The 49,139-nt window shown below is 42.3% G+C and carries 37 protein-coding genes and 1 pseudogene (1 of these 38 only partly in view); 30 read left to right on the top strand and 8 right to left on the bottom strand.

Translation table 11 applies throughout. The annotated features are described in order from the left end of the window. Positions 1 to 1,576: hypothetical protein (locus EBB54_RS00660; protein ID WP_148099324.1), on the bottom strand; the 1,576-nt coding region annotated here is incomplete at its 3' end. A gap of 392 nt (positions 1,577 to 1,968) precedes the next feature. Between EBB54_RS00660 and EBB54_RS00655 the strand changes: the two genes are divergently transcribed. The 3 genes from EBB54_RS00655 to EBB54_RS00645 all read left to right on the top strand — a co-directional run bounded on the left by EBB54_RS00655 (position 1,969) and on the right by EBB54_RS00645 (position 10,289). Next, the gene (locus tag EBB54_RS00655; RefSeq protein ID WP_125125943.1) at positions 1,969 to 7,842 is read left to right on the top strand and encodes a SpaA isopeptide-forming pilin-related protein; all 5,874 of its coding nucleotides are present in this window, start codon (positions 1,969 to 1,971) and stop codon (positions 7,840 to 7,842) included. A gap of 26 nt (positions 7,843 to 7,868) precedes the next feature. Beyond that, the gene (locus EBB54_RS00650; protein WP_162307044.1) at positions 7,869 to 8,543 is read left to right on the top strand and encodes a sortase; all 675 of its coding nucleotides are present in this window, start codon (positions 7,869 to 7,871) and stop codon (positions 8,541 to 8,543) included. A gap of 1,167 nt (positions 8,544 to 9,710) precedes the next feature. Next, positions 9,711 to 10,289: a DUF4313 domain-containing protein gene (locus tag EBB54_RS00645; protein ID WP_162307043.1), complete on the top strand. Its 579-nt coding sequence runs from the start codon at positions 9,711 to 9,713 to the stop codon at positions 10,287 to 10,289. A gap of 172 nt (positions 10,290 to 10,461) precedes the next feature. Here the strand turns inward: EBB54_RS00645 and EBB54_RS00640 are convergent, their stop codons facing one another. Next, positions 10,462 to 11,667 carry a sensor histidine kinase gene (locus EBB54_RS00640; RefSeq protein WP_125125940.1) on the bottom strand — a complete coding sequence of 402 codons (1,206 nt, stop codon included), beginning with the start codon at positions 11,665 to 11,667 and terminating at the stop codon, positions 10,462 to 10,464. Then, positions 11,660 to 12,337, bottom strand: coding sequence for a response regulator transcription factor (locus EBB54_RS00635; protein ID WP_125125939.1), 678 nt, complete (start codon positions 12,335 to 12,337; stop codon positions 11,660 to 11,662). The genes EBB54_RS00640 and EBB54_RS00635 overlap by 8 nt, the downstream gene beginning before the upstream one ends. Before the next feature lie 234 nt (positions 12,338 to 12,571). On the opposite strand from EBB54_RS00635, the gene EBB54_RS00630 reads away from it, so the two are divergent. The 5 genes from EBB54_RS00630 to EBB54_RS00610 all read left to right on the top strand — a co-directional run bounded on the left by EBB54_RS00630 (position 12,572) and on the right by EBB54_RS00610 (position 18,293). Further along, on the top strand, positions 12,572 to 13,885 hold the full coding sequence (locus tag EBB54_RS00630; RefSeq protein WP_125125938.1) for an ABC transporter substrate-binding protein: 1,314 nt from the start codon (positions 12,572 to 12,574) through the stop codon (positions 13,883 to 13,885). A gap of 195 nt (positions 13,886 to 14,080) precedes the next feature. Further along, on the top strand, positions 14,081 to 14,839 hold the full coding sequence (locus tag EBB54_RS00625; protein ID WP_243127453.1) for a carbohydrate ABC transporter permease: 759 nt from the start codon (positions 14,081 to 14,083) through the stop codon (positions 14,837 to 14,839). Then, positions 14,836 to 15,669 (top strand): carbohydrate ABC transporter permease, encoded by an 834-nt coding sequence (locus EBB54_RS00620; RefSeq protein ID WP_125125936.1) that lies wholly within the window; start codon positions 14,836 to 14,838, stop codon positions 15,667 to 15,669. The genes EBB54_RS00625 and EBB54_RS00620 overlap by 4 nt, the downstream gene beginning before the upstream one ends. A 7-nt stretch (positions 15,670 to 15,676) precedes the next feature. Next, entirely contained in the window at positions 15,677 to 17,200 is a 1,524-nt protein-coding gene (arfA, locus tag EBB54_RS00615) for an arabinosylfuranosidase ArfA (RefSeq protein WP_125125935.1), read from the top strand. Continuing rightward, a complete protein-coding gene (locus EBB54_RS00610; RefSeq protein WP_330554307.1) occupies positions 17,190 to 18,293 on the top strand; it encodes a family 43 glycosylhydrolase in 1,104 nt (367 codons plus the stop codon). The genes arfA and EBB54_RS00610 overlap by 11 nt, the downstream gene beginning before the upstream one ends. A gap of 98 nt (positions 18,294 to 18,391) precedes the next feature. Here the strand turns inward: EBB54_RS00610 and EBB54_RS29845 are convergent, their stop codons facing one another. Beyond that, positions 18,392 to 18,565 (bottom strand): hypothetical protein, encoded by a 174-nt coding sequence (locus EBB54_RS29845; protein WP_162307042.1) that lies wholly within the window; start codon positions 18,563 to 18,565, stop codon positions 18,392 to 18,394. Positions 18,566 to 18,963: 398 nt separating this feature from the next. Further along, positions 18,964 to 19,887, bottom strand: a complete 924-nt coding sequence (locus EBB54_RS00605) for a tyrosine-type recombinase/integrase (RefSeq protein WP_125125934.1) — start codon at positions 19,885 to 19,887, stop codon at positions 18,964 to 18,966. 393 nt (positions 19,888 to 20,280) lie between these two features. Here EBB54_RS00605 and EBB54_RS00600 point away from each other — a divergent pair, with 393 nt between their 5' ends. Beyond that, a complete protein-coding gene (locus EBB54_RS00600) occupies positions 20,281 to 22,683 on the top strand; it encodes an NACHT domain-containing protein (RefSeq protein WP_125125933.1) in 2,403 nt (800 codons plus the stop codon). Here the strand turns inward: EBB54_RS00600 and EBB54_RS00595 are convergent. Together EBB54_RS00595 and EBB54_RS00590 are read right to left on the bottom strand one after the other, a co-directional pair. Beyond that, a complete protein-coding gene (locus tag EBB54_RS00595; RefSeq protein ID WP_125125932.1) occupies positions 22,664 to 23,659 on the bottom strand; it encodes an alcohol dehydrogenase catalytic domain-containing protein in 996 nt (331 codons plus the stop codon). The genes EBB54_RS00600 and EBB54_RS00595 overlap by 20 nt on opposite strands. Continuing rightward, on the bottom strand, positions 23,652 to 24,896 hold the full coding sequence (locus EBB54_RS00590) for a PLP-dependent aminotransferase family protein (protein WP_125125931.1): 1,245 nt from the start codon (positions 24,894 to 24,896) through the stop codon (positions 23,652 to 23,654). Before EBB54_RS00590 ends, EBB54_RS00595 begins: the two co-directional genes overlap by 8 nt. Before the next feature lie 539 nt (positions 24,897 to 25,435). Here EBB54_RS00590 and EBB54_RS31725 point away from each other — a divergent pair. From EBB54_RS31725 to EBB54_RS00530, 12 genes and pseudogenes are all read left to right on the top strand, one after another. Next, complete coding sequence (locus EBB54_RS31725) at positions 25,436 to 26,281, top strand: tocopherol cyclase family protein (protein ID WP_125125930.1); 846 nt, start codon at positions 25,436 to 25,438, stop codon at positions 26,279 to 26,281. Between the two features lie 162 nt (positions 26,282 to 26,443). Further along, the gene (locus tag EBB54_RS00580; protein WP_125125929.1) at positions 26,444 to 27,712 is read left to right on the top strand and encodes an extracellular solute-binding protein; all 1,269 of its coding nucleotides are present in this window, start codon (positions 26,444 to 26,446) and stop codon (positions 27,710 to 27,712) included. A gap of 644 nt (positions 27,713 to 28,356) precedes the next feature. Next, the gene (gene ltrA, locus EBB54_RS00575; protein WP_004070134.1) at positions 28,357 to 29,655 is read left to right on the top strand and encodes a group II intron reverse transcriptase/maturase; all 1,299 of its coding nucleotides are present in this window, start codon (positions 28,357 to 28,359) and stop codon (positions 29,653 to 29,655) included. A 142-nt stretch (positions 29,656 to 29,797) separates the two neighbouring features. Next, complete coding sequence (locus EBB54_RS00570; protein ID WP_125125928.1) at positions 29,798 to 30,685, top strand: carbohydrate ABC transporter permease; 888 nt, start codon at positions 29,798 to 29,800, stop codon at positions 30,683 to 30,685. Further along, entirely contained in the window at positions 30,682 to 31,527 is an 846-nt protein-coding gene (locus EBB54_RS00565) for a sugar ABC transporter permease (RefSeq protein ID WP_125125927.1), read from the top strand. The genes EBB54_RS00570 and EBB54_RS00565 overlap by 4 nt, the downstream gene beginning before the upstream one ends. Continuing rightward, positions 31,524 to 33,296 carry a glycoside hydrolase family 13 protein gene (locus EBB54_RS00560; RefSeq protein ID WP_243127452.1) on the top strand — a complete coding sequence of 591 codons (1,773 nt, stop codon included), beginning with the start codon at positions 31,524 to 31,526 and terminating at the stop codon, positions 33,294 to 33,296. Before EBB54_RS00565 ends, EBB54_RS00560 begins: the two co-directional genes overlap by 4 nt. A gap of 362 nt (positions 33,297 to 33,658) precedes the next feature. Further along, positions 33,659 to 33,937, top strand: coding sequence for a type II toxin-antitoxin system RelB/DinJ family antitoxin (locus EBB54_RS00555; protein ID WP_125125926.1), 279 nt, complete (start codon positions 33,659 to 33,661; stop codon positions 33,935 to 33,937). After that, positions 33,934 to 34,236, top strand: a complete 303-nt coding sequence (locus tag EBB54_RS00550) for a type II toxin-antitoxin system YafQ family toxin (RefSeq protein ID WP_125125925.1) — start codon at positions 33,934 to 33,936, stop codon at positions 34,234 to 34,236. The genes EBB54_RS00555 and EBB54_RS00550 overlap by 4 nt, the downstream gene beginning before the upstream one ends. Positions 34,237 to 34,292: 56 nt before the next feature. Next, positions 34,293 to 35,573, top strand: a complete 1,281-nt coding sequence (locus tag EBB54_RS00545; protein WP_125125924.1) for a site-specific integrase — start codon at positions 34,293 to 34,295, stop codon at positions 35,571 to 35,573. Continuing rightward, positions 35,570 to 36,520, top strand: coding sequence for a tyrosine-type recombinase/integrase (locus EBB54_RS00540; RefSeq protein ID WP_125125923.1), 951 nt, complete (start codon positions 35,570 to 35,572; stop codon positions 36,518 to 36,520). Before EBB54_RS00545 ends, EBB54_RS00540 begins: the two co-directional genes overlap by 4 nt. Beyond that, a complete protein-coding gene (locus tag EBB54_RS00535) occupies positions 36,507 to 37,553 on the top strand; it encodes a tyrosine-type recombinase/integrase (RefSeq protein ID WP_162307041.1) in 1,047 nt (348 codons plus the stop codon). The genes EBB54_RS00540 and EBB54_RS00535 overlap by 14 nt, the downstream gene beginning before the upstream one ends. A gap of 82 nt (positions 37,554 to 37,635) precedes the next feature. Further along, positions 37,636 to 37,722: pseudogene (locus tag EBB54_RS00530) on the top strand (type II toxin-antitoxin system YafQ family toxin); the annotation flags it as partial. A 1,020-nt stretch (positions 37,723 to 38,742) separates the two neighbouring features. Here the strand turns inward: EBB54_RS00530 and EBB54_RS00520 are convergent. Next, positions 38,743 to 39,759 carry a LacI family DNA-binding transcriptional regulator gene (locus tag EBB54_RS00520; protein WP_125125921.1) on the bottom strand — a complete coding sequence of 339 codons (1,017 nt, stop codon included), beginning with the start codon at positions 39,757 to 39,759 and terminating at the stop codon, positions 38,743 to 38,745. A gap of 188 nt (positions 39,760 to 39,947) precedes the next feature. Here EBB54_RS00520 and EBB54_RS00515 point away from each other — a divergent pair, with 188 nt between their 5' ends. From EBB54_RS00515 to EBB54_RS00480, 9 genes are all read left to right on the top strand, one after another. Next, positions 39,948 to 41,936, top strand: a complete 1,989-nt coding sequence (locus tag EBB54_RS00515; protein WP_125125920.1) for an alpha-amylase family glycosyl hydrolase — start codon at positions 39,948 to 39,950, stop codon at positions 41,934 to 41,936. A gap of 871 nt (positions 41,937 to 42,807) precedes the next feature. After that, a complete protein-coding gene (vanR, locus tag EBB54_RS00510) occupies positions 42,808 to 43,503 on the top strand; it encodes a VanR-ABDEGLN family response regulator transcription factor (RefSeq protein WP_125125919.1) in 696 nt (231 codons plus the stop codon). A 28-nt stretch (positions 43,504 to 43,531) separates the two neighbouring features. Beyond that, complete coding sequence (locus EBB54_RS00505) at positions 43,532 to 44,050, top strand: VanZ family protein (RefSeq protein WP_125125918.1); 519 nt, start codon at positions 43,532 to 43,534, stop codon at positions 44,048 to 44,050. A gap of 71 nt (positions 44,051 to 44,121) precedes the next feature. Further along, positions 44,122 to 45,126, top strand: coding sequence for a sensor histidine kinase (locus EBB54_RS00500; protein WP_125125948.1), 1,005 nt, complete (start codon positions 44,122 to 44,124; stop codon positions 45,124 to 45,126). Positions 45,127 to 45,295: 169 nt separating this feature from the next. Beyond that, positions 45,296 to 46,207, top strand: coding sequence for an ABC transporter ATP-binding protein (locus tag EBB54_RS00495; RefSeq protein ID WP_125125917.1), 912 nt, complete (start codon positions 45,296 to 45,298; stop codon positions 46,205 to 46,207). Position 46,208: 1 nt separating this feature from the next. After that, on the top strand, positions 46,209 to 47,447 hold the full coding sequence (locus EBB54_RS00490; RefSeq protein WP_125125916.1) for an ABC transporter permease subunit: 1,239 nt from the start codon (positions 46,209 to 46,211) through the stop codon (positions 47,445 to 47,447). Between the two features lie 26 nt (positions 47,448 to 47,473). Beyond that, positions 47,474 to 47,617, top strand: a complete 144-nt coding sequence (locus EBB54_RS29990) for a hypothetical protein (RefSeq protein ID WP_154677758.1) — start codon at positions 47,474 to 47,476, stop codon at positions 47,615 to 47,617. Positions 47,618 to 48,006: 389 nt separating this feature from the next. Further along, entirely contained in the window at positions 48,007 to 48,720 is a 714-nt protein-coding gene (locus tag EBB54_RS00485) for a LytR/AlgR family response regulator transcription factor (protein ID WP_125125915.1), read from the top strand. 1 nt (position 48,721) lies between these two features. Beyond that, positions 48,722 to 49,139: the beginning of a sensor histidine kinase gene (locus tag EBB54_RS00480; RefSeq protein ID WP_243127455.1), read on the top strand. It continues 1,028 nt past the right edge of the window; only the first 418 of its 1,446 coding nucleotides appear in the window; its start codon is at positions 48,722 to 48,724; its stop codon lies off the right edge, out of view.

Here is a 49,139-nt window from a genome sequence, read left to right as displayed (position 1 = left end):
TGTTCCAATAATGGGCCGGGCAGGTGTAATCCATTGCGGTTCTGAGGCTGAATATCTGGACAGAACTGCAGCGCTGCTGATGGAAATAGGAGTATAGTTCGTAAGGCTCATAGCACAGGATCTTTCGAAATCGGCTCTTCCCGAGATAGGGCAGCATCAGGTCAAGGATCGTCAGGTTGCTTTTGGAATAGTAAAAAAATTGTTTCCCGGCATAGATTAAAATCAGTTCCCTCTGCTGATCATTTACGGCTTCTACAGGCAGCAGCGGAGTCTTTAAGAGACAATTTAAAAATAACGTGATCTGAGCCGGATCAGCGGAGTCAAGATTTATGGAAGCGGTTTGTACAAGCAAATCCTCCGGACATTCCCACACAATTGGCTTTCGCTCCAGGGGATTCTCAGTTTCATCAATCTCGGTTTTATCTGGGCCGTTTTGCGTGTAGGAGGCTTTTATTTTCTGTATCGGCAGTAGAGACGTATTCGCTTCGTCCGGTACAGCCGCAGTAATAGAGGGTTTCGTTCCATCCTCTGCAGTGACGGCGGATATCTTGGAAGCAGATGAATCCGATCCATCCGGTACAGTAGATTGCGCTGCCTGGTCTGATGCAGTGTTGAAAGGCCTTTTGGGGATGGAAGAGTTTTCCGTAAACGCCGCCGCAGTTGCCTTCCCGGAACCGGAAGGACTTGTATGTGTGCTTGTTGCGGAACGCTCCTTTCCGGGAGCTTCTTGCTGTAAGTTTCTGTCCCTTGCCGCTGCAGTCTTTTTTCCAGTCAAAAATCCTTCCAGGCAGGCGGCTTTTGGCCCTTCCTTTTTCCCGGAATCTGCCATACTCTCAGAGGATGGAATATCAGCCTTTTGAACCTCCTGTTCCGGACCGCATACACCATCCGCCTCACGGTATGATAACTGAAAGCATTCTTTTAAAATCCGATGGATTTCCTCTGGCCTTATATCTTGAAAATGACTGTGGAACAGGTTATCCAGATATTTTTTGGCAATCTTAAGATCCGCGGCAGAAAGCTTATCCTTATTATTTTCTTTCAGAGATGTGATGATCTTATCTGTGACGGACAGCATGTCTTTCTGGGACCTTGGAACCTTTTCCAGGTATTCAAAAGCCAGACGGTTCAGCGGCACGACAAGGACAGCGGATTTTTCAGACACAGGGATCATTGCACGGAAATGACGGCAGGTGACCCCGGCGTTTATCAGACTTTGCAGATGGTTCCAGCTTGTAAGCGCATATCCGATCAGAATGGATTCCTGGATTTCGAACTGATTTTTATACAAAGGGGAATATGCGCAAAGCTGGCAGATGGAATTGCATTTATACTGTGAGATAATGGTGAAACATAATTCCACATGATCCATATCTAAATCTCCTTTTTTGACATCCGATGGAATGATATGGTTTGCCTGCAAAAATGCAATAAGTTCCTCATCAACGGGAACCTGTTCGGGATATTTTGCGCGGTACGCAGACCTTGTGACGCTGAAAATCCTCTGTGCGTTCGGGCTTCCGTCTTTATTTCGGATATATTGATGACAGGCGGGGATGCAGAATTGTTTTTTCATTGGAAAAACCTCCTCGTAAAGTATCTTGTCTTTACTACTAACCTATCAAACCACCCCGGAAACCTCAACAGATAAAATCGGAAAAGATGTCCTATAATATAGAAGAAACAGACATTCAAGACCTGGCTGTCGCAAAGAGGAAGCTGCGGCTCCCAGGTGGAATTGAAACTTTAAAGCGCATCAGATATAATGTAGCCATATTTTTTATGAGCAGGCCAAAGTGCGGAAAGCTTTTCGAACAATCCCTGGAAACAGGTAAGGAGAAAGCTCTCTGTCTTTGGTCTTTTTTTCGGCCTGCGGTACCGGGAAAGGAGGGATGTGCGGCCGGAGACAGAGAACTCCGCGTGAAAACAAGACGAAGGAAACGGAACAGATATTAGGAGGATAAGACGATGTTGAAAAGACAAAGGGTGATATCCGGTGTGCTCGCGTTGCTGATCGGATGTTCAGCAATCATGAATCCCGGAATCACCGCATCTGCTGCTGAGACGGCAAAGCCGAATGTTCAGACCGCACCGCAGGCAGAGGAAGAAGGGCAGCCTGCCGCGGCTGATGACCTGCTGTACGATGAAGGGGCATCCGATCTGCCTACATTTTCGGAAATGCGGGACCGCTTACTGGAGAAGGAATTTGTGATCGCCGATGATATCACAATAGAAACAGGAGCTGATTTTGATATTTCCAGCGACTACAGGGATATCGCATTTTCAGAGGATAAGGTCAGAGTGGTATTTAAAAGTGCGGTAAAGGAAACACTTGAACATTTTCAGCCGGACCAGCCGGGGACATATCAGGCCGTTTATGAGGTGTACCCGGTCAGGGATGAGAACCTGGCCTATCAGGTGCATCGGATGGTGACGATAAAAAGCAAAGAACCGGAAACACAATCCGGGGAAAATAAAAAAAACCAGGAAGAGGAGGCAGACAGCGATGAGGATGCGGGGGAAAGCTCCCAGGAAGAGGGAGATCAGGATTCAAAGGAGGATACAATACAGACAGCTCCGGAATCAGACGATCAGACTCCGGACAAGAATGGAGAACCGGGGCAGGATGCCGGCCGGAAAGAAGGGAAAGAGGATACCGGTCTGACGAAAGAGCCTGAACCGGAGGAAGATGTGCCGGTTTCGGACGAGGAGACAGAGCTCGTTGCCCTGGATGCGGAGGAGAACCTGTTCGTATCCGTGGTCCCGGTCAGGATGTCTATGCAGCGCAGTGCAGAAGTGACTCTGGTGAAGGGGAAAAATCTAAAGTACCCATCGAACCTGGGAAACTATGAAACAGATTATTTCTATGTAAACGGAAAGATCGCGTACTGCCTGGAATCTGCCAAAGGGACCCCGCCGGACGCAGGATATGTTGCAGAGGTTCTCGACTCTAATGCGAACCTGCAGAAGGTACTGTACTATGGATACGGCGGACCAGGGGATCTGACGGATCAGTTCATGCCCCAGTTTGATGCAGATACAAAATATGTTTTTACACATATCGCAGCCAGCTATACATATGCCGGAATCGAAGGATTTCACGGATGTACGATGGAGGATTTGCAGGCGACCGGCGTAATGGGGTATATCGACTATCTGCTGTCGCAGGAGAATCCGCCGGTCGCGGCACTCAGCCTGAATACGGATCATGAAACCGCATATCTTGACGGAGAGTCCCAGAGGACGGATATATTTGAGCTGAGAGGCGACCACAGGAATTATATTGTCCTGGACATTCCGACCAGGGTGACTTATCATAATGCATCCAACGGGGACAGACAGACCGGAGGGACGGTCAACATCTATGGCGGGGACCAGTTTTATTTTACAGCGCCGAAGGATATGTCCGGTGAATGGACTACGAAAAACATGAAGGGGCAGCTTGGCGCCCAATGGAAGACATTGGTGCTCAGTACCGGAAGTACGACCCAGGACATCGGATACGGCGATTTTATTGAGGAGGGTGCAAGCTCCGTGCGTTTCACCGTAAAATGGCTGGATATGTCGAGGATCACTGTAAAGAAAAAGGACCAGGATACTAATGCGGATCTTTCCGGCGCAGTCTTTGGAGTATACTCAGACGCGGGATGCACGGACCTGATCAAAACAATGCCTGCCACAGATGAGAAGGGGAGTGCATCTGTTGAACTGGAAGGCGCGCCGGATACCGTATATTTAAAAGAACTGACGGCGCCTGCAGGCTACTGTCTCAGTACGGAAACCTGCAATGTCAGGCTGGTGCGCGGAGGAAATACAGACATCACTGTGAAGAACAAGGAGCAAAAAGGAAAGATCAGGATCAGCAAAGAAGGGGAACGGCTCTCCTCTGCAGAAGCAGGCGAGACGGCGGAATTTATTTATAATGATTCCGCATTTTCCGGTACTACATATTCTATCTATGCGGCGGAGGATATCAAGAGCCAGGATCAGAAGACGGTGATCTATCCGGAAGATACGCTTGTGGAAACCCTGGAAACAGAAGCAAACGGGGAGGCTGTCTCCCAGGAGCTGCACCTTGGAACATACCGTGTCGTCGAGAGGAAAGCACCGGATGACCTGACCATCGGAAAGACCGATGCGGAAACGACAAGAGAGGTGACTCTGGAATATGCCGGGCAGGAAGCGGTCCTGGCCCAGGCAGAAGCGGATTACAGAAATGAACGGCCCAAGGTCAATGTAAAGGCTGTGAAAAAATCCTGGAATGACGATGCACTGCTCTCAGGCGCAGAGTTCGGGCTGTATGCGGGAGACGATATCCAGGTTGACGGGAATACAGTCTTTCCAAAGGATACCCTGATCCAGTCCGCAATCAGCGGCAGCGGCGGGGCTGCGGTATTTACCGCCGACATCCCGATCAATCACAAGTATTATATCCGTGAAATACAGGCGCCGGAAAAATACTGCGGCTCGGATGAACGTTTTGAGTTCACATATTCTTATAAAGACGGCAATACCTATGAATATGAGTTTTCACATGAATTTCAGGATGAGGAAGTACGCGCGGAAATCCACATCGAAAAGATCGACAGGGAGACGGAACAGTTTCTCAGCCAGGGGGATGCCGTTCTCGCAGGCGCGGAGTATGGGCTGTTTGCTGCGGAAAATATCGAACACCCCAATCAAAAATCCGGAACCTTATACCAGAAGAATGATCTGGTTGATAAAGGACGGATCAGTGAGGAAGGTACACTGGACTTCACAGATCTGTACCTGGGAAACTATTTTGTAAAAGAGCTGGAGCCCGCGGCAGGATATCTGCTGGATGAAACAGAATACCCGGTGGATGCCTCCTATGAAGGCCAGGACGTCAAGCTTGTCAGCCGCCAGGTGACTGTAAAGGAGACAGTAAAAAAACAGGCGTTCCAGTTGATCAAAACGGGATCGGACGGGGAACAGACAGAAGCTGACCTGCTGCAGGGAGCCGGATTCAGGGTATATCTGATCCGTTCTCTGGAAGGGGTAAAGGACGGCAGCATCAAACCCGATGATTCGGGCCGCTATCTGGCAGAACAGTTCCGGGAATATGACTTTTCCGAAGAAACGACTGCGCTGGATTATTCCGAAGACAGCGAAGGGGTTCCTATGCCGGAATTTTTTACAGACGAGAAAGGGTATGCGTGCAGCGGCGAACTGGCCTACGGGGAATATGTGGTCGTAGAATCAACGGTGCCGGAAAATTATTCTCCCATCGACCCGTTTCTTGTCACAATCCATGAGGACAGCAGAGAGCCGCAGCAGTGGAGGATATTTACGGATTATGAACTTGGGGCAAAACTGAAAATTTATAAGATCGACAGCGCCAGCAAGCGCCCGATCCTGCATGGAGGCGCGGCCTTTCGGATTTACGACATTGGGAAAGAGGAGTATGTAAAACAGTATATACATTATCCGGAGACAAAAGAGCTTACGGAATTTGTGACATCCGATGATGGATACCTGATGACGCCGGAAAAGCTGAAAGCAGGGCGGTACCGTCTGGAAGAGGTTTTGGCACCGGAGGGCTATGTAAAAGGCGGGCCGTTGGAATTTACTATTGATTCTGACACGCCCTATGAGATTGAGGGAGAGACCGGAGTTGCCGTGATCAAGCTGGAATATGAAAATGACCGCCAGACCGGAACCCTGCGTCTCCTGAAAAAAGGCGAAAGGCTGTCCGGCTATGGGGAAAGTCCCAAAAACATCCTGCAGAGGTTCGGGGAATTTCTGGGTGTGCTGAAAGAAGATGAAACAGAACCGGAATTTTTCTATAAGGAGCAGTGCGTGGAAGGCGCTGAATTTGCGGTTTTCGCAGCAGAAGATATCAAAAGCCCGGATCATCAGTGCGATGAAAACGGAAATCAGATCCTTCTATATAAAAAGGATGAGCTTGTTTCTAAATTGAAAACCGATCAGGAAGGAAAAGCCGAACTTTCCGGGCTGCCCCTTGGGTCGTATAAAATATCAGAGACTGCCGCAGGGGAAGGCTTTATATTGAGCGAAGAGGAACAGGAGTTTACGTTGGAGTACGGTGGGGATGAGGCTGAGATAGTATACCATGACAGTACATTTGTCAACAAGAGGCAAAAGGCATCCCTCCGGATCATGAAGCAGGATGCGGAAACGAAGGAACCGGTAGCGGGAACCCTGTTCGGGCTTTATGCGGCGGAGGATATTCTGTCTGCGGATGGCGCGGTCCTCGTTCCGGCAGATACATGGATTGAGACGGCTGTCTCAGACGAGGAAGGACTGGTCTGTTTTGCAAAGGATCTTCCAATTGCGCATTACTACGCAAAAGAAGAACAGGCGGCGCCGGGCTATATCCTGAACGGAGAGCTGGTTGATTTCGATCTGAAAAACGGCAGCCAGGAGGAAGAGGTATTGACCGTCACTGCGGAGGTTACAAATGATTTTACGAAAGTAGACATCTGCAAGGTAGATATCGGCGGAAAAGATGTGATCGGGGCTAAGCTTACGATCCGGGATTCCGAAGGGAATGAAGCGGCGTCCTGGACTACGGACGGCATGCCCCACCGGATCGACCGCCTGGAGCCGGGGGATTATGTCCTGATCGAAGAGCAGGCGCCCGACGGCTATCTTATTGCGGAGGAAGTTCCCTTCACGGTCCTGGATACGGGAGAGATCCAGAAGGTTGAGATGGTGGATGAATATGAAAAAACAGGGACTATTTCTGTAGAAAAGGTCGGAGATATGCTGACAGGTACGACTTCCTACGATTCTGATTTCGGAAAAATCAACCGTATGGAATATGAAAAGCGGCCGCTCCCGGGAGTGGAGTTTACGATCTATGATGAAAACGGAGAAGCGGTGGAAGTGATCACCACAACGGAAGAGGGGAGAGCCGTATCCAAAAAACTCCCGCTGGGGAAGTATATTTTAAAGGAGACCAAGACTCCCTCCGGGCTTGCCATGAACTACGAGGAATACGAGGCGGTGCTCATAGAAGACAAGGAAGACGCAGTCGTGGATGTCAGCCTGGACATTGAAAATGACGTGATCGATACGGAGATCAACGTATATAAGGTGGGAGAAATGCTTAACTCCGGGGATGGGACATTCGGCTATGGAAAAAAGCCGCTGGAGGGTGTTTACTTCGGGATCTACACTGACGAGGAAATCCGGAATTACCGCAATGAGAGCGTCCTGCCTGCGAACAGTCTGATCGGGGTCATCAAGACCAACAAGGAAGGGAAGGCCACATTGAAGGCAGCCCTGGTATCCGGCCATTACTATTATAAAGAGCTGCAGACATTGGAAGGATATGTGCTGGATGAGGAAAAGCACGGATTTGAGCTGACCCTGGAAAATGAGCCGCTCACGGTATTTGAGGTCAACAAGGAAAATCCGGCGCTGAATATGCTTATGAAAGCAAATGTGAAACTGGTCAAGATCGATGCAAATGAGGAAAATAAAAAACTGGCCGGAGCGGAATTTGAACTTTTCATGGCATCCGGAGAACAGATTGGTACTTATGCCACAGATTCCAACGGAGAGATCAATATGAAAGACCTGGGTTATGGGGAGTATTATTTCCAGGAAAAGAAAGCGCCGGACGGATACCAGAAGCTGGCGGACAACATCGAATTTTCTATGAAAGGGGAGGACATTACGATCACCTGCAGGAACCACAGGATACCGGACACCAAAGTACCGAAGCTCGGCTTTCATGAAAGTACTGCAAAACTCGCCCTGATCTTTGTGGCCGCGGGAATGACCGTGCTGGGAATCGGATTTGCGGTATATCGAAAGAAAAGATCTTCGCGAAAGGATAAGTGGATTGGATGATCACTGGAAATTTTTCCGGAGGGGATATGAAAAATAGAAACAAAAACAGTCTTACCGTATGCTTCTTTCTGGCAGGTGCGGTGGTTATTCTGACAATCGGATATCAGATCTACCGCCAGCCTTACTATGAAGCGGAAAGAAGAAATAAATACGAAGATCAGATCATAGAAGCGTATTTGGAACAGAAAGAAAATGGAAATCCGGAGGAAAAACCGACAGAGGAAAATCCGACGGAATACCTGTACAGCGATGTAGGGGAATATGCATTTCAGGGAAAAATGGATTGTATCCTTGTGATCGACAAGATCAATCTGAAGAAGGCAGTTATCCGGGGAAATACTTTGGGCGATAATGAAGTAAACCTGTCACGGTACTACTTTGTAACTGCTGACCTGACACAAAACCTGGGCGGAAATTATATCATATATGGACATTGTTCTGATACATATGGACATAGCTTTAACCGTCTGGAGGAATTAAATATCGGGGATACATTCTACATTTTACAGGAAAATATGAAGTATTATTACAGGATAGAAGCAGTGGACCGGGTACTCCGTTCGGAGAGCAATCCCTATTTCCAAGCTTTGAAAAACAGAGTGACTTTCGTATCCTGTGAAAAAAATATTGCTGCCGGATATACAGAAAACAGGGTGATCATTGTGAGGTCTATACAGACCGGTAAAGAATCAATACGGTAAAAATAGTTCAAAAGAAAAAAGCCGCCTGCCCGCATTTTTAGAATAAAATGCAGCAGGCGGTTTTTCAGAAAACCTACAGGTAAAGTAAACATAGAAACTGTTTGAAATTTACCTTTAAAAAAGCTCTGGATCTACAGAGTTGTTCACATAATATTTTTCAATCAAATTTTCCCATAAAAATCAAATGACACGCATTGATAAACAAGTTTGACAGTAACTTTTTTTGCAGTATTCCATTCAAATCACGTTCAACCAATTTCTCTTTAATCATTCAATTTTAAAAATATCTTTACATATTCCGTAATATAGTTCTTACCTTTCTTTTAGAATATACCAATCCTCCTTTTAAAGATTTCACATCTTGACTTATTGTACAGCAACCCTCCTTTTTTAAAAATAAAAAACATCCATAAAGGATGTATTCCATGATTTTTTGCAAACCCATCCCTGGGAATTTTACAATAAATTCTACATATGCAGACTTTATAAATAAATAAGATGTATAGATAAATTTTACTATCAGAAAATCAAAATGTCAAAAAAACAGCATATTTTTTTAGTTCTTTTTCAAATGATGTAAGAAAAGAACATGTAAACAATAGGATAGATAAAGAAACAAAAAAGTTTACAAAGACATTGATTTAAAATCATAGATCTTTCATAATGTTTTAAAGAATTGAAAAAAAATTCCACCTGTACGGTTGCAATCCGCGGTCGCATTTTCATTGCAATAAATTGCATAAAAATGTGACTGCGGATTGCAACCGTACAGGTGGAAAAAATTCGTAAATTTTGACAGGACAATTCAGCTATAGTAGAATAAAAATATGTATTTTATTTATTACTGTTTTCTGCATTTGCAGTTTATGTAGTGTAATTCCCCGAGATGGGTGTGCGCCCTAATTATAATTGCAGGGAAATTAAAAAAAGGAGGGTATAGTTGAGTTTATTGTTGCAGAAAAAACGAAGATAGAATACAAAATTGATAAGAGTAAAATCAAGCAGCGAACATCTTTTTAGATGTTTTTTTTGTGGAGAAAAGGAGGAACAGATTTTAATACATCTCGCAATATCTGGACCAAAAGTTGCGGAGGATCTAACGGAAAATGAGGTAGTAATTCAGGAAGGATTTATCTCTACCAAGAAATGACAGAAAGGAAGATGAGGATGAGTAGATTTTTAAAATTACGGACAGGAAAAAAGTTGGAGGTATGGCCGACGTATTATCCATATAATAGGACATTGGCAATTGCGCTATTTGAGAATGGTGAATCATATGGGAATCTTACCTGTTGCCTGGATGATACACCGGGAAGGAATTGTGCTTATATTGATGTGAACCATATGGGAAAGGATATTGTGGAAGTGCTGGAGAAAGAAGGGTATGGGAAAAGGACCGGAAAAGAGTATCAGTCAGGTTATGTGTTGTACCCGGAATTCATGTTTAAGGAGGTTGTGTTAAAAGATTGCACAAATGAAGAATATGAGCAGTATCTCAGGTGGCAGGAAGCTCTTGGGGAAGGCGAAGAGTATCTTACTGCGAGCTGCCAGATCTGTCATCAGGAATTTTGTTTTATCGTAAAAAAAGAGGAGGCGCAAAAATATCGGGAGTATCGGGATGGTGCCCCCTATCTGATACAGAATGTTTTCCCGAACATGTCTTGCGAGGAAAGAGGACTTTTTGCAAGAGGACAGAATATGTGCAGTGCATGTTTTAAGGAGTTATTTTCTTTTTGGGAGGAGTGAGAGGTTGCTTTGAGCAATGCCTCTGCATAGACAATCTGTAAAATTCTTTTTTAGAAAGTGAGGGTGTGGGGGAATAAGCCTCACACCTTTTTAACAGCGGAGAAACCGATAGTTTATGTTTTAGCCATTGGTTTCCCGCTGATCACATCTTTTGAAAAATTTGATACCTGTCTCATATCTTCTTAGGCAGCTGGATAATGAATCTGTTTTGGGATATACCGTCAGACTCGGCTCGAATTATTCCATTATGATCAGTAATGATCGACTGTGCGATTGATAAGCCTAAACCATATCCTGATTGGTTTTTAGAAAGCCTGTAAAATTTTTCGAATATCTGCTGTGTTTCCTCCGCTGAAAAAGGGTCTCCGCTATTCTCTACAGTAATCACAGCATTGTGTCTGACAGATTGTAAAGTGACTTTGACCACACTGCCGGGGATGGAATATTTGATCGCGTTATCAATCAATATATCGAATACCTGCCGCAGATTTTCCGCATTCCCCATGACATAGATATGATCCTCGCAGGATAGTTCCAGTTTCCTGCCCAAATCGTATATAATAGGCTCATAGGTAAGCAAAGTACAGTTGACTAAAAAAGAAAAATCTATTTTCTCTTTCGGTATGGAAAACGTGGCACCCTCCAGTCTTGCCAGCTGCAGTAACTGTTCCACCAGGTTTCTCATGCGCAGGGCTTCGGTTTGAATAAAATTCATTCTTTCCAGGGTATGTGGAATATCCTTTTCCGAAGCTTCAAAAGAACTGCTGACCATTTCTGCATTTGATAAGATAATTGTAATAGGTGTTTTCAATTTATGCGATGCATTTGCAATAAAATCTTTTTGGGAAACCATAGTATTACAAATAGGCTTCGTCAATTTACCTGATAAAAAGACACTGACAATTCCAAAAATAAATATTGAAATGAAGGCGATGATAACAAACTGCCACATTTGATGTTTGAGGATTTTTTGTTCTACCTGGATATCAGCTAATGCAATCCGGATATCTGATATCCCGATACTTTCGCGGAAATATCTGTAATTTCCACGAATGATAGAAACCTTTTTCGAACCAGTCAGGATTTCTGAAACCATAGCGGAAATATCATCCTTGGAAAAACATTCGATTTCATTCTGCAGCACTTTTATATTTCCCTGATAGTCAACGGACAAAACAAGCAGGGGGGTTGACGCATGACGTAATAATGTTGATCTGCTGGAATATGTATTATGTATCGCGGATTGAAGCTGGTTAAGGCAGCTGGCTTCAAGCGTCTCTTTTGTGGAGGAATGTGTGCTGACTAAAATAATAAGAAGCAAAATAAAAAATACAGTCATCAAAGTAAGGATGATCTGAAAACGTAATTTTTTAATCATGACCCACCTCTAAATAATATCCCACTTTCCGCACGATACATATAGTTACTTTTGATGATAAAAGTGCTAATTTGCGCCGGAGGAATGAGATATAGGCCTCCAAATTATTATATGTAGCGTCAGAATTAAATCCCCATATCTTGTTTAGAATGATGTCCTTCGAAAGAACCTGATTTTGATTAATGATCAGAAGCCTTAAAAGCTCATACTCCTTTGAATTAAGCTTAATACTCTTAGAATTACACTTTAATTCATGCAGGGATGTGGAAAGGATGATATCTCCAAACTGGAGATCTTCGATAATCATTGGGCTCTGTCTCCTTATGATGGCACGAAGGCATGCTAAAAATTCTTCTCTTTCAAAAGGCTTGGTTAAATAGTAATCCGCTCCGATATCCAGGCCGTAGATCCGATCTTTTAAATCGCTTCTTGCAGTAAGTATCAGAATCGGAGTCTTATTTTTTTCCTTCCGGATCGTACTTAGAACTTTGAATCCATCAATATCGGGCAGCATAATATCTAAGACAATTGCATCATAATGGCTGCTGCGGGCATATTCCAGTCCGGAATACCCGTCTAATGCGATATCAGCGGAATAGTTTTCTTTTTGGATGATATCCGCTAAAGTTTTGGCTAATGATTTTGTATCTTCTATAATAAGTATATTCAAAATAACCACCTCATTTATTCGTAATTATAGATAATGATATCTATAAAGTTGAAAAAAATCAATGCTTTGTGAAAAAATACTAAAAACAATTGTGTGCGATCATAAAAAGTTGAAAAAACGAGAAAAAAATTTGGATTTTTAAGGAAAATTTCAGACTTATGCACTAAAATACTTGATAAAGATATGGATCGATTCATAAAATTGTACAGATTACAAAAACAGGAGGACTATATTATGAAATGGAAAAGATTAATCAGTATTTTACTCGTTTGTGTAATGGTGCTGGGTATGGCTGCAGGCTGCGGCAATGACGGATCAAAGGAGAATGAAACGGTCTCTGATGAATCCAGTGGAGCTGAGGATGGCGGAGCAGGCGGTGGTGATGAAAAGGGTACGACCTTATCATTATGGACCGTTTTTACAGGTTCTGATGGAGACATTCTGAAAGAGATCATTAAAAAATATAATGAGACGAATACAGATGGGATCACTGTAGAAATTGACATCATGGATAATGACACCCTGCAGTCAAAATTACCGGCTGCAATTTCAACAAATACAGCGCCGTCCTTCGTCCTGGTCGGTATTGAATATTTACAGGAGTATGTGAACAACGATTCTTTGGAAGATATCAGCGATTTTTGGAAAGTGACCGGAACCAATGAAGAGAACTATTATGAAAGTGTTGTGGCAAAATCTTATGTAGGTGATAAATTATATGGAGTGCCAATGCAATACAATCTGCAGTATTTATACTACAATAAGGATTTGTTCAGCGACGCAAACCTGGATTCGGATGCACCGCCTACAACATTTGATGAACTGGAAGAATGCGCGAAGGCACTCACAAATACGGACAAAGGGCAGTATGGACTGGCTCTGCCTACAGATTTCGGATACTATGTTCAGTACTTATGGGGCAACGGCGGAGATGTGATCAACACTGCAACAAACGAAAACCTTCTCAATACAGAGGAAAATATTGAAACCCTTACATGGCTGCAGGATTTAAAAAATGCCGGCGTGTCACCGGATGGACTGGCTGCTGCGGAAGCGGATACAATGTTTCAGTCCGGACAGATCGCAATGTATTTTTCAGGCCCGTGGAATATTAATATTTTAAATGGTTTGGATATGAATTACGGAATTGCTGCTATGCCGGCAGGAAGTGACGGGGCGTATTCCGCAGAGGGCGGCTGTTCTTATATGATTCCAAAGGGGACGGACGATGCGACCAAAGATGCGGTATATAAATTTATGGCATACTGGCTTACAGATGAAATTTTAAAAGAGTGGTCGGTAAAGAACGGATTCCCGGTATGGTCTTATTCATTATTGGAAGATGATGAAATTAAGTCAAATGACATTTTAAATGATATTTCCGAGGCATCATCTATCGGAAGGGATTGGCACTTAGGATACAAATATGGCAGCCAGATCGATAACGATGTCATGAAGCCGATGATGGAAAATATTCTTTTGGGTTCTGATGTGGCAAAAGAAGTTCAGGACGCGTCAGGGCGCCTGGATGAGATTGTTGCTCAATAATGGCTGGCAGGGAAAGTTCTGATTCATTTCAGAACTTTCCTTTTGAAAGGAGACAAATAAAAGATGAACTGTCCTCAAAAAAGATCTGTCCATAATCAAAAAACAGCATATTTGTTTATTTTGCCATCCATGTGTATATTAACAGTTTTTGTGTTTATCCCGTTAATATCTGCATTTATTATAAGCATGCTGAACATGAATTTGTACATGAATGATATATCATTTGCGGGATTTGGAAATTATCTGAAAATGCTGCAGGATGAGAGAGTTTGGAATGCCACAAAAAACACAATGGCCTTTACCGTACTTGAAGTACCGATCCAGATTTTAGTGGCATTGATCTTAACTATGTTCATGCAAAAAAACACAAAATTATGCAAGTTCCTGCGGGCGTCTTTCTATATCCCGTATGTGTGTTCCATGACGGCGATAAGCATCCTCTGGTCTATGCTGCTCAACCCGAATTCCGGTATGCTGTCATTCCTGTTAAAAAAAGTGGGGATCATCATGCCCAATATTATGACGAATCCTACATATGCTATGGCGATCATTGTATTGGTCACAGTATGGAGAAATTTTGGATATACCTTGACGATCATTACCGCCGCTACATTGGATATCCCATATTCTTTGTATGAAGCAGCAGATTTGGATGGGGCAATGGGGCTCAAAAAATTTCTTTATATTACGATCCCGTCTATCAAGCAAACCATTGGATTTTGCGCGGTCACTACATTCATTCTGGCCTTCCAGGCATTTGATCAGATTTATGTATTAACCGGCGGCGGTCCGCAGAATAAAACAGAAACACTGGTAAGTTATATTTACGACCGGGGATTCAGGACACAACAGGATTTAGGCTATGCTTCTGCAATTTCAGTGTATCTTTTTATAATTATAGCAGTGATAACTGTGGTCATGAGAAAGTATACCGACAGGAGGGAAGCATCATGAAGGAAAAAATAAAACAGAGGTCATATTCCGCGGCCGGGTATGTGATATTGTGCATTGTAGCCCTTTTGGTATTTATTCCATTAGTATGGCTGGTTGTATCCTCGTTTAAATCCGATGCGGACGTGATCAAATATCCGCCTGCTTTTTTACCGGAACAATGGGTGATCACACAGTATGCATATGTAACAGATGCGATCCCGATTCTCAGTATGCTGAAAAATACGGTGATCTTTGCAGGAAGTGTTACATTGATCAGCCTGCTCCTGGATTCATTGGCAGCGTATGCGTTTGCAAGAATGGAGTTTAAAGGAAAAAAAATATTATTTACCATGATCTTATTGACTATGATGGTGCCGTTCCAGATCATCATGATCCCTCTTTATATTGAGGAGTATAAGCTGGGGATTCTGGATACTTTAATGGGACTGGTATTGCCCCGTGCGTCAGGAGCATATGGGATCTATATGCTGACATCATTCTTCTCGCGGATTCCAAAGTCACTGGAAGAAGCTGCAAGAATAGACGGGCTGAACAATCTTCAGATATATTGGAAAATCGTTATGCCGTTATCTAAGCCGGCATTGATCAGCCTGGGGATCTATCATTTTATGAACAACTGGAACGATCTTTTATACCCAATGATGCTGACAAGCTCTGTGGAAAAAAGAACATTGTCGGCGGGGCTCGCTATTCTCGTAGGAAGCAATTCCATTAAATACGGGCCCACGTTGGCTGCAACAGTCATTTCAATCGCACCGTTGCTGCTGCTGTTCTTATTCGGACAGAGATTCTTTATCGAAGGGATCGCGACTTCAGGAGTGAAAGAGTAGGAGAAATATGTATAAGGCAAAATTAATCGTAAATAAAGATTTTCAAAGGGCAGAGATCAGCCCTCTCATATATGGTTCATTTGTAGAGCATATGGGAAGAGTTGTATACAATGGAATCTATGAAAAAGAACATGAGCAGGCGGATTCGGAAGGATTTAGAAAAGATGTGATTGAAAAAGTCAGAGAAATGGGTGTGACCTGTGTCCGTTATCCGGGAGGAAATTTTGTTTCCTGCTATGATTGGAAGGATGGAGTCGGAGAGAAGGAGAAAAGACCTAAAAGAAGAGAGCTTGCATGGAAGTCCATCGAGACCAATGAAGTCGGGACAGATGAATTCATCTCCTGGACACAGAAAGCCGATGTGATTCCGATCTTTGCAGTCAACCTGGGAACAAGAGGAGTTGAAAATGCGGTTTCTTTACTGGAGTATTGCAACCTGCCGGCCGGGACCGTATACAGTGACTGGAGAAAATATAATGGCCATGAGGCACCATACCAGATCCCGATATGGTGTCTGGGAAATGAGATGGACGGAATCTGGCAGATCGGACATAAAACACCGGATGATTATGGAAAACTGGCTGCACAGACGGCACATGCGATGAAATCTTTAGATGATTCTATCAAGACGGTTGTATGCGGAAGCTCGTCCACAAGCGTAAATACCTATACGGATTGGGAAAGAATCGTATTGGAATATACGTATGAATTTGCGGATTATATCTCGCTTCATCAGTATTATGGAGGACAAGAGGAAGGGACGGAAGAATTTCTTGCACAGTCTGTCGAGATGGAGGAGTATATAAAAACGGTAATCGGCATTTGCGATATGGTGAAAAGCAAAAAGCGCTCAAACAGGACAATCCATATTTGCTTTGATGAGTGGGGAGTATGGGAAATACCGGGAGATGCCGTAGCGGATGCAGTGGCTTCCAGGGATTGGGAAGTTGCGCCGGCTTTCAGTGAACAGATCTATACAATGGAGGATGCATTGTTATTTGCCGGAATGCTTATGGCCATGGTGAAGAATTGTGAGCGGGTAAAAATAGCCTGTCAGTCCTTGCTCACAAATATCAGTGCGGCGATCATGACGAAAACCGGCGGTGAAGTATGGGCTCAGCCAATTTTTTACCCGTTTTCCTTTATGTCGAAATATGCTAGAGGCATTTTGCTGGAATCTGTGTTAAAATGTCCCCAATATCAATCGAAAAAAAGCAATGTGATTTCCTATCTGGATCAGGTGGCGGTCTATAACCCAGGTCAGGAGGAAGTTGTATTTTTTATTGTAAACAGGAGAAGTGAGGAGTCTGAATTAACAATAGAAATGCAGGGCTTCGAGATTACGGATGAAACGGTAGAGCAGGTTATGCTATATCATGATGATTTAAAAGCAAATAATCGGGACCACCATGAAAATGTTGTTCCGTCCACTGTACAATTTAAGACAGAAAATGTAAACTCAGTGGAATGCAGGATACATCCATATTCATGGAATATGCTTCGAGTAAAGGTGAGAACAGATGATGAATAAAGAAAATTATAAAAAAACTCCATTTAATGAACCGTTTATCTGTAACCGGGCGGACCCATATATCTATACCCTATCGGACGAAGTCCACCCGCCCCGCAGGGACATGAGTTATAGGATGCCCTTTGAGTGTACCCTATCGGACGAAGTCCGCCCACCCCGCAGGGACATGCATTATGGGATGCCTCCGGGGTATCGACACACAGACCATACGTATTATTTTACGGCTTCTGTGCCGGAATATGACAGGATCATTCTTAGAAAAGCCTCTAATATCAAAGATTTAGCATGTGCAGAGGAAAAAGTATTATGGAGAAAACATGATACGGGAAAACAGAGCATCCATATTTGGGCGCCGGAAATCCATTATTTATGGGGGGAATGGTTTATTTATTATGCAGCAGGAGATATAGATGACATATGGGCAATCCGCCCGTATATTTTAAGATGTAAGGGCAGCGATCCTTTCGAAGATGAATGGGAAGAAATGGGGCAGATGAAAGCAGCGGAAGAGGATGATTTTTCTTTCCGTGATTTTTCATTAGATGCGACGGTCATGGAGCATAAAGGGGATTACTACTACATATGGGCTGAGAAGACAGGAGTAGGGAAGAAGATTTCCAATTTATATATAGCGAAACTTCAGGCACCGAACCGGCTGTCAACAGTCCAGAAGCTTCTAACCACTCCTGATTATGAGTGGGAGCGGGTTGGATTCTGGGTAAATGAAGGTCCTGCGGTTTTGAAGCATGAGGGGAAGATCTTTCTCACATACTCCGCAAGCGAAACGGGAAGCGCATATTGTATGGGAATGCTGACAATTTCAGAGGATGAGGATCTGCTGGACCCGAATAACTGGAGCAAAAGCAGGATTCCAATTCTGCGGACAGATGAGGAAAAGGGGATTTTCGGACCGGGGCATAATTCATTTGTTAAATCGGAAGATGGGAAAAAGGATCTGTGCGTGTTTCATGCAAGGTGCTATGATGAAATACAGGGAGATCCTCTGTATGATCCGAATCGGCATACCATGATCATAGAAGTGATATGGGATGAAAAGGATGATCCGGTTTTTCAGTTTGAAAATAAATTGTAACTATTTAGAACGGGAGCAGTATGAAAAATCAGTCTGTGCAAGTTTTCTTGCTAAAGGCTGGTTTTTCATACTGATATTGGGCGGGACGCCTAACAACTTTAGATGGAAGCTGCGTAAGCATAGGATATGCTTTGATTTGGCCCTTCAAAAATAATCTCTCTTTCACTTTGCTGTTTTGCATAGTCTTCATGTACTGGAATATTGGTTGTATCATAGATATACGTATAGTTACTAGTTACAGATTTTCGGCAAACTAAATTTGCTCCTTCCATTTGAAATATATCCATACAAAATGTGTAGTGAAGCTGCGAAATATGGTAGCAGGAAAAATAATTTATATACATTTATTGTTTTTTTGATGGGACACATGTTTTTGAAAATAAGAATCCAATTGAAAAAAATGAGGATTTTGTATTTCTGCATCATAAAAAAGCATGCATCAAACAAAGAAACATACGTTTGTACTGCTATGATTTGGTATATAGCATTTTGTCTGAAACATACTAAATACATAATTTTTTTATGATGAATAGGATGTCAGATAATCTGTGTAAGCAAATTATCTAAATATTCTCATTCATTGCGTGACAATTATAATTGGAATTGAAGTCTGCACAATTTATACAGATTATGTAGCACGCTCATAGAGAATGAAAGAATAGTGATATCTTTATGCTGCTCCGGTAATGTTCATTTGATTTCTTGGATGCATAGCTTTTAATATTTCTGCTTGTTTTTTTGCTGCAACATGTATGTAGACCTGCGTGGTTTTAATGGAACTATGCCCTAAGATTTGCTGGACACAGCTGACATCTACACCTTCCTCGATTAAGTATGTTGCAAAGGAATGTCGCCACATGTGGGGTGTGATATTTCTTTCAATTCCAGCTAACTTCGCATATTTTTTTAACATATTCCGGATAGATTGCTCGGAAAAACGATTTCCTCTCTGGTTAATAAAAAAGAAACCGCTTTTTTTGATTGCTTCTTCATTCGCGTCATAATATTTCTTTAAGAGCCGTAATACGGAGACCTCACCGATTTGGATATATCTTTCTTTATTTCCTTTTCCCATAATTCGGATTAATCCGGAATTGATATTAATACAATCAGCTTTTATATTAGAAAGCTCATACACCCTGACACCAGTAGCAAACAGAACCTCTACAATTGCCATATCCCGAAGCCAGTATTTATTATCTGTACTGATTTTTCTGCTTGTTTCAGGATATGCATACATGAAGTTTAATAATTTTTCAATCTCTTCCCGTGGAATAATCCTGGGAAGCATGATAGTCTCCTTAAATTTTACTTTGATTTTTCGGAATGGGTTTTCTTCAATCAGATCTTCGCATTCCAGGTAAGCATAAAAAGCCCGGATGGTAGCGATTTTTCGTTTTACTGTCTTTTGTTTGAAGCTCTTATGCAAATTTGTAATATAATTTTCAATATGCTCTTTCTGTGGATCCTGCGAATCAAAAAAATCAAAATACTGTCTTAGATCTATTCGGTATGCCTTCAAGGTCTTTTTGTCCAATTCCTTGCGAAATTCGCAATATTCCAAATAGCTTGTTACTTTCTCCTGTATACCCATAGTTGCGCCCTCCTGTGTTAAGAAAATGTCTCTTTAGTGTACCACATTTATAGAGGATATGTGGAACTGGTTTATTAGAGATATTTGAAAATGCAAAACGTATGTTTGGTGATGGCGCTAAAATGTGGATAATTGTTAGTTATCCGTTAAATTTACATTGAAGAATATGTTGGATAATTGATTATTATCCTTGGTTTGAAGATGATTTATTGTATCTATTAGAATTGAATCATAGAAGGGTATATTCCCCGATGCTTTCATCGCCACAAACTAATACCGAGCGAAGCGAGGTTGGGGCGAATACCCCGCTCCTGCGAAGCAGAAGGCAAATGCCGTTAGGCATTTGAGTGCTTGCACCAGGGAAGTTTATTGGAATAGAAGAGGTACAGTATAATGGGATTTCGTAAAACGGAAAACTATAAAAATGACGATAGGATATTTCTTGATAGAAATGACATTTTTAATATGTTAGAAGAGGATATTATAGCATATACGAATACTGATATTTTTTATATGCTATATGCATTTTTTGGAATGGGTGGTATTGGTAAAAGTAGGTTGGTACATCGAATATATGATTTATATAAAAATGGGATATTAGAAGTATATATGATTCCTCTAGAAATTCTTAACCACGAAACAATTCCATCCATTTTATTATATATCAGAAAATTATTTTCTTATACTCCTCATTTTGATTATGTACTTTTTAGATATTGGGAATTTATTAATTACGACCGAATAGATCGAAAGAGTCTATATAATATAGTCAAGAAATCAGGAATAGATGTTGTAGAGACAATTGATAATATAATTTTTAATGGAATAGCACATCTTAAATCTGGTGCTGATTTTCTAATTAAACTATATGAAGAACGTGAAGTCAGCGAACAGGAAAGAGAGTATGTTACAGATTTACTCCTAGGAAAATCAGAAGATTTATATCAGTATATGGTACAAAGTTTAGCAAAAGATATTGAAAGAGAATTATACGATAATAAATATCTTTTTATTTTTGATGCATATAATATTTGTGAAATAAGTACGGAATATGATTGGTTATGTGATTTTGTGAATGCTTTTCAGAAAGGATTATTTATTATAACTTCTAGAGAATCTTTAAGATGGTTTAACGATAGTGATGTTGACCAAGCACTCTACAAAAACATACCTTTAGAATCTATTCCAGCGCAGGTGGTAGAAAATTATCTTTCAGAACAAGGCTATTCAAATACCCAAATATGTATAATAAAAGAAAAAACTGATTGCATTCCGTTATTTTTAGATATCATTCTCAAATCTTATAAAAAAGAGGAGATTAATAGAGATACTTTTGTTGGGTTTAAAGATAAAAAGGATTTAGTTAAATGGTTTTTAAGTCATTTAAGCAAAGAGGAACAAAACATAATTGAGTATCTTGCAGTGATTAAACTATTTAATGAAGAAGTATACGATAATGTTTTGGATTTTAACAAACTTTCTTGTCAACAGTATGGTTTTGAAAATTTTGAACAGAGTACTATCGTACGATATATAGAAAAATTTAATGGATTATATAAAATACATTCTATTTTGGCGCATAATATTACTCTTTTAATGAAAAAAGAATTATGCCATAAAATTATAAAAAACTATATCCAATTTACATGGGCCAGGATTTTAAATGATTTTTCTATGTATGATGACATAAAATATAATTTTATAATTAATATATACACTTTAGTCATTGATCAGCAAATGTCTATTACAGAAAAAATTTCAGAACAATTATTAGATATGTATTTTTATCTATATGATAGGAGCTACGAACGTGACTTTACCAAATATATTTCCGAGATACAAAATATAGAAAAAAGTTCTTTGAACGCTATATATAAATATATAGCTGGAAAATCTGTAAGATTGAGTAATATATCTAAAGGTCTCAAAATTTTAGAAAGTATTCCTATGAATGAATGTGCTTTTGGAAAACACAAAAAAATGTTACAATGTGATATGAATTATCTACTATCGATATTAGGACAATATGATAAAGCAGAAATCAAAATGCAAGAATTTGCAAGAAACTTAGATAGGAATGAACGAAATCAACGCTATTATGCGAAGGGAATTATATTTGATTGTGACATGAAAATGCTTCGTGGAAAATTCAGATCTGCTGTTTCCGGGTTGCTTGATTTGGAAAATGATATGGTTGATAATTCCATTTTATTTGAAATACAAAAGGCTATAGGTCATATCTATCGTTTTAACTTTCTTATGGAAGATGCAATAGAACATTATTCAAAATATGACACATTTGAAAAAAATTCATATTACTACACTGTTTATTGTGAAACATATTGCTATTCTTCCCCACATCTAGTTTTTGATATATATGAAGATGCAAAAAAGGAAAATCAGAAATATAATAATCACAATAACTTAGGAAAAATATATTATGCAATGGCAATCGCTTATATTCTTGAAGCAGATTATATTTTGGCAAAAAAGTATATTAAAAAATCAACAGATGAATTTAAAAAAACCAAGTATCGTGCAGGTCATATTTTTGTAATGATAACACAAGCTTTCCTAGAATATAGTCAAACCCAAAATATCTCTATGAGTACAGTTAAAAGTATAATTAACTATATAAGAGAGTTGGACAATATATATGAATATCTACTGTTACCAATTTATGTTGCCAGAAAAGATATTGCTAAAATCGAAGAATATAAATATAAATTTGAGTGGTTTTCATTTGAGGAAACTGTACAAAAAATCGAAAAATTTATTATTCGATTACAAGTTTAATTACTTGCTTAGGTTTATTACATTTTAGTTTTTCCTCAAAAGGAAAATTAAGATCATCAGTTTCATAAATTTGAATAAGTTTATCAAATGAGTTTTTCCAATTTTGTTCAATTAATTCTGTGGCAAAATATAGATTTTTGCGAGAACCATTACGTAAAGGGAAATAAATACTACACTCTTTTTTGACAAGTTTATCATAAAGATTCTCTGTAGCTTGTCCATATAAATGACTAAACGAGCAAATGTTTTTAACAGAGGCATAATGTTCAATACATTGTGATAGCCCAAAAGAGCTGTTGGTAGCTTCAATTACTAAATCATAAGATGTTTTATAATCTACAGGTGTACATGAAAATAAGTTGGTAATATATTTTTGTTTAACTATATTAGTGTCAAACAATTGTACATTTTTTCCCAGACAGCAGCTTAAGTAAAAAGCACATAGCATGCCGATATTTCCAGTACCATAGATTAAGATAAAATTAATTTCAGACAGATTATAATGATTCATTGCATGAATTATACATGAAAGAGGCTCTACAACAGTTGCACGATAAAGATAATTGTAAGGAATATTCGTTTTTACTAAATAGCTGTAATGTATGTCTGCATAATGCGAAAACGCACGATTAGTAAATAATGCAGCGTCATTTTTTAGGCATAAATGCGTCTTATTTTGCATGCAAAATGAACATTCTCCACAGCGATAATTAAAATCAGAAACAACATAGTCACCTATATTGTAACTTAATCCTTTATTACAATTTATATCTAAAACTTTTGCAACAAATTCATGCCCTAAAGAAATCGGATAGTCATTTCTATATCCTAAAAAGCGAGAGTAATCACCACCGCATATACCACAATACTCATACTTTACACGTACATAATCTGACGGAACTATATCGGGAAGCATACAAGCTTCATTATTAAATTTATGTGGTGCTACAAGATATGAAACAATATTATTAAGCATTAGTACGCTCCTTTATATGTATAATAAATGATTCTATTTCATCGTGTAATGTGGGATTGTATTCACTGCTAATACATGATTTTGCTAATAGCTGAGCAAGTAAAGGAATATCATCTTTGGTTAAACCACATACAGTTGCTGCTGACAATCCCATTCGGATACCATAGCCTATATTATATGGTAATAATCTATAGTTGGTTAGAAATCCATTTCTTTCCCAACGATTATATAAATCAAAAGCTTCTCTTTTACTTTCGCATTGAATCCAAATATGATGTGTACGCATTTCTGATATGTGTTGTGGGAACTGGGTTATAATATTTATGCCACAATTTATTAATTCTTTTTCAAGTTCCGCTGCATTTTCTATCATGTTCTTTGATAAAGCCTCATATTTTTTGTAATCTTCCAACATCAGACCAAGCGAGTATATAGAGTATGGGTGCATATTAGAAACGTATGTTCCTATTTTGGATTGTATTTTATACCACATTTCATCTTTTTGTTTAGAACAATATAAGGCTCGTTGAGGTCCAGGAAAATTTTTATGCGTAGTAGATAAAATGGCATCAAACCCCATATCAAAAGGTGATATATAGTCCCCGACTAATATATTTGTCAGATATTGAGAAGCATCAAAAATTTTATAAATATTTTTATACTCTGACAGCCATGAAAAATCTTCATACAATGTTCCTTCACTTCGATCAACAAATATTACTTTAGGTTTTACTTTTTCAATTAAGCGTTTACTTTTTTCTATATTAATACGTTTATTTTCGAAGTCTATTTCGAACTCATATACATTTAATCCTAAACGTTCAAAAATGGATTTTGTTGCCATATGTCCACCTGCTTTTTCAGGTAATATAATTACATTATCATTAATACGGGTAATAGCCATAAAGATTGTAGTATGTGCATGAAGACCAGAAAAAAAACGCATAGAGATTGCTTCAGCTTTCATAATTTTACACCACATCTTATAAATTTTATTAATATCCTTAGCAACATAATTTCTACTTGCAAATTGAATTTTTGTATCTATCATCTCATTTTCTGAGCGTAATTTGTCGCTATTATATATTCCATATAAAAAATTATATCCAAGTTCGACATAATTTAAATCGGGGATATTTTCTACAGGATTTAAAATTAATTGCTTTTGGGAGCTTTTATATTGATGTTTTAACGATGTTTTAAGTGTTTTTATATAATTAGAATAATTCTCGTTCATATTTTGGTTTTCTCCTTATTTTTAAGTTAAATAAAATAAACTATAAATATCTATAAAACTTATTGTTGGTAAAAAATCCTGATCAATAAATGACCGATTATATGTGTTCTCTTCCGTTCAATTCTAATAGATACAATAAATCATCTTCAAACCAAGGATAATAATCAATTATCCAACATATTCTTCAATGTAAATTTAACGGATAACTAACAATTATCCTATATTTTTCAAGTAAAAAAGGCAACAAAACTCTTCTAAAGTATCTACCAATACTCAAGAAATTCTATCGCCACAGCCATATTCTACCATATTCGGCAAAAATGTACAATACAAACTTCACAGATAATTTTTTTTCCTAATTTTTTCAAATTCTATTCCTTATGCGTGCACTTATGACGGTAGCGTAGACTGTAGTGTTTCTCAATTAGAGCGGGGGGAGCAGCCAAAACACATGTACCGCGCATAAATGTAAGCTCTTTGAGGGAAAATAAAGTTTAATTATATGGCTGAAATTTATTTTCATCAGGGGGACAGAATATATGGACAATTATTTTTATGGATGGTATTTTAAATGCCAGTCTGAAACTCAGACATTATCGATCATTCCTGCAGTTCACAGGTCGGGACAAAAGAAGTCTTGTTCCATTCAGGTTATTACTAAAAATCATGCGTGGAGCGTTGCTTACCCTGCTGCAGCATTCCATCGGACAGGAAAGGATATCTGGATAGGAAAGAATCAATTTGGGGAGAGAGGGATTCATCTGGCATTACATACGCCGGAGCTGGATATATGCGGAGACTTGAGATTCGGCGCACTTTGTCCTCTGAAATATGATATCATGGGACCGTTTTCCTTATTCCCTTTCCTGGAATGCCGGCATAGTGTACAAAGTATGAAACATTTGGTCTGCGGAAGCATGAACGTGAACGGACAGGAATATTCGTTTCAGAATGCATATGGGTATTGGGAGGGGGATGAGGGACATTCATTTCCCAAAGAATATGCCTGGACACAATGCGGCTTTCCGGGCGGCTCGCTGATGCTGTCCGTGGCAGATGTCCCAATTGCGGGGTTTCATTTTAGAGGTATCATCAGTGCTGTATTATGGAAGGGAAAAGAATACCGGCTGGCGACTTATTTAGGGGCGAAAACGATGTTGGCTCAGGAGGGGAGACTTCGGATCATACAGGGAGATTTGGAATTAGAAGCCAGGCTGCTTGAAAAAGTCAGGAGCCCTCTAAAAGCTCCGGTTCATGGAGACATGGCAAGAACAATTCATGAAAATGCGGCGTGCCAGGCATGTTTCAAATTCCGGAAAGGAGATTATACTCTCTTTGCATTTAAAACGAATCAGGCTTCTTTTGAGTATGAATTGCGTCAGTAAAAGATTACAAGGTAGACGTTTTCTTTCTATTCTTGGTAAAAATCCCTGTTTTTTATTGTGAACAATCAAAATATATGGTAAAAACTACTTAAATATCTGATATATATCCGATGAAAACAAATACAGCAGGAAAGTGTTTTATCAAAAAGGAGGAAGAAAACGATGAAAAAGAGGATCGCAATGTTGCTTTGCGCGGCGATGGCCGCATCGTTATTTACCGGATGCAGTTCAGGCGGGAACGGGGCGGAGCCCAAGGAAGATGCTGCTGAAAACGAAGGCAGTGAGGAGCAGGCTGCAGAGGCAGAGGAGATCAGCATCTGGCACGACGGCGACGAGGCAATCATGGATGTCATTGAAAGCCAGGTGAATGAGAAGCTCGGCGGGGATGGCATTACAGTGAAGTTTGAGAAGAAAAGCGGCCTGACAGACCAGATCAAGCTCTATGGCAGCGATGGGGAGAGCGGCCCGGATATGTATATGTATGCACATGATTCCCTGGGTACCTTTGTAGAGATGGGAGTGCTCTCGCCTCTGTCGGACATTGTCGGGGAAGAGGTCTATGCCGACATGCTTCCCATGACACAGGAGGCCGGATTATACAAAGGGGAGCAGTATCTTCTTCCGGTCTATTTTGAAACACTGCTCTTTATGTATAATAAGGATCTGTGGGAAGGGGAGGTTCCGTCCACAACAGAAGACCTGTATACATATATGGAAGCGCATACGGATACGGCGGCAGGCACATATGCATTGGTAAACCAGCATTCCACAGCCTATAATGTATCCCCGTTCATCCATGGGTTCGGAGGATATATCATTGATGAGGATGCTGCCCCGGGGCTGGCGGATGAAAAAACAAAAGAAGCCATTGAGTACAATAAAAAATTCGCCGCACTGCAGGCTGACGGCGATTATAATACGGTAACAACACTGTTTAATGAAGGGAAAGCGGCGGCGATCATCGGCGGCCCCTGGCTGGTACCTGGGATCAAAGATGCCGGGATCGACCTGGGAATCCAGTCTCTGTCAGACTTTGCTTTGCCGGGCGGGGAGAGCCTTGCACCCTATTCAGGGATTCAGGGGATCGGAGTCATGAAGCATGCGGCTGAGGAGAAAAAGGATGCGGCTGCAAAGGTGCTTGCCGCATTGGCAGCCCCGGAAGTCGGCATTGCGCTTGCAGAAAAAGCAAGCTGCGCGCCGGCAAACCAGAAGGCATACGATGAGGATTCTGTAAGCAGCGACGAAATGATCGCGGCAATGAAGCGGACTGCGGAGACGGCCAAACCTATGCCGAATATTCCGGAGATGAGTGTGATGTGGGGGCCGGCAGAATCCCTTCTGGCAGCGGTAAACAAATCCGGAGAGGATCTGGACGCGGCGGCTGAGAAATATCAGGCAGAAGCGGAAACTGCGATCGCAGATATGCAGTAACAATAGAAAGCACTCATAGATGCAGAGGACATTACGGCCTGCATCCGGTACAGCATTGCATAATCAATGGTGAATACGGCGCCTGCTATTTTGCAATGCTGTACGAATACAGGCTGTACTGTTTTTTACTCTATAGGGTGCGCCCAGCTAAGGGCTTGGAATTCGGTGGGTGAAAGTCCTACGGTGTAAGGTACAAGCTATACCGCACCAAGCGAGTCTTGGGTAGACAGCAGAGATGTTGTCTGCTAAGCGTAGACAGCGAGATTGCAGGGCATAACTGCACATAGCTTCGATATGAAAATGAAAGTGGGAAGGCAGAGGTGCTCCTATACACTGAAAGCAACATAACTGTAGTCACTAAGAGCGAGAATACAGTTGCTTCCCCGGAGTTTTGAGGTTGGTCATGCAATCAAGGATTTCAAGTCAACTGGAGGAGGTCTGTCTGGTTCCAGATGAGTTGCGTACATCTGGTATGCGGAACAACTGTCGAAGGGAGAACCGCAAATGGTCAGCAGAAGTCGGATGGCCGAATAGTACACGGTAAAACATACAGTGGAAGTCGAGAAATGCCTGTCCTCGCAGGCTAGCCATGCAAAGTCATATCAAAGAGGAAACATAGACTGTACGCAGAGACAGGAGGAGCTATGGAAACGAAATTGGCGAGAATATCACAACTATCAGGCGAACATCCAGACATGGTATTTACGTCCATAGGGCATTTGATAAATAAGGAATTATTAAAAGAGTGCCACAAGGAAATGGACGGAAAGAAAGCAGTAGGAACCGATGGGATAACCAAAGAGGAATACGGGGCAAGGCTGGAGGAAAATCTGGAAGAATTAGAGGAAAAGCTTAAGAAGAAAGCGTACAAGCCCAAGCCAGCAAAAAGAGTGGAGATACCGAAAGAAAACGGAAAGACACGGCCGCTCAGTATCTATTGCTATGAAGACAAACTGGTGCAGGAAGCATTGAGACGAGTACTGGAAGCAGTGTTCGAGCCGCATTTCTATGATGAAATGATGGGATTCCGACCAGGGAGAAGCTGTCATAAGGCATTAAGAAAGCTGAACGGAATGCTGGAAAAAGAAAAGACAAACTGGGTATTGGATGCGGATGTAAAAGGATTTTTCGACCACTTGGACCATGAATGGATAATAAAGTTCATAGAATCAAGAATAAAAGACCCAAATATCATCAGGCTGGTACGCCGGATGTTAAAAGCCGGAATCATGGAAGATTACAGATATGAAGAGACAGAGGAAGGAGCCGGACAGGGTTCGGTCTGCTCACCAGTAATCGCAAACATATATATGCACTATGTACTGGTGTGGTGGTTCAAGGAGAAAATGCAGCCGATCATGAAAGGGTACGCAGGGCTGGTGGTATATGCGGATGATTTTGTAGTCTGCTTTCAATACAAAACAGACGCAGAGATGTTCTATGAATATTTAAAGCGCAGAATGATGCACTTTGGACTGGAAATGGAGGAGAAAAAGACGAGGCTGATAGAATTCGGCCGATTTGCAGAAAGGAACCGGAAAGAACGTGGAGACGGGAAACCGGAGACCTTTACATTCCTCGGATTCACGCATTACTGTTCGCATGGAAGAACGGGAAAGTTCAGAGTGAAGAGGAAGACCAGTAAGAAAAAGCTAGCAAAGAAAAGCAAGGAAATAAATGCTACGATAAGAGATATGAGATTTCTACGCATAAACCAGATAGTAAAGAAGCTGAATGAAATCTTAACTGGTTACTATCATTACTACGGAATTACTGACAATTCAAGAAGCCTGAACTCATTCTATAATGTAGTATGGTTCCGGTTATTCTACTGGCTGAATAGAAGAAGCCAGAGAAGAAGCTATACAAAGGAAGGATATAAGGAATTGATGCGACAATTCCCACTCGTCCGACCACGTATCTATGTAAGTATATACGGATAGTTGTAGATGTATTAGCTTTGCAGGGAGCCGGATGCGGGAAAGCTGCACGTCCGGTTCTGAGAGGGGTAAGCCCCGTAAGGGACTTACCTACTTACCAAACTTCTACCGCGCTGCGTGCACTTTTTTTGAAAGGGGAAACGGTATGAAGAACAGACAGAAATTACGTCCATGGATCTACAGTCTGCCTGCGCTTACGCTGGTTGGGTTGATCGTCGTCTTTCCCATTTTATACACAGGGTATATCTCATTGACGAACATGAACCTTTATCACTGGGACAATTACGAACTGATCGGGCTGGATAATTTTCAGCGGGCTTTGCTGAAGGTGGATTCGGGATTCCTGAAAGCGCTGCTCACAACAGTTCTGTGGACGATTTTTAACATGGTGATACAGGTGGTCCTGGCTTTTTTCATTGCTCTTGGCCTGAATGTCCGGGAAATGAAGCAGGCAAGGGTTTATAAGACACTCCTCATGTTTCCATGGGCAATGCCGGCATATGTTTCTATACTTTTATGGCGTGTGGGGATGTTTAACACAGAGTTCGGATTCCTGAACAAGATCCTTTTAAGTCTGGGCCTGGGGAAAATGAATTTCCTGTCAGAAAATGTCCCGGCGTTTCTTTCCTGCATGGTGCTGAACCTGTGGATGGCGCTGCCGTTTATGATCATGATGATGGACGGCGCGCTGCAGAGCGTGGACAGGAGCTACTACGAAAGCGCCAGACTGGACGGAGCCGGGTTCTGGAAGCAGTGCCGGTATATCACGGTTCCCGCGATCCGGCCGATCCTTCTGCCTTCCGTCATCATGACCACATTTACGACATTCAAGCAATTCGATATCGTGTATCTGCTCACCATGCAGAAAGGCTCCCTGTCCGGGGCAACGCTGCAGACGATCATTACCTATGCGCACCAGAATGCGTTTGTATCAAATAATTATGGGCTGTCCTCGGCAGTGTCCATTGTGATTTTTGGTTTTATCATTGTATTTTCATTGTTTACGAACCGGGGAGTAAAGGAGGAGGCATGAGTACGAAAAAAATAAAACGTATGGCGGGGCTTACAGTTTTAAATCTGATCTTTATCATCATCTGCCTGCTCGCGCTGATCCCGATCCTGTATGCGGTTTCCCTGTCATTTTGCAATGGGGGTTCCGGGTTAAGTTCCGATCTGTCGTTCTGGCCCAAAGATCCCACCTGGAAGAATTATTCCGCAATCCTGGTGGAGGAACCATTCCTGCTCTGGCTTAAGAACTCCGCGGTCCTGAGCGTGGGGACAATGATCGCGGCAATGGGGACGGCGGTCACGGCGGCTTATGCATTTTCAAGATACCGTTTTAAAGGAAGGAACGGGGTGCTCCAGGCGCTTCTTATTTTGAATGCATTTCCCCAGATCTTATCCATGTTCGCGATCTTCCGCCTGTTTAAGACCTTCCATCTGCTCAATTCCTATCTCGGCCTGATCATCGTTTATGCAGGGAGCATGTGCATATTCAGCATCTGGAATATGAAGGGGTATTTCGACACGATCCCGGTGGAGATCGAGGAGGCGGCCAGGATCGACGGCGCGGGAAGCGGACAGATCCTGATGAAGGTGGTGCTTCCATTGGCGAGGCCGGCAATCATCGTGACATCGGTCATGGTGCTGATCTTCGTGTGGAATGAGTACCTGTTTTCCACCACCTTTATGATGAATGAAGGGAGTTACACGCTGGCGGCCGGATTATACCAGCTCCAGACCAGTGATTACAGCAGGAGCTGGCCGTTATTTTCCGCGGCGGCGATCCTGGTATCGATCCCGATCCTGATCGTATTTTTCTGCATTCAGAAATATATGGTGTCAGGTTTGACGGCAGGGGGTGTCAAAGGATGAGTATCAAAGAAGAACGGATGGATCGGGCGGCGGTTCTGCATATTCCGCTGTCCCAGTATGCATTTGCAAAATCAGAACATACGCTGGTGATCCGGATACGGGCAAAAAAGGAAGACCTGTCCGGATGCGACCTGTATTATGGGGACCGGGCATGCAGGAAAACGCCTATCGAGTTTTACAGGATTCCGATGCATGTCTGTGCAGAGTATGCTTGTTTCCAATATTATGAGGCGGAGATCCATTCCGTCTATAACCGGATCTGCTATTATTTTAAATTGATGAAGGGGCAGGAATGGACCTACTATTACGGGGACCGGTTTACGGAAACGCTGGCGGATTTTTATCTTGGGGATCAGGTGGTGGATGGGAGAAGTGAATATTACCAATACCCGATCATCCTGAAAGAGGAGATACCGGACGTACCGGAATGGTTTAAAACTGCCGTTGTTTACAACATTTTCCCGGACAGTTTTGCAAGCGGGAGGAGAAGCCTGGAGAACAGGGCAGAAGAGAAGCGCCTGGAGGATGGGAGAACATGCCGGTCAAGGCTGGGAGGCACTCTGAGAGGAATCCGGGAAAACCTGGACTATATTCAGGGAATGGGATTTACCTGCCTCTATCTGAATCCGGTTTTTTCGGGCGGGGAATACCATAAATATGACGTGCTGGATTATTACCATATCGATCCCTGCCTGGGAACGGAAGCGGATTTTCAGGAGCTTGTGGAGGAACTTCACAGGCGGGGGATGAAGATCATCATTGACGGGGTTTTTAACCACTGCAGCTGGGAATTTTTTGCGTTTGAGGACGTGGCGGCCAAAGGCAGGGCGTCCCGTTACTGCAAATGGTTTTACGGTCTGGAGTTTCCTGTCAGAAAGCCGGAAAATGCGGACGAGGTTCCCAATTATACTTGCTTTGCATATGAAAGGAGAATGCCCAAGCTGAATACGGCGGAACGGGAAGTGCAGATGTATTTTGCGGATGTAGGGGCGTACTGGATTCAAAAATACCATGTGGACGGCTGGCGTCTGGATGTGGCAAATGAGATCCACCGGAATTTTTGGCGGAGCTTCCGTTCGGCCGTAAAAAGCGCCGATCCGGATGCGGTGCTGATCGGGGAAGTATGGGAAAATGCGGAGACCTGGCTGCGGGGGGATGCCTTTGATTCTACTATGAACTATGAATTTCGCAGGATCTGCAGGGACTATCTTGCAGCCGGATCACCAGATGGGAGATCTGCGGCCTGCCAGTTTGAACAGATGCGTCTCAGATATCCGACGAATATCGTAAACGGGCAGCTGAATCTGATCGACAGCCATGATGTCCCGCGGTTCCTTTCTCTTTGCCGGGGGGACCTGGGGAAGTGGAAGATGGCCTGCATCCTGCTCATGCTGATGCCGGGCGTGCCCAGCCTTTTCTATGGGGATGAGCGGAAGATCCAGGGAATAATGGAAAACGAGTACCGGAAGGGGATGGCCTGGGAGGAAAAGGAGGATGTCTGTGATTTTGTCCGGGAACTGATCAGAATCCGGAAAGAATATATCGATGGGTCAACCGGCTATCACCCGGTCTGGGGGATGATCCATTCCGGTGTCTTTGCATTTGCCAGGGAGAATGCGGGATGTGAGATTACTGCGGTCATGAACCCGGGAGAAGCATGTGCAATACCGGAAATGGGAGAACGGATAGTTCTGCTGGAAAACGGATGCCGGGAAGGCTGGATCGGACAGGGAGGATATGGGGTCTGGCTTAGGGACAAAGGACGGTAAGGCTCCGGGCGGAGATACATTTTATGAGGTATCTCTGCCCGGTTTTTCGTGCGTCCGGCGAGCGCACGTTCTAATGAGTGAGAGTCCCTAATCCGCCCAGTAGTGGGGCGGGGAAGAATATAGCCAATGACAAGGGGGGCATGGTGGAGAGAAACGGTTTTCAATATTTCTTTTATGAAAATCTTTTTATAGTGAACTTGAACAGTTAAGTACACTTACAAAAGCCAAAATGCAAAAAGGAAAGTCGATTTTAGAGTATACCTCCCCGGAAATGAATTTACTGTTAATTCTTCGTGCAGAATATTGTGTTTTTCGTGCAGATAGCATATACTATAAATACTAGCAGGAAAGGAGATGGTTTTATGGCTAGCTCTACTACAAACATCAGCATCCGCATGGATTCAGACCTGAAAGCGCAGGCTGACAGGCTGTTCGGGGAACTCGGCATGAACCTGACAACGGCGTTCAATATTTTTGTCCGTCAATCTCTCCGTGAGGGCCGGATTCCCTTTGAAGTTTCCCTCAACCAGCCCAACAGCGAAACGGTTGCCGCCATGCTGGAAGCAGAAAGGATTGCGAAGGATCCAGCAGTAAAAGGGTATACTGATCTGGATGAACTGTTCGCAGACCTGAAAGCATGAAGAACGCAAAATATACCGTCAAGCCCACCACACAATTCAAGAAAGATTACAAGCTGGCAATGAGGCGTGGACTGGACATTCGTCTGTTGGAAGGCGTAATCGCCGACCTTGCCATGGGAATCACCCTTCCGGAGAAAAACAGGGACCACGCCCTGTCTGGGAACTGGGCCGGACACCGTGAGTGCCATGTGCTGCCCGACTGGTTAAAATTCCGATATCGGAATTTCAGCCATTATGCCGATTTTTCAGTTATGCCGATAAAGAAAAAATTCCTTGTTTATTGTTTGAAGTCTCTGTAAAATATCGGCATTTCCTATTATGATTAAATCACCAAATCATAATAGGAGGATATGCCATGAAGCGACAATTAAATCAAGCTATTGACGGCTTGATACAGCAGTTGAAAGAACAGGGGACACATAAGGAAACCATTCTGAATTATCAGATCGTGTGTAATTCGATATTAGATTTCTGTGAAGCCGGATGTTTTGAAAAAGAGAATTCCTTGTATTCTTTTTTAAATCAGTATCATTCTGACATAGAGAGCGCGTTAAAAAATGGAGATATTTCCAGGGGGTATGCCGTTTTCAAAAAACGGGTGATTCGGCTGCTGGGTGAGCATGCGGAGAGGGGCTGGGCAGACACTAAGAAAGTATCGAGAACCAGAGTTTACTCTCCAAATGAACCGCATCAGAAAATAATCTTGCAGATTTTAGATGAAAATCATCTTTCTCCCAGCTCCAGATACGTACTTGATCCACCACTACGGCATTTCTTTTGTTTCGTGGAAAGCTGGGGATTAAGCATCGAAAGCATTACCGACAATATATTCTTGGATTTTTTGGAAGAAGTATCTGAGAGCAACCGTGGAAGCATGGGAAGGATATTTCGTGCCTTGAAACTGGTTTTTGATTTTTTAAAAGATCAGGGTATTACACCGCTATATATGGACATTTCCATGCTAAAAGTCAAGCAGGCTGCGACAAAAATAATCGCTCCGTTTTCCCATGATGAAATGAATCGTATCATATCTGCAATCGATCTGTCCACAGCAACCGGTATGCGAGACAGAGCCATTATCCTGCTTGCTTTTGAAACCGGTCTGCGTGCTATTGACCTCCGAAAACTTAAGCTTCAGGATATTGATTGGAAAAAGCACGAAATAAGCATTATCCAGAGCAAGAACGGGACGCCTCTTGTCCTCCCACTAAGTGGAATGGTTATGAATGCAGTAGCAGAGTATATCCTACATGTACGTCCGGATTGCAATGTACAGGAAATCTTCCTGACAATTCGGGCACCCTACCGGTCATTTCAGTGTTCGTCCGCAATAAAAAGTCAGTTTGAAAAGTACTGCCGCAGTGCGGGGATTGAGAAAAAAGCAGGACGGAGCTTTCATAGCATTCGCAGGACATATGCTACAGAAATGTCAGCAGCTGGTGTTCCACTGCCAACGATATCGCAGATGTTAGGGCATAAAAATATTAATAAAGATAAGCCGTATCTTTCCTATAATCAGGAGAGTATTTTGTGCTGTGCGCTTGATTTTTCAGATGTACCGGTTACAAGCCAGCATTATTCTGCCATCCCTTTCTCTTATTCCATCGTAGACAAGAAAGGGGGCGAGAGTAAATGAGTGGTTTTCAGAAAGAATTGATGGAAGCTTTTGATGCCATGCAGCGTTTCCGTGTATCTGTCGGATATGTAGAATCAGGTTACAGATCTGCATTACTTCCTTTCATCAGATTTTGCGGCGACAAGTTTCCAGACGAACATTGTTTAACTAGGGAAATGGTTGAAGCCTGGCTGGTGTACCATCCATATAAAAGCATTAACAGTCAGGGGGTATTTATATCCTGCCTGCGGCAGTATACAAAATTCATACGCTTTCTTGGGAAGGAATCTTTTGTTCCCAATGAGGATTACACTGTACGTCATGAATACTTTATCCCCTATATTTTTACAGACGAAGAACTGGCGGCATTCTTTCGGGCTGTAGATTCTGTACGCCCAATCCCAAAAGAGTGGAAGAAGGAACTGATACTCCCCGTTCTTTTCCGTATGGTTTATTGTTGTGGTATGAGACCGGGAGAACCCCTTCGTCTTGAGACGAAAGATGTTGATCTTTCAACAGGAAGTGTATATATACGGCAGTCCAAAGGAAGCAAAGACCGGCACATTATCATGTCAGAAGATATGAGACAGTTATGCATACGCTATGATGTTCTTGTTGGACATCGAAAATGGTTCTTCCAAAAATGGGACGGGAATCCTCTCCCAACCTATTGGCTGGACAGCCAATTCCATAAGTGCTGGAACAACTGCAAAATATCACATCATGGAAATCCCCGCCCATATGATCTCCGGCATGCCTTTGCGACAAGGAACCTAATGCGTTGGATCGACAACGGACAAGATGTCATGTCATTGATTCCATATTTAAGCACATATATGGGGCATTCGCACTTTCAGGATACTTTATACTATATCCATCTGCTACCGGAGCGGTTGATCCGTTCCGTTTCCATTGACTGGCATCAGTTTGATTGTATTTATGGGAGGGCTGCAGATGAAGAGGCTTAAAGATCCAGAATTGTTTTCCTGTATTAAAAAATATCTTACTATTTATCTACCTCAGATTAAAAATCGGAGCAGCAATACAGTGGAGGCCCATAGATTCAGCCTGAACCTTTATCTTGATTTCCTGATTGACACTGTTGTAAAAGATTTATCTGAAATAAAAGCTACTGATTTCTGCCAAGAAAATATCCTGTTATTTATGGAATGGTTAAGCAAAGAACGAAAAAATGAGGTAACTACTGTTAATGTACGTCTGAGTAATATCCGCTCCTTCTGCAAGTACCTGAGCAAAAATGGATTGATTTTGCATTCGGATATAGATGATATCGCAGGGATTAAAAAGCTAAGTGATCTTCGTAAGCATGAAGTAACATACCTGACGGCAGGAACCATGAAGTTGATTTTGGAACAGCCAGACATATCGAAGAAAACAGGGATAAGAGATAAGTTCTATATGGCACTTTTATATGATAGTGGATGCCGCAATCAGGAAGTCCTTGATTTACAGGTAAAAGACTTTATAGTCAACACTGACGGTTCAGCGGAATTACATATATTAGGCAAAGGAAGAAAATACCGGGTTACTCCAATATCAAACGAAGTAACGAAACTATTTTATTCTTATTGTAGTATATTTCATCCCGATAAAAGCACTGCACAACAACACTTGTTATTCTACACAAAAAGAAATGGCATTGTTACTAAGATGTCACCAGATAATGTACAGAGGTTCCTGAGTTCCTACGAAGCATCAGCCCGAAAGATTCAGGAAGATATCATGCATCTCCATCCACATTTATTTCGTCATACACGGGCAATGCATTTGTATATGGCAGGGGTGCCGCTTCCTATTGTCTCGGAATGGCTTGGACATTCAAACATGGAAACAACTCTGATCTATGCGCAGGCTAGCATCGAGATGAAAAGAAAAGCATCTGAGAAGTTAAAGGCGCACGAATCCTCGGTATTCAAAGGTGACGTAACATTCAAATATGACGATGATGAAATGATTAAAAAACTTAGCGGATTAAAATAAATGCCGATATTTTGAAAATGAAATCTGCTGACAGTTCCCGAATAAAACGGTAATTGTCAGCAGTCAACAAAAATCGGCATAATGGCTGCTTATCTACCGCATTGAGGATGATGTTCTGGTGTTGACCCTGTCCCGGACCGGGTCGCACAGCGATCTGTTCGGAAAATGATCTTTACTCGCCGTATGGGGTGTTTCCCTGTGCGGCATTTCTTCCGATGCAGGCATACGGCGGCGTAAAAAGAAGCGGTTTGAATATGACATGTAGAAAACAGCAAAAGCCATGAGGAATACGGAAATCGTGTTGCACATCGTTTCAACCCGTCCGTCATTTGATATTTTTTCAAGCATGACCGCATTCATAGAGAACGAAGTGAATGTAAAAAAGATAGTGATCACAAATGAAACGGATAATAGATAGAGGGCGTAAAACGAAAAATTATTTTTCAGATTCTTAAGCGCCATAGATAAATTATGTATATTTCTCCCCCCCCTCCTATCTTTCTGTGTCTAATTTTGCCACTTCCGTGCGATGGATTCATAGATTATCTGGAAGGAGGTGAAGGTCGGTATGGAATTTGACCAATGACAGGAACGATACAGCACCTTAATGACAATACAACTGCCTATGTGGGAACAAACGGTACAACAATCAAATCAAAGGACGGGAAGGAACTGCTGATCTGTTAGTTCTAAGATTCGAGGAAGTTTCGAAGCCTATTCTCTGATATGTGTTTATTATAGCTGAAGAAAATTATCCGTGTTGTGATTGCTGGTAAACGGAAACTTTTTAATTTGAATAATGAAGATTTAATAAACTCTAACAATGATTTCTGTTTGCAGAATATTAGAAAAATTTCAATAATCTTTAGGGGGCAAAAAATAACGATAGCAATTCTGAAAAATGGGTTATCGTTATTTTTTTCTTTATAGAATATCGAAAGTGCGGCAAATCCAACTAATAAAACGATAGCCGCCCATGCATGGGTGCATCTGCCTTTCTGAAAAGTGTTGATTTTCGGGCATTTGCAGTAAATGTAAAAACGATAGAACCCGTGCAAAAATTGTATCAATCTGGACACGCAATATGGTGTGAGAGGTCGGTAGGTGAATTAATCACCGACCTCCTACTCGACTGTAGTTATATGTACGTATATTCATACCCAGGGCTTAGGAACAGTATGGAAATAACTTATACATTGCGGGTAGAGGACCGGACGATCAGCGTGGGAAGGGTCGCAAAGGACTGTACCTGCAGAGCCGGATTTTTGATCTTTTTCAGTAAGATGGATGCTGCCTGTCTCCCCATTTCATGTACGTCAATGTCTACGACTGTAAGGGGAGGATCAATGAGCTGGGACAACGGGTAGTCGTCAAAGGTGAGGACTCCGATATCATCAGGAATTGTCATGCCGTGCTTTGTGATCGCGTCTGCCGCGCCGATGGCGATCTGGTTGTCTTCGCAGATCACGGCATCCGGAAGGCTGCTTCCACGCAGCAGTTCTTCCATCATGTCAAATCCGCTTTCCTTACTGTAGGTGCCGTATTTGATAAAGGAATCCGGGACAGGAAACCCCTGAATACGCATCGTAGACACATAGCCTTTGAGACGGTGCCTGGAAATTTCGTCGCTTTCCTGTCCGCCGATAAATGCTATTTTTGAATAGCCGCAGCTGGTCAGATATTTGGTTGCCATCTCTCCAGAGACATGGTTGTTGATGTCAATCCAGCAGGTACTGTTTGAAAATGGCGGCCGTCCGATGATCACATGAGGAAATTCCGTTCCTGTCAGCAGGTCGGCAAGAGGGCGAGAAGTGGCAGAACCGTGGATCAGCAGTCCGTCCGCGGCTTTCCTTCCGATGATCTGTTCTGCTTCCTGCAGCGCGGTTTCCTTATCCGGAATGCCGATAAAGCTGAAATGATATCTCTTTTCCCAGACTTCTTTCTGGGCGCCGCAAAGGATCTCGAACATATGAGGATCGTGAAAAGCCGTATGCTTCCTGGTAACGGCAAGAAAGATGATATTGTCCGACCGTTTCCTGGCAAAATTGCTGGCCTGTGCATTCGGCAGGTAGTTCATTTCTTTCATGACCTGGAATACGTGCTGTCTTGTGGCTTCGGAAATGGAGGGCTTGTTGTTGATGATTTTGGATACCGTTGCGATCGATACCCCGGCCTGCTTTGCGACGTCCTTGATCGTGACAGACATTGTGATTCACATCCCTTCTGAATATATGTGCCATAATAGTATAACGTTTACCTGAAAAAATCAAGCAGAATGAATAAAAATAATAGGAAATTCGGGAGAAAATTGTTACTATTAATACATAAATGCCGGCATTATTATAGAAACAATGAAAAGGGTCAAGGAAAATTTTACATGAAAGGGAAAAGCGTATGAAGTGGAAAAATTTATTTAAGAGAGTCGGGACAACCTTATTACTTGCGGCAATCTCTTTATCAGCGATTCCGCCCATAACTTCGTCTGCAGCAGACAGCCTGAGAGGGGAATCCGTTTATCAGATCATGGTGGACCGTTTTTATGACGGAGATCCTACTAATAATGCAGCAGGGGAGGCATTCCGGTATGCGGAAAATTCTCAGGATGACTTTCGATATATGCACGGCGGCGATTGGCAGGGGATCATTGATAAGATCTCTTATATAAAGGATATGGGATATACTGCCATCTGGATTTCTCCAGTATCAGACCCGCAGTTATGGGGAGTCCCGGATGCAAATGGTACACAGTGGCCGACAGCATATCACGGCTATAATGTATATGATCCAAACCGTGCAAGCCGATATTTCGGTTCAGAAGATCCGGAAGAGAGCAAGGCCAAACTGAAAGAGCTGGTAGATGTATGCCATGCAAATGGGATTAAAGTCATTCTTGACATTGTTCCAAACCATGTGGGGGATTATCTCCAGGGAACTGGAAACAACGCGCATTATTTATCAGATGCTTCCGGATTGAAGGCCGGAACACAGCTGCAGCCGGTTGCGCCATTTAACAATATCCAGTGGTATCATAACAATGGAGATATCAATTGGGATCTGGAGCATCCTCATACTGCTTCCAGTACTCAGATGCTGGAGGACCATGATCTGGGCGGGCTGGATGATATTGACTTTGATAATCCAGAGGCAAAACGTGCAGTATTTGATTCTATAAAAGAATGGTTTACTTATACCGGCGCAGATGCAGCAAGGGTTGATGCGGCAAAATGTATGAAGCCGTCGGACATCCATGAACTGCAGGAGTATCTGGGCGTGGCAACCTTTGGAGAAAATTTTGACATGGATGTCAGTTTTGTAAAAGACTGGGTAGGCGATAATGCAGAAACAGGGATGCTTGATTTTCCGCTGTTCCAGGCAGTTGTAAATGACTTTGCTTATGGTAAGAACTTCAATAATACTTCTGAAATATCCGTCCAGTCTATATTTGACCAGGATGAATTGTATGGATCACATGTAAATGATATGGTAACCTTCATTGATAACCATGACCGAAACCGTTTCCTGACAGAGGCAGGAGGAGATACTTCAAAGCTTCATAATGCGCTTACATTTATTTTTACCGCACGTGGGATTCCCGTTGTATTCCAGGGAACAGAGCAAAACAGAGGAAATGCGAACGGACAGACGATCAACGGCATAGCAGATACCTGGAATCGTTGGTCAATGGTTACAAAAGATGTGGATGGAAATGTAATCCATGATTACTTTGATACATCTACAGATACATATCAGCTGATCGCAGAACTGAATCAGTTGCGGAATCAGTATGAAGCGCTTGCAGATGGAACTCAGAGAGAAATGTGGACATCCATGCATACATATGCCTTTTCCAGAAGGGTGGATTCCGGGGAAAACGAAGGACAGGAATTGATCTGCGCATTCCATAACGCAGAAGGAACAGAAAGTACTACAATGTCTCTGCGGGCTGAGAGCAGTATCCTGCCAGGTACTACTTTGGTAAATGTCATGAACCCGAATGATAAGATTACAGTAAGCTCAGACCGTAAAATCACCATCTCTCTCTCAGGAAATAATGCAAAGATTTATAAGGTGGATGAGAACGCGGAAGCATTGATACCTGTCACCTTTACGGTAAACAATGCCATCACAAATTTTGGACAGAATGTGTACATCGTTGGAAATTGTGAGGAATTAGGAAATTGGAATCCTGATGCCGCAGTCGGGCCGGCAGTATGCCCGAATTATCCGACATGGAACCTGATGACCTATCTTACACCTGGAAAAACAATTGAGTTTAAGGCAATCAAGAAAGACGAATCAGGAAATGTGATCTGGGAGGATGGCAGCAATCATACATATACCGTACCGGAAACCGGGGAAGGACAAGTTACGTTTGACTGGTAGAAGGGCGTAGGGCAAGTACTTCATTCGTAAAATGGGATGTTTAGTGGCACAAAAATTTTCCATCTGTACAGTCGCAATCCGACAGGTCATTTACATGCAATTCATTGCAATGAAAATGACCTGTCGGATTAATTTGTATGTACTTGTTTATAAAAAAGTTAGGAGAGGAAGTTTGCGCACTTATATGAGTGATGTGATGTATTTTTGGTAATTTTGTGTCGCTTACATATTATCACGGAAAGTCGCTGGGAGTTTTCGTGATAATATAAGGGTTTCCGTGATAGTGTAAAGGGTTTTCGTGTTTGTATATGAGAAAAACGGTAAAAATAAAATGGATAAATGATAACAAGAAAAAAGGGCTGTTCAATGGCTCTTTTTTTGCTTTCTACTCCTGAAAAATAGTCGTTTTGTGCAACCCAGGTGAAAAATAGGAAATTTTTATGGTATTATTCAGAGGATGCGTTTGGTTTAGCGGGAATAAATCTGAAATCCTATATGCAACGCCAGTGGAGCCTTGTGGGAGGAATGGCTGGCACGTTCAGGGAGATGGGATAAGTGGGAAAAAGGAGTTGTATAGGCTCCTTTTGTTTGGGGTATGCTTTTCGTTTCCGGGAAATAGTCGTTTCGTGCCATCGGATGAAAAATAGAAAATTTCTATGGTATAATTCTGTAGATGCTATTGCTATAGTGGGAACGGTATTCTGCCGAAGTAATAAGAAAACTAATTATTTGAAATCCTATATATAATTTGAACGGTGTTTAGGAACTTAGGAAAATCTTAATGAAATCTCATGTGCTTTATTGGGATTTTTAAAGGAAAATGTGATAGAGTAATAAAAATAAGCTACGGCTTTGGGAAGGAATGGCTTATATGTCTGAAAAAATTTTAATCGTTGATGATGAACACGATATTGCTGATCTGCTTGAAGTTTACCTGAAAAATGAAAATTACACCATTTATAAATACTATTCTGCAAAAGAGGCATTGGAATTTGTTAAAGAAGAAGAGGTTGACCTTGCTATTCTTGATATCATGCTGCCCGATATTAACGGATTTACCCTATGCCAGAAAATCCGTGAAAAGCATACCTATCCCATCATAATGCTGACGGCGAAGGATGAAGAGACGGATAAGATCACTGGTTTGACACTGGGGGCAGACGATTATGTAACGAAGCCATTTCGACCCCTTGAACTGATAGCCAGAGTGAAGGCACAGTTAAGAAGGTATAATAAGTATACTCCGGTGCCAGCAGAAAATGAGCCTGTTACGATTCTTGCTTATAAAAAGCTGATGTTTAACACAAAAACTTATGAATGTGAGCTGGATGGGGAGCCTTTATCCTTAACACCTACGGAATTTTCCATTCTGCGCATTCTGTTGGAGAATCAGGGGGCGGTTGTGACTCTTGAGGAATTATTTCACAGAATATGGAAAGATGAGTATTACAGCAAGAACAGCAGCACAATTACAGTGCATATCCGCCATTTAAGGGAAAAACTGAAAGACACGACAGAAAAGCCAAAGTATATAAAGACAATATGGGGTGTCGGATATAAAATATAGCCGCCCTATCCCCGGACAAGGAGGCATTATGAAGAAAAAGAAAAGAGCAGGTATAAACTGCCTTGTGCCGTTTTTATTTGCTGTCTATATGGTCTTACTGGTATGGATTATTTTATTCAAGCTGCAGCTATCAATCCATGATTTGGATACAGTCAGGAACATTAACCTGATACCATTCCATTATGAAAATGAAATAGGGATGAATTTTCATTTGAAGGAAGTTTTAGAAAATATTGGGATATTTATTCCGTTTGGCATCTATTTGTGTATGTTCAGACATGAATCAAATTTCAAAAGAAAGTTCATTCTTATTTTATCAACAAGCCTTATCCTGGAGATTTTCCAATATATTCTTGCAGTTGGCGGGACAGACATAACTGACCTCATAACCAATACCTGTGGAGGGATGATAGGGATTGGGCTTTATTGGTCAGCTGCAAAAATATTCCGGGGTAAAAAGCGGGCAGATACAGTCATTACGGTTGTGGCCGCTATTGTTACAGCGGTAGTGGTCGGCGGTGTATCGGTTCTTTTGATATCAAATTGACGGAGGTGGTATTTGTGAAGAAGCAGGACTTCCCTATAAGAAAAAAGTTGCAGTTCCGTTTTTTTATTATTATGCTAATTTATACGCTTTCAGGTCTGATTGCGATGCCGCTGCTGGAATACTTTTTCTCCCGATTTGAGAATCAGGTTTTTAGTTGGTTGTACCTGCGGTTGGATATCATTTATTTTTTCTACCTTGTGGCTGGCCTGGCCTGCATTTTTTATCATTACTGGAGAAAACCGTGGGACTATCTGGATGAGGTGGTCACTGCCACGCAGACAGTATATGAACAGAACAGCCAGGCGGTTGAATTGTCAGAACCGCTCAGGGAAGTGGAGCAGCAGATGAACCAGATTAAAATGTCAGTTCTGCTTGGCAAACAGGCAGTAAAAGAAGCGGAGGACAAGAAAAATGAGCTGGTCATGTATCTGGCGCATGATATCCGCACGCCCTTGACGGCGGTCATTGGATATTTAAGCCTGCTTGACGAAGCCCCGGACATGCCGCAAGACCAAAAAGCAAAATATGTGGGCATTGCCCTTGACAAAGCAGAACGGCTGGAGACACTGCTCAATGAATTGTTTGAGATTACGAGGTATCATACGGCTGTAGTGCAGTTGCAAAAGGCACGGGTTGATTTATACGCCCTTTTAGCACAGGTCATGGATGAATTTTATCCGTCCCTGTCAGCAAGGGGAAATACAGTTCTGTTTTCTGCTGGGGATGAGCTGATTGTAACAGGCGATCCTGAAAAGCTGGCGAGGGTTTTTAATAACCTTTTGAAGAATGCTGCTGCGTACAGCTATCCTAACACAGAAATCAGCATATCGGCAGAGAGAAAAGGCACAAATGTTGTAGCCGTTTTCAAAAATCATGGGCAGACAATCCCGCCAGACCAGTTGTCAGGCATCTTTGAAAAGTTCAGCCGTTTAGATGGAGCCAGGCTGTCGGATACAGGAGGGGGGCTTGGATTATCTATTGCGAAAGAGATTGTGGGGCTGCATGGCGGTGAAATCATAGCACAGAGCAGTAATGAAACAGTCAGTTTCACAATTACCCTGCCAGTCTCTTCTTAGGAAAATACATTCATAATATTAGGAAATTCTTAGGATTATTCCTGCCTGAAATTTGAGATTGAAATGCCCCTGTTTGGTACACTCGTTACTGGACAGGGGCATTTGCTCCTGAAAAAAGCCTTTGGAAACAGGCAGACCATAAGGCTTTAGGAAAGGAGAGAATGGTACAATGGAACTGAAAATTGAGCGTTTATGTAAACAGTTCAAAGATAAAAAGGCCGTCGATGATGCCAGCCTTACTTTGACACCGGGTGTATGGGGGCTGCTTGGCGCTAACGGCGCAGGGAAAACTACCCTTATGCGAATGATTGCAAACGTTATGACACCCACCAGAGGAGCAGTCTGTTATGATGGCACCGATATCCGTAAAATGGGAGAAACCTATCGGGACATATTTGGCTTTTTACCACAGGATTTCGGATATTCCCGTGATTTTACAGTGAAAGATTATCTGGAATATGTAGCTGCCCTGAAAGGTGTTCCGGCAAGGGAGACAGAAAATAAAATCAATCATCTTCTGGAGGTGCTTACGCTTTCAGATGTAAAAAGGAAAAAGATAGCAAAGCTGTCAGGGGGTATGAAGCGGCGCGTGGGGATTGCACAGGCAATGCTGAACGAACCGAAAGTCCTTGTGATGGACGAACCGACAGCAGGACTTGATCCCGGAGAACGGGTACGATTCCGTAACTTTATTTCAGAATTTTCACATGATAGGATTGTGTTAATTTCTACGCATATCGTTTCGGATATTGAGTACATTGCAACGAGAAACGCTATTATGAAAGCAGGAAAGATAGTGGATATAGGCCGGACGGATGAGCTGGTAAGAGCGATTGAGGGGAAGGTATGGACTTGTACCATACCAGCAAGGGATTTAGCCGGCTACGAAATGCGGCTGAGGATCATCAATCAGCGCAGCGAAGATAATGGGCAGGTATCTATACGGTATTTATCTGAAAAACCCGAAATTTCCGGGGCGGTTACTGCACAGCCTCGGCTTGAGGATTTGTATCTTTGGTATTTTCCGCAGGAAAATACGGAGTGCGAAGGAAACGCACTCCGGGAAGGGGAGAGAAATTGATATGCGTTTATTCCGATTAGAAGTAAAACGAATTATAAAGTCACGCCGTACATTGGCATTGTTTGCTGCTGCACTTTTTATGTCTGTTGTGATGGCGTATCTGCCAGTCAGTTTTGAATCAATTAACCGTCTGGGAGAAGATGGGAAAATCATAGAATTAGATGGATTATCAGCAATCCGGTTTAAGCGGGATTACTATGAGAAAACAGCGGGTGACATTACTCCTGGGAAGCTGGCGGAAGCCTTGCGGACATATCAATCCTATGTAAAAGAATATGGTACGCTTAATGACGTTCCGCTGGATATTTATATTGAAAACATTATGGCTATCCGTCCTATGCTTAAAGGATTGACAGAAGCATTTGCTGACCCGAAAACTGGCGCTGCCGCAGACCTGATGGATATCGATCCTGTTGGGGTGGAACAGCATTTTTATGAAAAATGTGTTTCCCATTTGGATGATATCATGGATCTTGAGCAGAAAGAATATGAGTCGGCGGGGCAGTTTGCGGCAGACAAGTATGCAGATGCAGATCAGCCATTTTACTTATATCCCGGTATGAGCAGGGACGCATTTGATTATACAACATTGTATATTTTGGTTTTGTCAATCCTTTGTGTTGCTATTGCGGCTCCGATTTTCGCCAATGAATATCAGACCGGCAGTGACAGTATTTTGCGCTGTACGAAATATGGACGAATGAAATTAGCTGTTACACGGATTCTGGCAGCCTGCTGTATATTCATAATAATTTTCATTTTGGGAATGTCAATTCATTTGTTAATCTTAAATCTTGCGTTTGGTACAGATTGCCTGAAGACTTCGTTTCAAATGCTGTTTTCAATTATAAATCTGCCAAATATAAATTTGGGGCAGCTCCAGATTATTCTGGTATTTGCAGGACTTCTTTCATTATTGGCAACCATTAGCTGTACGCTGTTCTTGTCTGCCAGATGCAGGGATTCGCTGACAGTACTGCTGATTTCCATAGTGGTGTTATTTCTGCCTATATTTGCTCATAGTGCATTTGCAGGCGCATCGTGGATTTCAACTGTTCTGCCTTCCGCGGGTATCGGTATGCAGAATAATTTCCTGTATCAGCTTTATAATTTCAACTTTCTGCATATTGGAGAGGCAAGTTTCTGGACACCATATGTCATTTTGATTTCAGCCGCAGTTGAAATACCTGTATTCCTGTTTTTAGCGGTTCGCTCTTATTGTAAACATCAGGTTGCGTGATCTATGTAAAGAAAAAGGAGATTGTCATGGATAAATTTGAAGAGAAAATGAAAGAGGCTTTGCATGAGGTGACAAATGGCTTTGAGGTTTCTGGCGAAATAACAGAAAGAATAAAAGAAAAAATTAGAAAGGCAGAAACTGATATGTCACTGGAAAAGCCTGCGAAATAAGCATAAGCTGATTGGCAAAATGCAATTCATATTTTTAGTACTTCGCATTTTCTGATATATCAGAAAGCCCTACAGAAGACAAACCGCCGCACTATGGCCATCATCCGCCATATGCGGCGGTCTGCCTTTTCCGCAGGCAGGCCGGGCGGCCTGATAACGGAAATTACTTGGAAAGCGGGGAAATAAGAGGTAATATGCGAGTGGTGCTATCGGACGAAGGGCAGAAAACTTTAGAGCTGATTTTTACATTTTTTAAAACGCTTTTCCTTTCGTTCCCGAAAAGTGGTCGTTTCGTTCCTTCCGACCGAAAAACGGAAAATTTCTGCCGATATAAAAAGATAGATACTTATCTTTATGTGAATGCCTATATAGATTTGAGGTGATGGATTTTGGATATTGCAGTTGTGGATGACGAGAAAGCGATCAGGGAGCATATACGCGGGCTGGTGGAGGAACGGCAGCCGGAGAGCCGCATAGAAGCTTATGCCACGGGCGAGGAACTGTTCGCATCGGGAAAGCGGTTTGACATCGTTTTCCTTGACATACAGATGGAGGGCATGAACGGCATAGAGGCGGCAAGGAGCCTGCGGGAAAAGAACACCAATCTTGGCGTGGGGGATACCGTGCTGGTGTTCATTACGGGCATCAAGGATTATGTGTTTGACGCATTTGACCTCTATGCGTTCCAGTACCTGCTAAAGCCGATAGACGAGGGTAAATTTGCGGAGGTGCTGGAAAGGGCGGTGCGAGAGGCCACTAAGAAGAAGGAGCGCCGTGTGCTGTTCATCAAGTCACGGAACCTTACCCTTGACCAGTCTGAAATCCTGTATATCGAGAGCAGGGCGAAGAAGGTGGAAATACACACCGTAAGGCAGACCATAGAGATCTATGCGGCGATGGATGAACTGGAAGGGCAGCTTGGGGATGAATTTTACCGCTGCCACCGGGCGTACATCGTGAACATGGACTGTATCACGGAATATGACAGCGAGAGCATAACCCTTACGAACGGCGACAGGGTATATCTGACGAAAAAGAAGTATGGGGAGTTTGTGAAAGCCTATATGTGGCACCTGCAGAACGGGGGTGTGTCCAGTGTTTAAGATGGTGGATGTGTTATATGCGTTCCTGACGGTGTTCCAGGGGTACTGCCTGCAGTATTTTTTGGGGAGCTTTCTGGAAACAAGGATGAGGGGCAGATGGAACAGGCTGTATGTGGCCCTGCGGACAGCCGTGGTCTGGTGTTCCCCGCCGGGATATGAGGACTACAGGGTGGCGGCAGGGACGCTGGCATTGTCGCTCTGTATCCTGTCAGCCCTTGCGGCGTGCTTCTACAAAGCGTTCCGCCCTGTCACGGTTTTCCTTGTGGTTTCGTTCCAGGCGTTACTGGACATCAGCAGGTATGCGGCGGTCATACTGCTGAATGCGATGGACGGGCGGGTGCTTGACATCATTAACTGGTGCACGGGGAAAGGGATGCTCCCATCGGAAAAATCCTTCGGCATGGCGGTAAAGATTGGCG

It is taken from the genome of Schaedlerella arabinosiphila (genome assembly GCF_003885045.1).
Lineage (GTDB): Bacteria > Bacillota > Clostridia > Lachnospirales > Lachnospiraceae > Schaedlerella > Schaedlerella arabinosiphila.
Note: the sequence above shows the minus strand (reverse complement) of the source record. Positions and strands in the feature narration are given on the sequence as shown.

What these genes read in the sequence shown, in the direction of transcription:
- EBB54_RS00655 (WP_125125943.1), top strand. Translation starts at nt 1,969, where the DNA reads ATGTTGAAAAGACAAAGGGTGATATCCGGTGTGCTCGCGTTGCTGATC.
- EBB54_RS00650 (WP_162307044.1), top strand. Translation starts at nt 7,869, where the DNA reads ATGAAAAATAGAAACAAAAACAGTCTTACCGTATGCTTCTTTCTGGCA.
- EBB54_RS00645 (WP_162307043.1), top strand. Translation starts at nt 9,711, where the DNA reads ATGAGTAGATTTTTAAAATTACGGACAGGAAAAAAGTTGGAGGTATGG.
- EBB54_RS00640 (WP_125125940.1), bottom strand. Translation starts at nt 11,667, where the DNA reads ATGATTAAAAAATTACGTTTTCAGATCATCCTTACTTTGATGACTGTA.
- EBB54_RS00630 (WP_125125938.1), top strand. Translation starts at nt 12,572, where the DNA reads ATGAAATGGAAAAGATTAATCAGTATTTTACTCGTTTGTGTAATGGTG.
- EBB54_RS00625 (WP_243127453.1), top strand. Translation starts at nt 14,081, where the DNA reads ATGAATTTGTACATGAATGATATATCATTTGCGGGATTTGGAAATTAT.
- EBB54_RS00620 (WP_125125936.1), top strand. Translation starts at nt 14,836, where the DNA reads ATGAAGGAAAAAATAAAACAGAGGTCATATTCCGCGGCCGGGTATGTG.
- arfA (WP_125125935.1), top strand. Translation starts at nt 15,677, where the DNA reads ATGTATAAGGCAAAATTAATCGTAAATAAAGATTTTCAAAGGGCAGAG.
- EBB54_RS00610 (WP_330554307.1), top strand. Translation starts at nt 17,190, where the DNA reads ATGATGAATAAAGAAAATTATAAAAAAACTCCATTTAATGAACCGTTT.
- EBB54_RS29845 (WP_162307042.1), bottom strand. Translation starts at nt 18,565, where the DNA reads ATGGAAGGAGCAAATTTAGTTTGCCGAAAATCTGTAACTAGTAACTAT.
- EBB54_RS00605 (WP_125125934.1), bottom strand. Translation starts at nt 19,887, where the DNA reads ATGGGTATACAGGAGAAAGTAACAAGCTATTTGGAATATTGCGAATTT.
- EBB54_RS00600 (WP_125125933.1), top strand. Translation starts at nt 20,281, where the DNA reads ATGGGATTTCGTAAAACGGAAAACTATAAAAATGACGATAGGATATTT.
- EBB54_RS00595 (WP_125125932.1), bottom strand. Translation starts at nt 23,659, where the DNA reads ATGCTTAATAATATTGTTTCATATCTTGTAGCACCACATAAATTTAAT.
- EBB54_RS00590 (WP_125125931.1), bottom strand. Translation starts at nt 24,896, where the DNA reads ATGAACGAGAATTATTCTAATTATATAAAAACACTTAAAACATCGTTA.
- EBB54_RS31725 (WP_125125930.1), top strand. Translation starts at nt 25,436, where the DNA reads ATGGACAATTATTTTTATGGATGGTATTTTAAATGCCAGTCTGAAACT.
- EBB54_RS00580 (WP_125125929.1), top strand. Translation starts at nt 26,444, where the DNA reads ATGAAAAAGAGGATCGCAATGTTGCTTTGCGCGGCGATGGCCGCATCG.
- ltrA (WP_004070134.1), top strand. Translation starts at nt 28,357, where the DNA reads ATGGAAACGAAATTGGCGAGAATATCACAACTATCAGGCGAACATCCA.
- EBB54_RS00570 (WP_125125928.1), top strand. Translation starts at nt 29,798, where the DNA reads ATGAAGAACAGACAGAAATTACGTCCATGGATCTACAGTCTGCCTGCG.
- EBB54_RS00565 (WP_125125927.1), top strand. Translation starts at nt 30,682, where the DNA reads ATGAGTACGAAAAAAATAAAACGTATGGCGGGGCTTACAGTTTTAAAT.
- EBB54_RS00560 (WP_243127452.1), top strand. Translation starts at nt 31,524, where the DNA reads ATGAGTATCAAAGAAGAACGGATGGATCGGGCGGCGGTTCTGCATATT.
- EBB54_RS00555 (WP_125125926.1), top strand. Translation starts at nt 33,659, where the DNA reads ATGGCTAGCTCTACTACAAACATCAGCATCCGCATGGATTCAGACCTG.
- EBB54_RS00550 (WP_125125925.1), top strand. Translation starts at nt 33,934, where the DNA reads ATGAAGAACGCAAAATATACCGTCAAGCCCACCACACAATTCAAGAAA.
- EBB54_RS00545 (WP_125125924.1), top strand. Translation starts at nt 34,293, where the DNA reads ATGAAGCGACAATTAAATCAAGCTATTGACGGCTTGATACAGCAGTTG.
- EBB54_RS00540 (WP_125125923.1), top strand. Translation starts at nt 35,570, where the DNA reads ATGAGTGGTTTTCAGAAAGAATTGATGGAAGCTTTTGATGCCATGCAG.
- EBB54_RS00535 (WP_162307041.1), top strand. Translation starts at nt 36,507, where the DNA reads ATGAAGAGGCTTAAAGATCCAGAATTGTTTTCCTGTATTAAAAAATAT.
- EBB54_RS00520 (WP_125125921.1), bottom strand. Translation starts at nt 39,759, where the DNA reads ATGTCTGTCACGATCAAGGACGTCGCAAAGCAGGCCGGGGTATCGATC.
- EBB54_RS00515 (WP_125125920.1), top strand. Translation starts at nt 39,948, where the DNA reads ATGAAGTGGAAAAATTTATTTAAGAGAGTCGGGACAACCTTATTACTT.
- vanR (WP_125125919.1), top strand. Translation starts at nt 42,808, where the DNA reads ATGTCTGAAAAAATTTTAATCGTTGATGATGAACACGATATTGCTGAT.
- EBB54_RS00505 (WP_125125918.1), top strand. Translation starts at nt 43,532, where the DNA reads ATGAAGAAAAAGAAAAGAGCAGGTATAAACTGCCTTGTGCCGTTTTTA.
- EBB54_RS00500 (WP_125125948.1), top strand. Translation starts at nt 44,122, where the DNA reads ATGCTAATTTATACGCTTTCAGGTCTGATTGCGATGCCGCTGCTGGAA.
- EBB54_RS00495 (WP_125125917.1), top strand. Translation starts at nt 45,296, where the DNA reads ATGGAACTGAAAATTGAGCGTTTATGTAAACAGTTCAAAGATAAAAAG.
- EBB54_RS00490 (WP_125125916.1), top strand. Translation starts at nt 46,209, where the DNA reads ATGCGTTTATTCCGATTAGAAGTAAAACGAATTATAAAGTCACGCCGT.
- EBB54_RS29990 (WP_154677758.1), top strand. Translation starts at nt 47,474, where the DNA reads ATGGATAAATTTGAAGAGAAAATGAAAGAGGCTTTGCATGAGGTGACA.